48 protein-coding genes (1 of these 48 cut by a window edge) are annotated in these 57,097 nt (G+C 61.0%); 20 read left to right on the top strand and 28 right to left on the bottom strand.

Going from position 1 to position 57,097, the window contains the following annotated elements; translation table 11 throughout:
• The first annotated feature begins 234 nt into the window (after positions 1 to 234).
• The 4 genes from FY528_RS18610 to FY528_RS18625 all read left to right on the top strand — a co-directional run bounded on the left by FY528_RS18610 (position 235) and on the right by FY528_RS18625 (position 5,347).
• Entirely contained in the window at positions 235 to 1,389 is a 1,155-nt protein-coding gene (locus FY528_RS18610) for a DUF3103 family protein (RefSeq protein ID WP_149072536.1), read from the top strand.
• A 145-nt stretch (positions 1,390 to 1,534) separates the two neighbouring features.
• Positions 1,535 to 3,898 carry a TonB-dependent receptor gene (locus FY528_RS18615; protein ID WP_187632193.1) on the top strand — a complete coding sequence of 788 codons (2,364 nt, stop codon included), beginning with the start codon at positions 1,535 to 1,537 and terminating at the stop codon, positions 3,896 to 3,898.
• The gene (locus FY528_RS18620; RefSeq protein ID WP_149072538.1) at positions 3,882 to 4,727 is read left to right on the top strand and encodes a DUF4249 domain-containing protein; all 846 of its coding nucleotides are present in this window, start codon (positions 3,882 to 3,884) and stop codon (positions 4,725 to 4,727) included. Before FY528_RS18615 ends, FY528_RS18620 begins: the two co-directional genes overlap by 17 nt.
• Positions 4,728 to 4,768: 41 nt before the next feature.
• On the top strand, positions 4,769 to 5,347 hold the full coding sequence (locus FY528_RS18625; protein ID WP_149072539.1) for a porin family protein: 579 nt from the start codon (positions 4,769 to 4,771) through the stop codon (positions 5,345 to 5,347).
• Positions 5,348 to 5,593: 246 nt separating this feature from the next.
• On the opposite strand, the gene FY528_RS18630 is transcribed toward FY528_RS18625, so the two are convergent.
• The 6 genes from FY528_RS18630 to FY528_RS18655 form a co-directional block, all read right to left on the bottom strand.
• Positions 5,594 to 6,961 (bottom strand): T9SS type A sorting domain-containing protein, encoded by a 1,368-nt coding sequence (locus FY528_RS18630; RefSeq protein WP_149072540.1) that lies wholly within the window; start codon positions 6,959 to 6,961, stop codon positions 5,594 to 5,596.
• A 331-nt stretch (positions 6,962 to 7,292) separates the two neighbouring features.
• Positions 7,293 to 7,805, bottom strand: a complete 513-nt coding sequence (locus FY528_RS18635) for a hypothetical protein (protein ID WP_149072541.1) — start codon at positions 7,803 to 7,805, stop codon at positions 7,293 to 7,295.
• A 73-nt stretch (positions 7,806 to 7,878) separates the two neighbouring features.
• A complete protein-coding gene (locus FY528_RS18640) occupies positions 7,879 to 8,547 on the bottom strand; it encodes an NAD-dependent epimerase/dehydratase family protein (RefSeq protein WP_149072542.1) in 669 nt (222 codons plus the stop codon).
• 68 nt (positions 8,548 to 8,615) lie between these two features.
• Positions 8,616 to 9,158: a hypothetical protein gene (locus tag FY528_RS18645; RefSeq protein ID WP_149072543.1), complete on the bottom strand. Its 543-nt coding sequence runs from the start codon at positions 9,156 to 9,158 to the stop codon at positions 8,616 to 8,618.
• Entirely contained in the window at positions 9,158 to 9,988 is an 831-nt protein-coding gene (locus FY528_RS18650) for a CvfB family protein (protein WP_149072544.1), read from the bottom strand. Before FY528_RS18650 ends, FY528_RS18645 begins: the two co-directional genes overlap by 1 nt.
• 126 nt (positions 9,989 to 10,114) lie before the next feature.
• Positions 10,115 to 12,016 (bottom strand): BamA/TamA family outer membrane protein, encoded by a 1,902-nt coding sequence (locus tag FY528_RS18655; protein ID WP_168682407.1) that lies wholly within the window; start codon positions 12,014 to 12,016, stop codon positions 10,115 to 10,117.
• Between the two features lie 244 nt (positions 12,017 to 12,260).
• Here FY528_RS18655 and FY528_RS18660 point away from each other — a divergent pair, with 244 nt between their 5' ends.
• The 6 genes from FY528_RS18660 to FY528_RS18680 all read left to right on the top strand — a co-directional run bounded on the left by FY528_RS18660 (position 12,261) and on the right by FY528_RS18680 (position 20,482).
• On the top strand, positions 12,261 to 13,526 hold the full coding sequence (locus FY528_RS18660; protein ID WP_149072546.1) for a putative DNA modification/repair radical SAM protein: 1,266 nt from the start codon (positions 12,261 to 12,263) through the stop codon (positions 13,524 to 13,526).
• Positions 13,527 to 13,588: 62 nt separating this feature from the next.
• Positions 13,589 to 13,756 carry a hypothetical protein gene (locus tag FY528_RS21340; RefSeq protein WP_168682409.1) on the top strand — a complete coding sequence of 56 codons (168 nt, stop codon included), beginning with the start codon at positions 13,589 to 13,591 and terminating at the stop codon, positions 13,754 to 13,756.
• 52 nt (positions 13,757 to 13,808) lie between these two features.
• The gene (locus tag FY528_RS18665) at positions 13,809 to 14,687 is read left to right on the top strand and encodes an alpha/beta fold hydrolase (protein ID WP_149072547.1); all 879 of its coding nucleotides are present in this window, start codon (positions 13,809 to 13,811) and stop codon (positions 14,685 to 14,687) included.
• A gap of 10 nt (positions 14,688 to 14,697) precedes the next feature.
• Positions 14,698 to 15,651 carry a TIGR03915 family putative DNA repair protein gene (locus tag FY528_RS18670; RefSeq protein WP_149072548.1) on the top strand — a complete coding sequence of 318 codons (954 nt, stop codon included), beginning with the start codon at positions 14,698 to 14,700 and terminating at the stop codon, positions 15,649 to 15,651.
• Between the two features lie 41 nt (positions 15,652 to 15,692).
• Positions 15,693 to 16,547, top strand: a complete 855-nt coding sequence (gene rfbD, locus FY528_RS18675; RefSeq protein ID WP_149072549.1) for a dTDP-4-dehydrorhamnose reductase — start codon at positions 15,693 to 15,695, stop codon at positions 16,545 to 16,547.
• 473 nt (positions 16,548 to 17,020) lie between these two features.
• Complete coding sequence (locus FY528_RS18680; RefSeq protein ID WP_149072550.1) at positions 17,021 to 20,482, top strand: Ig-like domain-containing protein; 3,462 nt, start codon at positions 17,021 to 17,023, stop codon at positions 20,480 to 20,482.
• 100 nt (positions 20,483 to 20,582) lie between these two features.
• Here the strand turns inward: FY528_RS18680 and FY528_RS18685 are convergent, their stop codons facing one another.
• Together FY528_RS18685 and FY528_RS18690 are read right to left on the bottom strand one after the other, a co-directional pair.
• The gene (locus tag FY528_RS18685; RefSeq protein WP_149072551.1) at positions 20,583 to 21,797 is read right to left on the bottom strand and encodes an MFS transporter; all 1,215 of its coding nucleotides are present in this window, start codon (positions 21,795 to 21,797) and stop codon (positions 20,583 to 20,585) included.
• Between the two features lie 103 nt (positions 21,798 to 21,900).
• Positions 21,901 to 22,830, bottom strand: coding sequence for an AraC family transcriptional regulator (locus tag FY528_RS18690; RefSeq protein ID WP_149072552.1), 930 nt, complete (start codon positions 22,828 to 22,830; stop codon positions 21,901 to 21,903).
• 203 nt (positions 22,831 to 23,033) lie between these two features.
• Between FY528_RS18690 and FY528_RS18695 the strand changes: the two genes are divergently transcribed.
• Positions 23,034 to 24,560 carry an aldehyde dehydrogenase family protein gene (locus tag FY528_RS18695; protein WP_149072553.1) on the top strand — a complete coding sequence of 509 codons (1,527 nt, stop codon included), beginning with the start codon at positions 23,034 to 23,036 and terminating at the stop codon, positions 24,558 to 24,560.
• Between the two features lie 160 nt (positions 24,561 to 24,720).
• Entirely contained in the window at positions 24,721 to 25,119 is a 399-nt protein-coding gene (locus tag FY528_RS18700) for a DUF779 domain-containing protein (protein WP_149072554.1), read from the top strand.
• A gap of 82 nt (positions 25,120 to 25,201) precedes the next feature.
• On the opposite strand, the gene FY528_RS18705 is transcribed toward FY528_RS18700, so the two are convergent.
• Positions 25,202 to 25,669: a YybH family protein gene (locus FY528_RS18705; RefSeq protein ID WP_149072555.1), complete on the bottom strand. Its 468-nt coding sequence runs from the start codon at positions 25,667 to 25,669 to the stop codon at positions 25,202 to 25,204.
• A 96-nt stretch (positions 25,670 to 25,765) separates the two neighbouring features.
• Positions 25,766 to 26,314: a YMGG-like glycine zipper-containing protein gene (locus FY528_RS18710; RefSeq protein ID WP_149072556.1), complete on the bottom strand. Its 549-nt coding sequence runs from the start codon at positions 26,312 to 26,314 to the stop codon at positions 25,766 to 25,768.
• A gap of 209 nt (positions 26,315 to 26,523) precedes the next feature.
• Here FY528_RS18710 and FY528_RS18715 point away from each other — a divergent pair, with 209 nt between their 5' ends.
• Entirely contained in the window at positions 26,524 to 26,808 is a 285-nt protein-coding gene (locus FY528_RS18715; protein WP_149072557.1) for a hypothetical protein, read from the top strand.
• Between the two features lie 2 nt (positions 26,809 to 26,810).
• Here FY528_RS18715 and pbpC read toward each other — a convergent pair whose 3' ends face one another.
• Both pbpC and FY528_RS18725 read right to left on the bottom strand, forming a co-directional pair.
• Positions 26,811 to 29,111, bottom strand: a complete 2,301-nt coding sequence (gene pbpC / locus FY528_RS18720; RefSeq protein ID WP_149072558.1) for a penicillin-binding protein 1C — start codon at positions 29,109 to 29,111, stop codon at positions 26,811 to 26,813.
• A 24-nt stretch (positions 29,112 to 29,135) separates the two neighbouring features.
• On the bottom strand, positions 29,136 to 29,600 hold the full coding sequence (locus tag FY528_RS18725) for a hypothetical protein (RefSeq protein WP_149072559.1): 465 nt from the start codon (positions 29,598 to 29,600) through the stop codon (positions 29,136 to 29,138).
• Positions 29,601 to 29,803: 203 nt separating this feature from the next.
• Here FY528_RS18725 and FY528_RS18730 point away from each other — a divergent pair, with 203 nt between their 5' ends.
• Positions 29,804 to 30,400, top strand: coding sequence for a Uma2 family endonuclease (locus FY528_RS18730; RefSeq protein ID WP_149072560.1), 597 nt, complete (start codon positions 29,804 to 29,806; stop codon positions 30,398 to 30,400).
• 222 nt (positions 30,401 to 30,622) lie between these two features.
• On the opposite strand, the gene FY528_RS18735 is transcribed toward FY528_RS18730, so the two are convergent.
• Together FY528_RS18735 and FY528_RS18740 are read right to left on the bottom strand one after the other, a co-directional pair.
• Entirely contained in the window at positions 30,623 to 31,081 is a 459-nt protein-coding gene (locus FY528_RS18735) for an outer membrane protein assembly factor BamE (protein ID WP_149072561.1), read from the bottom strand.
• A 12-nt stretch (positions 31,082 to 31,093) separates the two neighbouring features.
• Positions 31,094 to 36,637: an alpha-2-macroglobulin family protein gene (locus tag FY528_RS18740; RefSeq protein ID WP_222931838.1), complete on the bottom strand. Its 5,544-nt coding sequence runs from the start codon at positions 36,635 to 36,637 to the stop codon at positions 31,094 to 31,096.
• A gap of 108 nt (positions 36,638 to 36,745) precedes the next feature.
• Between FY528_RS18740 and FY528_RS18745 the strand changes: the two genes are divergently transcribed.
• The gene (locus FY528_RS18745; RefSeq protein WP_149072563.1) at positions 36,746 to 37,357 is read left to right on the top strand and encodes a hypothetical protein; all 612 of its coding nucleotides are present in this window, start codon (positions 36,746 to 36,748) and stop codon (positions 37,355 to 37,357) included.
• Between the two features lie 275 nt (positions 37,358 to 37,632).
• On the opposite strand, the gene FY528_RS18750 is transcribed toward FY528_RS18745, so the two are convergent.
• Together FY528_RS18750 and FY528_RS18755 are read right to left on the bottom strand one after the other, a co-directional pair.
• Positions 37,633 to 38,382 (bottom strand): YqjF family protein, encoded by a 750-nt coding sequence (locus FY528_RS18750; protein ID WP_222931839.1) that lies wholly within the window; start codon positions 38,380 to 38,382, stop codon positions 37,633 to 37,635.
• Between the two features lie 675 nt (positions 38,383 to 39,057).
• Positions 39,058 to 39,267, bottom strand: coding sequence for a hypothetical protein (locus FY528_RS18755; RefSeq protein WP_149072564.1), 210 nt, complete (start codon positions 39,265 to 39,267; stop codon positions 39,058 to 39,060).
• A 340-nt stretch (positions 39,268 to 39,607) separates the two neighbouring features.
• Between FY528_RS18755 and FY528_RS18760 the strand changes: the two genes are divergently transcribed.
• The 3 genes from FY528_RS18760 (at position 39,608) to FY528_RS18770 (ending at position 42,384) form a co-directional block, all read left to right on the top strand.
• The gene (locus FY528_RS18760; RefSeq protein ID WP_149072565.1) at positions 39,608 to 40,513 is read left to right on the top strand and encodes a LysR substrate-binding domain-containing protein; all 906 of its coding nucleotides are present in this window, start codon (positions 39,608 to 39,610) and stop codon (positions 40,511 to 40,513) included.
• A gap of 69 nt (positions 40,514 to 40,582) precedes the next feature.
• Positions 40,583 to 41,779 (top strand): threonine synthase, encoded by a 1,197-nt coding sequence (locus FY528_RS18765; protein WP_149072566.1) that lies wholly within the window; start codon positions 40,583 to 40,585, stop codon positions 41,777 to 41,779.
• Between the two features lie 56 nt (positions 41,780 to 41,835).
• Positions 41,836 to 42,384 carry an RBBP9/YdeN family alpha/beta hydrolase gene (locus tag FY528_RS18770; protein ID WP_149072567.1) on the top strand — a complete coding sequence of 183 codons (549 nt, stop codon included), beginning with the start codon at positions 41,836 to 41,838 and terminating at the stop codon, positions 42,382 to 42,384.
• A gap of 22 nt (positions 42,385 to 42,406) precedes the next feature.
• Here the strand turns inward: FY528_RS18770 and FY528_RS18775 are convergent, their stop codons facing one another.
• The 3 genes from FY528_RS18775 to proB form a co-directional block, all read right to left on the bottom strand.
• Complete coding sequence (locus FY528_RS18775; protein WP_149072568.1) at positions 42,407 to 43,456, bottom strand: alkane 1-monooxygenase; 1,050 nt, start codon at positions 43,454 to 43,456, stop codon at positions 42,407 to 42,409.
• A 129-nt stretch (positions 43,457 to 43,585) separates the two neighbouring features.
• Positions 43,586 to 44,830, bottom strand: coding sequence for a glutamate-5-semialdehyde dehydrogenase (locus tag FY528_RS18780; protein WP_149072569.1), 1,245 nt, complete (start codon positions 44,828 to 44,830; stop codon positions 43,586 to 43,588).
• Between the two features lie 265 nt (positions 44,831 to 45,095).
• A complete protein-coding gene (gene proB, locus FY528_RS18785) occupies positions 45,096 to 46,187 on the bottom strand; it encodes a glutamate 5-kinase (protein WP_149072570.1) in 1,092 nt (363 codons plus the stop codon).
• Between the two features lie 137 nt (positions 46,188 to 46,324).
• On the opposite strand from proB, the gene FY528_RS18790 reads away from it, so the two are divergent.
• Positions 46,325 to 47,323, top strand: a complete 999-nt coding sequence (locus FY528_RS18790) for a M28 family peptidase (protein ID WP_262384058.1) — start codon at positions 46,325 to 46,327, stop codon at positions 47,321 to 47,323.
• 3 nt (positions 47,324 to 47,326) lie between these two features.
• On the opposite strand, the gene FY528_RS18795 is transcribed toward FY528_RS18790, so the two are convergent.
• Complete coding sequence (locus FY528_RS18795; RefSeq protein ID WP_149072571.1) at positions 47,327 to 48,532, bottom strand: tetratricopeptide repeat protein; 1,206 nt, start codon at positions 48,530 to 48,532, stop codon at positions 47,327 to 47,329.
• A gap of 42 nt (positions 48,533 to 48,574) precedes the next feature.
• Positions 48,575 to 49,948 (bottom strand): ATP-binding protein, encoded by a 1,374-nt coding sequence (locus FY528_RS18800; protein WP_149072572.1) that lies wholly within the window; start codon positions 49,946 to 49,948, stop codon positions 48,575 to 48,577.
• A 252-nt stretch (positions 49,949 to 50,200) separates the two neighbouring features.
• Here FY528_RS18800 and FY528_RS18805 point away from each other — a divergent pair, with 252 nt between their 5' ends.
• Positions 50,201 to 51,583 (top strand): ammonium transporter, encoded by a 1,383-nt coding sequence (locus tag FY528_RS18805; RefSeq protein ID WP_149072573.1) that lies wholly within the window; start codon positions 50,201 to 50,203, stop codon positions 51,581 to 51,583.
• Positions 51,584 to 51,751: 168 nt separating this feature from the next.
• Here FY528_RS18805 and FY528_RS18810 read toward each other — a convergent pair whose 3' ends face one another.
• The 7 genes from FY528_RS18810 to FY528_RS18840 form a co-directional block, all read right to left on the bottom strand.
• Entirely contained in the window at positions 51,752 to 52,549 is a 798-nt protein-coding gene (locus tag FY528_RS18810) for a ZIP family metal transporter (RefSeq protein WP_149072574.1), read from the bottom strand.
• 51 nt (positions 52,550 to 52,600) lie between these two features.
• Entirely contained in the window at positions 52,601 to 52,864 is a 264-nt protein-coding gene (locus FY528_RS18815) for a DUF167 domain-containing protein (protein WP_187632194.1), read from the bottom strand.
• An 8-nt stretch (positions 52,865 to 52,872) separates the two neighbouring features.
• Positions 52,873 to 53,073 carry a hypothetical protein gene (locus tag FY528_RS18820; protein ID WP_149072576.1) on the bottom strand — a complete coding sequence of 67 codons (201 nt, stop codon included), beginning with the start codon at positions 53,071 to 53,073 and terminating at the stop codon, positions 52,873 to 52,875.
• Positions 53,074 to 53,203: 130 nt separating this feature from the next.
• Positions 53,204 to 53,953, bottom strand: coding sequence for an endonuclease III domain-containing protein (locus tag FY528_RS18825; protein WP_262384059.1), 750 nt, complete (start codon positions 53,951 to 53,953; stop codon positions 53,204 to 53,206).
• Between the two features lie 84 nt (positions 53,954 to 54,037).
• Positions 54,038 to 54,940: a hypothetical protein gene (locus FY528_RS18830; RefSeq protein ID WP_149072578.1), complete on the bottom strand. Its 903-nt coding sequence runs from the start codon at positions 54,938 to 54,940 to the stop codon at positions 54,038 to 54,040.
• 196 nt (positions 54,941 to 55,136) lie between these two features.
• Entirely contained in the window at positions 55,137 to 55,553 is a 417-nt protein-coding gene (locus FY528_RS18835) for a response regulator (protein WP_149072579.1), read from the bottom strand.
• 18 nt (positions 55,554 to 55,571) lie between these two features.
• Positions 55,572 to 57,097, bottom strand: partial view of a sensor histidine kinase gene (locus FY528_RS18840; RefSeq protein WP_149072580.1) — the 3' portion only. 1 nt of this gene lie beyond the right edge of the window; 1,526 of the gene's 1,527 nt are visible here — the last part of the coding sequence; the start codon is cut by the window's right edge — 2 of its three bases fall inside, at positions 57,096 to 57,097; the stop codon is at positions 55,572 to 55,574.

Below are 57,097 nucleotides of genomic sequence, written 5' to 3' on the forward strand. Positions count from 1 at the left end.
GGTACTTGGCTTTGCCCTTGCTATGCCCGTTCTTGCGCAGCGCCGTGCTGCCGCACTTACCGCAACAGATGGTGGTTTGAATCATGCCTCAACATAGCAAAAACCACCCTTTAGACCACTGCCAGTTATTTTACACTATATTTTATTTACTGAGCTGCAAGGCTAGCTTTGTGTAATCAGGTACACTAGTCGCGACAGAATATTCCTGCTATCTCACAAATAAATAATCGTCTCATGTTTAACAATACCGTAAGACTTGCAGTACTTTCCGTTGTGGCGGCTACAATATTTTCCAGCTGTGATAAAGAAGAAGTAACTCAAGACAAAGCAGCCAATGAGCAGGCTGAGCTGGAGCAGGCCGTCGCATACGAGCAGATTGCCTTAGCGCTGGCTAAAACATTAGGGGATAATGCCAACGCAAGAGTATTTCTAAAAGCGGAAGCTAACAAAAAGTTCGATGGGGATTACGATGTACTATACAATACCCTGCTTGCAAAAAACTTTGGTATAAAAGAAAAAGCTAACGAGCAGCTACAGGATAAGCCTACGATAGAGTTTTCATCGGTCGAAAATCTTCTGCAGGCCGTACCTAACCTGAATATTGCCATACCAGTGAATATTCAAAAATGGGACGCTGCTCAAGAAAATCCCTTAGTTACCTTTATTCCGGCAGGCTTTAACGAGCGGACAACTAAAAAGCTAAAGGCTTTTGACAGTCAGGGAAATATTCATTGGCTAGATGCTCAGAACGCACCTGCTTTTCCAGTTATTGTGGTAAATGCTAGCGAACGAGCTGAGGTTGATAGGGTTACGAAGAAAACGAAGGTTCATCCTTATCTGATACCGGCTTGTGAGGATCCTAACGACTGCCCCACACCGCCCACACCGCCTACTACGCCTACTACGCCCACTGCGTGCCGGGTGGATAAAAAGATAGAATACCTTGGGGGAATTTGGTTCAAGAAATTAGGTTACTATGAGGCATGGGCTCTTGGAAAGCCAGAAATTACACTCACTATTAAGTCTCCGTTCAAAAGTGATGTTACCCTTAATTCGGGGAATTATGTTGAGCAACGGGATAAAATGGATAATACCTGGTGGGTATTGAATAATGATTTATTTTACTGGGATAACGCAGTTATAAGTAACACTGTAGTTTTCTTCTGGAATGAAGAGGATGGTGGTTTTCAGATGCCCGTAGAATTTAATGTAGGTTATACAGACCCTAATACAAAAACTACAGTAGGTGGGAAAGTCTCTTATACCATTAAGAATGATGATGACAAAATAGGGGCAGGGATTATTCAGCAGGAGTATTGCCCATCAACTGGGTATTATTCCTTAGGATCTGGCGACGCAGAGTTCAGGTTTAAAGCGCGCGGTCGTTAGATAAAGAACATGGAGGCAGCCGGAAGTTCTTTGCTTTCGGCTGCCTGTTTTTATCATGAAACGAAAAATCATTTTCTTACTTGCGGTAGTTTGCAGTGGTAAGCCACCGTTGGCAGCAGTCCGTGCCATACCCACAGCCCGCTGTTTGCCAACCCAGCTGGCCGGTGCGCTGGCCCCAGCCACGGTAGTCCTGAGCGGGTACGTGACGGATGCCACTACCGGCGAGGCCCTGATTGGGGCCGTAGTAGCGGTGGCCGGCCAACCTACGCTCAGTGCGGGCACCAACAGCTACGGCTTTTATTCTCTGCGCGTGCCCGAGGGGCGCATCACGCTGCAGGTGTATTACCTGGGTTACCAGCCGCTCATGCAGGAAGTGGAAGCCAGCACCCTTAGGGGGGCGGTGCGCCTGCAGCTACAGCCCCAGGCGCAGGAGCTGGGCGAGGTGCAGGTAGTAGCGGGCAGGGCCACCGAACTGGACCAGGTAAACCGGCTGACGCTGCGCGGGGCCGAGCTCAAGCAGCTGCCCCGGCTGATGGGGGAGGCCGACGCGGTGAAGGCTGTGCAGCTGCTGCCGGGCGTGCAGACCGGGCGCGAAGGCTCCTCCGACTTGCAGGTGCGGGGCGGCTCTCCCGACCAGAACCTGATTCTGCTGGATGGGGTGCCGGTCTACAATGTGGCGCACCTGCTGGGGTTATTTTCCGTGTTCAACCCCGATGCGGTGCGCACGGTAGATCTGGTAAAGGGCGGCTTCCCGGCCCCGTACGGGGGGCGGCTGTCGTCGGTGGTGGATGTGCAGCTCAAAGAAGGCAACAACCAGCGCTTCGGGGGGGAAGGGGCCGTGGGGCTGATTTCGTCCAAGCTGCTGCTGGAAGGGCCGGTGCGCAGTGAGAAAACGGCTTTCCTGGTGGCTGCCCGCCGCACCTACCTCGATGTGTTTACGGGCCTGGCGGGTCTGCTCTCGGGCCAGGACGTGAGCCGCTACAGCTTCCACGACGTGAACCTGAAGCTCAACCACACCTTCTCCGAGCGGGACCGGGTGTACGTGAGTCTGTACGGGGGACGCGACAAATTCTCGGACCGCCAGCGGTACTCCAATGGCCAGTACGAGGACGAGCAGCGCTTTCGTCTCCAGTGGGGCAACTTCACGGGCGCTGTGCGCTGGAATCACCTGTTTAGTCGGCGCCTGTTCAGCAACCTTACCCTGCTGCACAGCGGCTACCGCTTTGGGCAGAGCACCACCAGTCGCACGGTGGCAGGGGGCCTTCCTTCCCAGCGCCAGACGGATTATCAGTCCCGTATTCGAGACTGGGGCGCCAAGCTGGAGTTTGATTATCTGCTCAGCGAGCGGCAAGCGGTGCGCTTTGGGGCTGCCGCCTATCAACACCACTTTCGACCCGAGTCGGTGCGGCTGCAGGCTGATACCGTGCAGCTGGCGTACAACGCCTTTCCTACAACCACGGCCCGGGAATTCTACGGGTACGCCGACGACCGGATCCGCTTCTCGGCCCGGTGGCAGGCCAGCGTGGGCGTGCATATTTCCGGCTTTCTGGTGAACGACACTTTCTACTCTTCTCTGCAGCCACGCCTGGCAGTCAACTACCTGCCCGCGTCCACGATAAGCCTGCGCGCCTCGTTTGCTACTATGGCCCAGTACCTGCATCTGCTCAGCAACACCACCACTGGTACGCCCACCGACATCTGGGTGCCCGCCACCGATAAGCTGCGGCCCCAGCGCTCCTGGCAGGCTACGCTGGGCGTGGCCAAAACCATGGGGCCGCACTGGGAAGCCACCGCCGATGTGTACTACAAGGAGTTGCGGGACGTGGTGGAGTTTCGGGATGGAGCCGACTTTATCTCGGATTTCCTGCGCTCGGGGCCACAAACGGATTTTGGGGGCTTCGTGTCTCCGCCCTACGAGCAGCGCGTGGCGCGGGGGCGGGGCCGGGCCTACGGTACGGAGTGGCTGCTGCGCAAGCGGCAGGGCCGTACTACCGGCTGGGCAGGCTACACCCTGGCCTGGGCTTGGCGTCAGCTGCCGGGCATTAACTTTGGCCGGGAGTATCCCTACACGTATGACAGCCGGCACAGCGTGGTGCTGGTGGCCAATCATCAGCTCACGCCCCAGCTCAGCCTGGGCGGCAGCTTTCAGTTTCGCACGGGCTATGTAACCACGCTGCCCCTCACGCGCTACCAAGCGTACGTGGAGCCCGGGGAGCGGCCGTACAGCGAAACGCCAGTGGCCGATAATGTGGACCACCTGGGCGAGCGAAACAACTATCGGCTGCCGGCCTATCACCGGCTCGACGTAAGCCTGACGCACACCAAAAAGAAAGCCTGGGGGGAGCGGAGCTGGAACATCTCGGTGTATAATGCCTACAGCCACCGCAACCCCTACTTTCTATACCTGAGCCAGCCGTTTACCAGCTCCGGCACCCGCCTAAACCGCCGCCTGTACCAGATTTCGTTGTTTCCCATACTTCCTTCTCTCAGCTATGGCTTCAAATTTTAAGTGGCTGGGGCTGTCGGCGCTGCTGTTGGGCCTACTGGGCTGCGAGTCGGTAGTAGAGCTGGATATGCCCGCGCAGGCGCCCGTGGTGGTACTCAACAGTGTGCTTAACCCCGACAGCACCATTAAAGTAGCCCTGGGGCGCAGCCAGAGCGCCCTGAGCAATGATACATTTCCGCGGATAAACAACGCCGTAGTGCGCCTCTATGAGAATGGGCGCTACTGTTGCAACCTGCAGCCTGTCGGCGCTGGTCTCTATCGCGCCCCCGAGGCGCCCCAGGCCGGCGCCACTTATCAGCTGGAAGCAAGCGCCCCGGGCCTGCCCTCCGTAACGGCCACTACGGTCGTGCCCGGGGCCCCGCATCTGCTGCAGGTGCGCACCCAGCCCGGTGCCCCGGCTCCCGGGGGCACGTTGCCCACGACCAGCCTATTCTTTAGCTTAGCCGATTCCGTCGGTTCCCCCGATTTCTACTATGTGCAGGCCTACGCCTTGGAATATGTGGCCGGCCGGCGCTACCGTACGCCCGTGGCTTTTTCCTTTCAGCATGGTCTGATCCCCGAGTTTTCGTTGGGCATCCGGTACTTTTTCTCCGACCAGCTGTTCTCGGATCAGGCCGTGCCCCTGGAGTTTAGCCTCGAAATAGCACCCGGCCAGTTGGCTCGCTTCGACGTGGTGCGCGTGAGCCAAGAGTATTTCGAGTACTGCCGCCAACTGGAGCGTCAGCAGCGCAACGATAATCTTTTCGCTGCGCCCGTTAGCGTGCCCGGCAACGTGGCGGGCGGACTGGGCATTCTGGGTGGGGCCGCTACTACTACCTTGCAGGTACGCTGAGCGCGGTCATCTTTATTTCCCCTTTTTTTCGATTCTACACTATGAAACGACTGCTGCTGCTAAATCTGTTTTGCGGGCTGCTGAACCCTGTCTTTGCTCAATCGGGACCCGGTCTGAAGGTGGGCGCTACCTACACCCGCTACGCCGGTCCCAACACCAACAACCTGGATTATCAGGTGGGCGTGCAGGGCGGCCTCACCTACAACCTGCGCCTGAGTCAGGAGGGATTCTTCTCTTTGCAGCCAGAACTGCTTTACACCCAGAAGGGGGCCCGGGTAACGGAGGACGGCCGCCGCTACAGCTCACGCCTGCACTACCTGGATGTGCCTATCCTGGCCCGTATCAACACCGCTGGCTTTGTAGTGGAGGCGGGCCCACAGATTGGGTTTCTCTTAAAGCAAACGGGTAACTACAGCGGTCAGGCCCCTACCTACGCTTATCGGAAGTTGGACCTGGGCTACGTTGCTGGCTTGGGTTACCAGGCGCAACAAGGGTATGTGGCGGGGGTGCGCTACAACGGGGGACTCGCCGATATCTTTGACATGCTAGCCGGTGGTACTGTGAATCCCCACAACAATGGATTTCAGGCGTACTTGGGCTACGTTTTCGGCCAAAAATGAGCGGTTACCCCGGGGTCGACCGGGTTAAATACACCTTCACATTAACAATGTACACGGCGAACCGGCCCCGTTGGCCTCGCACGTGCAAAACGGGTAGGTTTCTTCGGCGGCGCTACCGACGTGACGTATCGGATACCGATAGAGTAGCCTTGTTGACCCCGGTAACCTGTTACCGGCGGCCGGTAAAACAACAGCGGCCCCGGTAACAGGTTACCGGGGCCGCTGTTGTTTTACTGGAAAGCTAGGTTAGCGCTTGGCCAGCTTGTGCACCACGGCGCCTTCGCTGGTGTGCAGCCGCACCGAGTAGAGGCCAGCGGGCAGGCCGCGCAAATCCACTGTTTCGCGAATGGTGCCCTGGGAAGGGCGCAGCGCCAGGGTGCGAACCACCTGGCCTATGTTGTTCAGCAGCTCGGCGCGCAGGGGCGTGGTTTCCCGCAGCCCGCTTACTACCAGGGTGGTAGCCTCGGCCGCCGGGTTGGGGTACAGGGTGCCCTGGTTTTCGCGAATCGAGGGACGGCTGGCCGTTATCACAAATGCCTGGAAGCTGCTGTGGTTGGTGCGGGAGCTGTTGAGGAAGGTATTGGTCGTCAGGTCCAGGTCTTGCTCTACCGAGCGCAGAATCCGATTATTGGCTCCGAAGTAGTGCACCGTGCGGGTTTCAGTGTCCTTTTCCCAGGCTGCATCCTGCCAAATTTCCATGCGGTGCCCTACGTCGTTGCCCAGGTCATCGTACAGAAAGGATTCGCGGGTGTCGTTTACCCAGGCGTTGTTTTCCCGCACCTGCAGGGTTTCGGTCATCGAGCCGTTGGCGGCGTAGGTATAGGTGTAGCGGGCCAGGTCCTGCCAGGCGTTGTTTTTCCACTCCTGCTCCTCGTAGGAAGTCGGCAGTTGCTTTGCCCAATCGGCCCAGACAAAGTTTCTTTCCCGGGTGGTGTTGACCCACTTGCTGCCGTCCCAGTCCTGGTACAGCGCCTCCGTATAGCGGTTGTTACTGATGGTATACACTTCCCGGCTGGCTTTGGCATAGGTGCCGTCGGGCTGCAGGTCTTCCTCCACTACTTCCTGCGGGAGGCCGGCGGCGTTGCGGGTAATGGTGTTCCGGATGCCAATGAGGGGTTTCCAGGCATTTTCTACCCAGGTTTCCAGGAAGAAAGTCTTCAGGTCCCCGTGCGCGTCAAACTCGTAGCGCAGCTGGGAGGCATTGCTCCAGGCGGTACCCGTCCAGGTTTCCGCTTTCAGGGTAGCCGGGCGCCCCAGGTTGTCATAGGTGTAGGTTTGACGCATATCCAGCTCCTTGGTAACCGAGTCGGCGTACACTATCTGCTCGGGGCGGGCCTTGGCATCGTAGGTGAAGGTCGTTTTCTTGGCGTCCGACCATTTCTTGGTTTCTTCATCCCACTGGTACATCACCGATTGGCCGGGGCGATATACGGTGGTTTGCGCCTGAACTGCCTGTCGGGTGTGCCAGGGGGTGCGGCTGGGCAGCTGCACGGTGCTGTGCAAGGAGGCAGGCAGGGCGCGCAGCAGGTAGGCCTGGGCCACCTGCTGGGCAAAAGCTAGGCTGGAGCTGAGCATGCTGACAGCTACCAGTAAAAGGAGTCGAATGTGTTTCATAGCGTGAACTGGGCAGATAGAATGGCTGGACAAAGGTGCCGTCGCAAGCTTGGCTTTTGAGGAGCACCGGGAACAACACAAAGGTCTGCCTGGGGCACAGGGGCCACAATCGCATAATAATGTGGTGAGCCCGCCAAAAAGGTGCTTGCAGCCTGCGGCTGCATAGGGGCTTTATCACATATTATGGCTTTACGTGGGGTACGGAGGCCGGCAAATAAAAAGCCGGCTACCAACTGTGCGTTGGTAGCCGGCCCTGGCGGCGAGGTAGGCTCCCCGCTAGAAAATCACGCGCAGGCTGAGGGCCGCGTCATTATACACGCCCACGTTACCATCAAATACTTCGAAGAACGGCTTGTAGTCGACGCCCAGCACGAAGGGCAGATCGGGCATCTTTATACTCCAGGCCCAAGATCAGATCGGCGCCCAGTGCCACGTAGCGGGTATCATCTTCGTAGTACTGCGTGTAGTAGTAGGTGCGCCCCTTTTTCTGATAGTACCGCACTTCGCGGTAGTAGTAGCTGCCCCGGTAGGCGCCTGCGTGGGCCCCGGCCCCATAGTAGTAGGCCAGGCCTTTGATGTCCTTGATGGAATTTTGCTTTTCCAGCAAGACCGTGAGCCGGGCGCCCCGGGCCTTGTACTCGGTTGTTAGCAGGCCCTCCACGGCCACGCCGTTTTTGCCGCTGAGGAAATGCTTGACGGTGAGCCCGGAGGAGTAGCCGCCGGCGCGCAGCCCGATGCCGGTACCGTAACTGGTGCTGGCACTGCTCGTACTTTTTTTCTGGGCCCAGGCGCTGGTGCCGGCCATCAGCACCACCAACAAGGTAACCAACCAACTCTTTTTCATGCGTACTGCGAAAAGGAAACAAACAAGTGAACCGTAAAGGTAGCACCAGAAGCTTCAACCCCGGAGCAGCGGCCTACCCGTCGGAGCGGATGCCGGCCGCAATTTCATCGGATAAGTACACGCGGGTACCGCCCCCATCCTGGCCGGCCGCCCCCAGCATAGCCCGGGCCACGGCCTCCGCCGATACTGCCCGGTACTTGCGTAGGGGCCCCAGCAGCAGGGGTTTTACCAACTGCAACATCACCGCGCCCACTTGCTCGCCCAGTCGTTTTTCCGCCCGGTTACCCAACAGCAGAGAAGGCCGGAAGATGTGGATGGCCCGGAACGGGGTCTGTCGCACGGCGTCTTCCATTTCGCCCTTCACCCGGTTGTAGTAGAAGCGCGAATCCGCGTCGGCCCCCATGGCCGAAACGACCATCAGCTGGGCCGCGAAGTTGCCCGCCGTGAGAGCCGCCAGCTTCACCACGTAGAGGTAGTCGACGGCGTAAAAGGCTTCTTTGGAGCCCGCCTGCCGGATAGTCGTGCCCAGGCAGCAGTACACGTCGTCGGCAATGAGCTTGAGGCGCTGCTCTTCCAGGTGGTCGAAGTCTACCACGCGCTGCTCCAGCTTGGGATGCACCTGCGGCAGGGCCCGGCGTCCCACCGCAATTACTTTGGAATACCGGTCGCTGGCCAGCAGCAGCGGCAGCAGGTGCTGGCCTACCAGGCCGCTGGCGCCGGCAATAAGGGCAGTTTTGTTCATGGAAGCTGGGATATTCACTGGCATGTTCACGGGGCGAACCGGTTCCGACTTTAGACGGCAACAGTCGGCTATGGGTTGTCTGGCAGTGGATAGACCGGGCAGTCTGTACTCAGATAGGAGTTAGCTGGGTCAGCTTTCGAAAACAGCACCACATAGGTGTGGTTCAGATAGGCCGTCTCGTATGACTCCTGGCGACTTTGGTTGGCAAACGCCGCAAGTGCCGGAAGCTGCATATAGCCGTAGTATAAGTGCCCCTGAAACGTAAAATAGTACCGCGCGCCGTAAGTTGTCATCGAGCGAAAACGGTACACGCTAAGAATACGGCCCGTGGCTACGGCCCCATTGCGCAAAACGTCCTGGGTGGCAGCGTGTTTTTTCAGCGCGTGGTAACCTATATACAGCCATACGCTCACCAGCAGTATTATGCCGGTAATAGAGCCGTTGGCGGAAGAAGAGAGGCGTGAATAATGACGCCAGCTCAGCCAGGCTATAACCAATAGTAGCAAGCCCTCCCCAATTACGGCAAAAGCCCATTCGGCTTCTGTGTACAGCTGCTGGGCCATGGTGTCGCAGGAGCCCAGCAGCTGCGGCAATTCCCAGGTACCATCCATTATTTATCTACTAGCCGCGTGTGGTCGTCGGCGAGCTGCACCAAGCCACGCTTATAGAGCGTGCCCAGGGCCTTCTTGAAGAGCTTTTTGCTGATGCCCAGGCGGCGGTAGATGTCATCGGGCTCACTTTTATCGGAAAGCGGCAGGGTGCCGCCGGCTTTCTGGATGGCCGCCAGCAGCTGCTCCGCCACGTCCAGAGCTTCGTCGAACCCCACTTTCTGCAGGCTCAGGTCCAGCTTGCCATCGGGACGCACGCGGCGCACGTAGCCAGTGTGCACGTCGCCCAGACGCAGGGGCTTAAACACTTCGTTGTGGTAGAGCAGGCCTTGGTGCGTGCCATCCACAATGACTTTGTAGCCCAGGTCGGTTTCTTCGGCCACAAACAAATCGGCCGCGTCGCCTTCCTTGCCGGGGTAGGGCTGGTCGCTCAGAAACCACTCCCACTTGGCCGAGGCCACAATCCGGTCGGTGGTTTCGTCGAGGTACACGAACACGGTGGCCCGCTCCCCCGGGCGCAGGTTGCGCCGCTGGTTGCGGTAGGGCAGCAGCAGATCTTTCTCCAGGCCCCAGTCGAGGTAAGCCCCGGTGGGGGTCACGTCGCGCACGCTCAGGGCCGCAAACTGGCCCACGCGGGCGTAAGGCTCCAGGTTAGTGGCAATCAGGCGGTCCTCGGAGTCGCGGTATACGAACACGCGCACCACGTCGCCCACGCGCGTGCCAGCCGGAATGTATTTGCGGGGCAGGAGCAGGTCACCGTCGTCGGACGTCAGGTACATTCCGAAGTCTACTTCGCGGGCTACTTCCAGGTCGTTGAAATCACCGAGTTGCATGGGGCTGAGTGGGGCTGGGTACCGGCCGGCTGGTTTGCTGCGGCCATGGCCCAAAGGTAAGGGAATTGGTGGGGTAGGGGTTAAGCGGCCGCCCTCGGCGTGGGGTGGGCGCCGCTTTTCATAGCCCTACTGGTACTGCGTAATGCCGGGCTGCCCGAAGGTGAAGTCGCTGAAATCGTAGTAGGGCCGGGCATTCTCGAAGATGCGCAGGCCGTTGCGCGTGTATTGCCCGCGCGGGTAGAAGCCCAGCAGCAGCTGGAAGGTGCGCAGCACGGTGTACTCGTTGCGGAAGCGCAGGCCCACGCCGATGCCCGTGTACGGCTTGTCGTAGAAAGGCAGGTCGCGGCCTGCTTTGGTGTTAAGCCAGGCCGCATCCAGAAAGCCCACCGCCGCCACCCGAAAACCCAGAAAAGAGAAAGGCGTGTACACCGTGGTTTCGTAGTTGATGACGAAGCGGCTGGTGCCGCGCAGCAGGCCGTCGGAGGTGAAGCCGCGCAGGCCCCGGTCCCCTTCAATGGACAGGGGCCGCTCGTCGGGGCGGCGGTTGAGGCCGATGAGGGCGCGGTTCCAGAAAAAGTGCCGCCACTGAAAGTTGCCGGTGTGGTAGAGGCGGGTGAAATACAGGATTTCGCTGCTGGCCAGGCCCTGCTGCCAGTCGTTGCGGCGGCCCTGCACGAAGGAGCTGAACTCCCCACCCACGTACAGATAGCCCCGGCGCGGGTGGTAGCCGGCCCCCGCCAGGTGCACGCCCACGTAGCGGCGGTTGCCGGTGCCGTTGAATTCGTAGCCCGTGGTCAGGCTGGCCTGGGAACCCGTGGGAATGTCCTCGGTGCGGCCAAAGCCGAATAAGTAGGTATCCTTATAATACCGGCGTACGCTGTAGCCCACGGTGCCCAGCACCAGCTGGTTGTTCACCTGAGTTGGTAAGTACGACTTAGCGTAGGTAGTGCGCAGGTAGCGGCCCGAAACAATCAGGCGACCGGGGTTTTCGTAGCCCAGGTCGTAGCTTTTTAGGGGCAGGGAGCGGCCCAGCCAGGCATCCTGCACATTGTACTGCACCGGCTTAAACACGTAAGGGTCTTCCGGGCTGCCCACCCCGCTCACGGCCTCCAGCCGGTCGAAGAAGTCGTAGCCCAGGGCCCCGGCGTACTTGGTGGTGATGGAGTAAAAGTCGCGGGAAAACCGGATGCTGCCCTGGCGGTTGCGGGTTTCGTTGAGGTAGCGCGCCTGCCCGTTCACGAAGTGCCGAAACGGCACCAGGTAGCTACCCTCGTAGCGCCAGGACTGGGCCCCGGGGTTTTCATCCACGCTGCGCCCGTACTCGTAGCGGTTGCGAAACTGGTGGCCCTGCCCCAGGAAGTTCACGTCGCGCAGGCCAATGACGCCGGCCTTCACGTCGCGCAGCTGCACCGAGCCGCTGAGGCTGAACACGTCCTTGGTCACGACTTCAATATCGACACTGTCGCGGGAGCTGGTTTGCTCGTTCACGAACACGCGGGCATCCAGCAGCTCCGCCGTCTGGCGCAGCAAACGCTCCGACTCGGACAGGGCCTGGGGCTCCAGCTCGTCGCCGCGCCGGAACAGCAGCACCTGGCGCACCCGGGCCCGGGAAGTTTTCATGTGCAGGGCATTGCCGCCTTTTTCTAGGATGTTGCGCGGCATCCGGCCCGGGTCGTTGATGCGGTAGCCAAAGGCATCGAGGGTGCGGATGTTGATGCGCCGCACGATTTTGTAGTTGTGCCGGTCGTACTGCCGGTTCAGCAGCTCGGCGTCGAGCCCGGCCTTTTCTTCCCGGCGCTCCGTGAAGTTGAAGATGGCCGCCGCCGCTTTGCCGGCAATGGTCTTGCGCTTGGTATAGGCCTTCAGCTGGGTTAAGAACTGCTCCTGGTCGAAGCGGCGGCGCAGGGAGTCGGCCTTGGTTTCGCCGATGGTGTCGGGGGCGGCGCTGGGTACGGGCTGCTGGGCGGCGGCCGGCAGCGCCAGGCCCAGCACCAGCAAGAATACCCCAATCAACGTCCCGTAGCTCATAGTCATTCCGCAGCCTTCCGGGCAAGATACAGCCTGTGGCGCTTTGATGCATAGTTCCTGGCGGACCACTGCCCGGGACAAGTCGGGTCGGCAACTAGCCTGATTGGCAGCCACCGGCAGTTTGGCGGGCAAAGTATCCGGTAAAGTTGCGGTCTGTTGCGGAACGATTCTAATGAAATTAGTCTTATAAACTATTGTGTGGTGAAGCGCAAGCTGCTATTTTTAAGCCCAGAAACCAGTCCGAATGAACGAGCGAATTCAGGAAAAGCTAAGTATTTTGGCAGATGCCGCGAAGTACGATGTTTCGTGCTCCAGCAGCGGCGGCAAGCGTAAAAACGTGGACAAGGGCTTAGGCAACGCCGAAGGCATGGGCATCTGCCACAGCTACACCGAAGACGGGCGCTGCGTGTCCCTGCTCAAGATCCTGCTCACCAACCACTGCATTTTCGACTGCGCCTATTGCGTGTCGCGCCGCTCCAACGACCAGAAGCGCGCCGCCTTCACGGTGGAGGAAGTGGTGGATCTGACCATGAACTTCTACCGCCGCAACTACATCGAAGGCCTGTTTTTGAGCAGCGGCATCTTCTCCTCGCCCGACTATACCATGGAGCGGCTGGTGCGCATCATCAAAAAGCTGCGCACGGAGCACAAGTTCAACGGCTACATCCACGTGAAAGCCATTCCCGGCGCTTCGGAGGAGCTGATTCAGGAAGCCGGCCTGTACGCCGACCGGCTGAGCGTGAACATTGAGCTGCCTTCGGAAATGGCGTTGACGACGCTGGCGCCCGAGAAGAACTACCAGGAAATTCTGACGCCGATGGCCCAGATCCGGGACGGCATCATTCAGAATAAGGAAGAAAAGTCTCTGTTCAAGAAAGTACCCCAGTTTGCCACGGCTGGCCAAAGCACCCAGCTTATCGTGGGCGCATCGGCCGAAAACGACCTGCAAATCATCAACCTCTCGGACTCGCTCTACAAGGGTTACGGTCTTAAGCGCGTGTACTACTCCGGCTACATTCCCGTGACGGATGATGCCCGCCTGCCCCAGGTCACGCAGCCTCCGCTTATTCGGGAGCACCGCCTGTACCAAACCGATTGGCTGATGCGCTTCTACGGCTTCCAGGCCGACGAAATCCTGGACCCTGCGCATCCCTACCTGGATCTGGAGGTAGACCCCAAGCTGGCCTGGGCCCTGCGCAACCGCCACGTGTTTCCGGTGGATGTGAATACGGCCGACTACGAAATGATTCTGCGCATTCCTGGCGTCGGGGCGCGCTCGGCCAAGCGCATTGTGGCCGCGCGCCGCTTTGCGCCCCTCACCCTGGACCACCTGCACAAGTTTGGGGTGGTGCTGAAGCGGGCCAAGTTCTTTCTCACGTGCCGGGGCCAGGCCCTGGAGCGGCGGGAGCTGGACGAGCAGGCCATCCGGCGGCAGATACTGTTTGGGGCCGGCTCCGTCCGCTCGGCCCTGGTCACCCAGCAACTCGACTTGTTCGCGCAGGCTTCTTAAGGCTATTGCATCCTACCAACAGCCATTCAACCAGAAACAGCCACTTACAACGCCCGCTTCCCATGACCATTACCCACCGCGCCGCCGACGCGTCGGCCGCTCCCAAATCAGAAAAAGTTGCTCGTCTGGCCTGCTGCTGCAAGCTCTCCGACCTGCTCCCGCTGGTACGGCAAATGCACCAGCAGGCCGCCCGCGCCAACGCGGCCCGGCAGGAGCAGCAGGCAGCCTAGGTTTGCTGAGGGCGGGGCGTAACCTTTGCGTCCCCGCCTTGGTAGGCTGACTATGGCCTTTCCCCTGGAGCACCACGACATCCGTACCAATGGCGTCACCCTGCACGTAGCGCAGTGTGGCCCTGCAAACGGGCCACTGGTGGTGCTGCTGCACGGGTTTCCGGAGTTCTGGTACAGTTGGCGCCACCAGATTATGGAGCTGGCCGCCGCGGGCTACCGCGTGTGGGTGCCCGATCAGCGCGGCTACAACCGCAGTGAGAAGCCGGCGGGCATCAGTGCCTACCAGTTGAAGCAGTTGGGTGCTGATGTCCTGGGGCTGCTGGATGCGGCCGGCGTTGCGCAGGCCGCCGTGGTGGGCCACGACTGGGGCGGTATTGTAGCGTGGTGGCTGGCCGTCTGGCACCCCGAGCGTATTTCCCGGGCCGCTATTCTCAATGTTCCGCACCCGGCCGTGCTGGGGCAGGCTGCGCGGAAGGTGCCGCGGCAGCTGCTAAAAAGCTGGTATGTGTTCTTCTTTCAATTGCCCTGGCTGCCCGAGTGGCTTTTCCGGCGCCGGCAGTTCCGCTTCGGGCGAGGCGTCCTGCGGGGCACCAGCCGCGCGGGTACTTTTTCTAGCGAAGATCTGGTACGCTACGTAGCTGCCTGGAATCAGCCCGGGGCCCTTACTAGCATGATTAACTGGTACCGGGCGGGGCTGTGCCAGCCAAGCCGCACGGGCCGGGTAAGCATTCCGCTACTCTTGCTCTGGGGCAAGCAGGATGCCTTCCTGGAGCCGAGGCTGGCGGCATTCAGTCTGCAGCAGTGCGCCCAGGGCCAGCTCGTGTATTTTGAGCAGGCTACGCACTGGCTGCACCAGGAAGAGCCAGCCGCCGTAAACCGCCACCTGCTGGATTTTCTGCGCCTTGGCTTGCCTGTTTCCTTTCCCATATAAACTTCGCTGCGTGTCTCAGTCTTTGCCTTTGCGCCGCCCAGCCGCCAGCGTGGGCCCTGCCGCTACCCGCCGCCCCGGGGTGCCGGAGCTACGGCAGGCCCCGCTTGATTACACCTACGACGGGTCGTTTGAAGGGCTGCTGACGGTGCTCTTCACCATTTATGAGCGCAAAGCTGCCCCCAACAGCATTCAGGCCCACGGTGCCATGCAGGGCGGTTTGTTTGCCCAGCCCGTGGCCGTAGCTACCGATGAGACCCTGTCGGCGCGGGTGTGGAAGAACCTGCTGCGCTACCTGGATAAAGATGCCCGTACGCGGCTGTTTCACGTGTTCCTGAGCGAGGCCCCCGACCGGGAGCTGCTCATCTTTCGCTACGCCGACCTGGCCATGCGCACCGGGCGCGACATCTCCGAAAACTACGCCGACGACAACGTGCGCCGCGTGCAGCGCCTGGCCCAGCAGATGTACCGCGAAAAGCACCGCATGGAAGCCTTCGTGCGGTTCGAGAAAACCCAGGACGGCCTGTTCCACGCCACCATCGAGCCCGATTTTGACGTGCTGCCGCTGATTGCCGCGCACTTTACCAAGCGCTACGCCGACCAGCGCTGGCTGATCTACGACCGGCGCCGCCGCTACGGCCTGTACTATGACCTGCACCAGACCGATGTAGTGGAGTTCGACTCGGCCACGCCCCGGCACAGCAGCGCCGTGTCGGCCACGGTACTGGACGAGCGGGAACCCCTTTTCCAGGTGCTGTGGCAGGCCTACTTCGACCACGTAAACATACCCGAGCGCAAAAACCTGAAGCTGCACCGGCGGCACATGCCCTTGCGCTACTGGCGCTACCTCAGCGAAAAGCAACCCCGGGAGCAGCGCTTTGCGGCTATCCGCAACAAGCGCCCGGTGCAGTCACCGACCACCGCGTCTTTGCCATCAACTACGCCCGACGGAAACGAAAAGGACTAGCTTGCGGTATCTTTCTACCCTAGCTACTTATCGAAGTTTTTATGGGCGTAACGCTTGTTTTTGGAGCCGCGGGCCAGTTGGGACAATGCCTGCAGCAGCTGGGTCGGGAGCGGCAGCTGACGAACCTGATCTTTCTGCCCAGGACCCAGGCCAACATCCTGGATGAGGCCGCGCTGCAAAGCGTCTTTACGCAGTATCGGCCCACGTACCTCATCAACTGCGCCGCGTACACGGCCGTAGATAAAGCCGAGGAAGAAGCCGACACGGCCCGGCGCGTGAACCGGGACGGCGTGGAAAATCTGGCCCGCCTGTGCGGGGAGTTTGGCACCACGCTGCTGCACGTTTCCACCGATTTCGTGTTTGCCGGCACGGGCAACCAACCCCTCATTGAAACCGACGAAGCTGCGCCCATCAGCGTGTACGGCCGCACCAAGCTGGAAGGCGAGCAGGTGATTCCGGCCCACACTGGCCAGTACTTCATCCTGCGCACCAGCTGGCTGTATTCCCGGTACGCCGGCAACTTCGTGAAAACCATGCTGCGCCTGGGGCAGGAGCGAAGCGAAGTACGCGTCATCTGGGACCAGCTGGGTACTCCTACCTACGCCCTCGACCTGGCAGACTGCCTGCTGCATATCATCGACAGCGGAAGCACGGCCTATGGACTTTATCACTATAGCAACGAGGGCGTGGCTTCCTGGTACGATTTGGCGGTGGCCGTTTTCGAGCTGAGCGGTCTGCCCACCCGGGTGGTGCCTATTCGCACGGCCGAGTATCCTACCAGCGCTACGCGGCCTACGTTTTCAGTGCTCGACAAAACCAACGTGAAAGCGGCTCTGGGGCTGGCCATTCCGCACTGGCGGGAAAGCCTGAAAGCCTGCCTGCGCCAGTTGGCGTAAGAACTGCCACCTGATCATCCGGGGCCCCGCCCAGCCGCTTTGTTGTTGCTGGGCGGGGCTTTTTTGTGTGCGCGCCAAACAGGGAAACGAGACAGCAGGGCGCTGGATAAATAGGTTTTATGGCCGCCGCTGCCCATTTTACCAGGTATGACTCCAGGAAAAATTGCGTTAGGACGTCCGTTTTATACGCTTGCAACACACGTGTGCCTACAACGAAAACCGGCCTGCTGGCCCGGCGGCGGCGGCTTCGCCGGGCGGGATTTGCGTTTGGCGGAGGTAGCCCATGCGCCATACGCACAAGCCCCGCCGCTCAGAAACCGGCGGGTAGCCCTGCCGCCGCCCAGCTACTGCGCCGGCACAGTGGCTGGTACACGCTGAGAAACTCGAAAAAATGACCTGCGCCGAAAATAAATAAGCCGGGTATCACCGGACGCCAAACAGCCTTCTACTCATCTGCTAAACCCCCACCACGCATGAATCAAACGACTACTACCACCCACTTCTGGCGCCGCTTAGCGGGCCCGCTGCTAACCGGCGCGGTGCTGCTCGCCAGTGCTCTCAGTGCCAATGCCCAGACGCTGGTCTGGGAAGAAAACTTCGACGGCAACGCCATCAATCCAGAAAGCTGGACCTTTGACTTTGGGGACGGCTGCGAGCGGGGGTTATGCGGCTGGGGCAACCAGGAACTGCAGTACTACACCAGCCGCTCCGAAAACGCCCGCGTAGAAAACGGCAGCCTCATCATAGAGGCCCTTAAGGAGAAATTTCAGACCCGCGACTTCACCTCTGCCCGCCTTAAAACGCTGGGGCGCGTGCAGTTCAAATACGGCACCCTAGAAGCCCGCATCAAGACGCCCAACCTGAAAAATGGCTTGTGGCCTGCTTTCTGGCTGCTGGGCGCTACGGGCACCTGGCCTGCCAGCGGCGAAATTGACGTAATGGAAATGGGGTCGAAGGAAGCGTATCCCAGCAACGTGAATAACTGGGCCGGCGGCGCCCTGCACTGGAGCCGCGACGGTAAGCACGAGTACGCGGTGCAAACCTACAAAGGCACCACTAGCCTCGCCGACGAGTACCATGTCTACAAGCTGGTTTGGACGGCCCAGGCCATCAAAATGTACATTGACGGGACGGAGTATTTCTCCAAAGACATTACGCTGGCGGCCAATGCCGACATGGAGGAGTTTCATAAGGCCCAGTTCATTCTGCTGAACATGGCCGTGGGCGGCGTATATACGGGCATCGGCGACGGAGGCGGCATCACGGCCGCACTGCCGGCCAAGATGCAGGTGGATTACGTGCGCCTCTACCAGAACCCCGGCGACGAGCTGTACCTGGGTAAAGACCACGCCTACACCGGCAGCTTCGGCATCTACACCGAGCAGGCCACTATTACCAACAAGCTGACCCTGGGCACCAACGCCGAGCTGTACTACTGGAACAACCTCACCAACATCGAGCCGGCCCCGGCCGCCTACGAAGGCACCGAGGTGCTGGCCGTGCATGCCAATGCCGGCGACTGGTTTGGTATGGGCTTCGACCACGCCCCGCTGAACATGCTCAACTTCGCCGAAAACGGCGCACTTAAGTTTCAGTTCAAGAGCAGCTATAAAGGCCAGTTCAAGGTTGGGGTAAAAAGCGGGCACGGGGAAAGCTGGATCAACTTCCCGGCCAATAGTGCGGCCCAGTACGGGCTGGTGCGCGACGGTGCCTGGCACGAGGTAAGTATTCCGCTCAGCGCCTTCGACCAGCCCAACATGGGCATGCACATCGACCTGGGCTCCATGACCAGCCTGCTGATGTTTGCCGGCGACCCGGCCACCGGCGCGGCCGACTTCTTTTTTGATGATGCCCGGCTAACCGGGGGCGTAGCGGCCAATCCTTCGCCCACGGTGGCTATTACCGCGCCGGCGGCCGAGGCTGTGCTCACGACGCCCGCCAGCATAACCATTACCTCCACAGCCACCGACGAGAATGGCTCGGTGGCAAAAGTGGAGTTCTACCAGGGCACCACCAAGCTGGGCGAAGACACCAGCGCGCCTTATAGCTATACCTTGGCCAGCGCCCCGGCCGGCGTATACACCCTCACGGCTAAAGCCACCGACAACGAAGGCGCCGCGACAACCTCGGCACCGGTGACGGTATACGTGGCCGCGCCCAACAACGCCGCGCCTACCGTGAGCCTGACGACCGACAAAGCCAGCTACCTCACGCCCGCCAGCATCACCCTCACGGCTACCGCTACTGATACTGATGGCTCCATCTATAAGGTAGACTTCTACCAGGGCACCACGCTGCTGGCTACCGACATGACCAGCCCGTACACCTACACCTGGACGGGTGCCGCGGCCGGCACCTACGCCCTCACGGCCAAAGCCACCGACAACGGCGGCGCGGTGAAGACGTCTGCTGCCGTGAGCATCACCGTGGCCGACCCGGTGAAGCCGACGGTGACGCTGACCGGCCCCGTGGCAACCGATAAGTTTACCGGGCCGGCTACCATCACGCTCACGGCCACGGCCGCCGATGCCAACGGTACCATCAGCAAAGTAGAGTTCTATAACGGCGACACTAAACTGGGCGAAGACACCTCGGCACCCTATGCCTATGAGTGGAAAACCGTGGCGGCCGGCACCTACAGCCTCACGGCCCGGGCCACCGACAACGACGGGTACACCACCACGTCGGCGGCCGTGCAAGTGGAGGTGAAGGCCCTGGCCTGTACCGGCACCGCCGCCAGCGGCGACTACAGCTACGAAGTATACAGCCAGGATGGCAGCGTAACTTACGTTTTCCACCCGCTGGGCGCGGTAGCCGGGGGCAACCTGGCGCTGGTCTTCATTCAGGAAGGCGGCGTGGGTGGCTACCCGGGCTACACCATGACGAAAAAGGCCAACGGGGACTTCACTTTCAGCAAGCCCATTGCCAATGACGTAGCTACCAGCTTCTATTTCACCTACCAGGTGGGTGCGGGCGGCCCCGAGCGCAACAGCGCCGACAAGCCCCATGCCTACACGGCCGGCCAGATCTGCAACCCGGATAATAGCTCCCCCACTGTGGCCCTCACTAGCCCGCAGGCCAACGCCACGTTCACGGCCGGAGCCACCATCACGCTCACGGCCACGGCCACTGATACCGATGGTACCATCACCAAAGTGGAGTTCTACCAGAGCGGCACCAAGCTGGGCGAAGACACCACCGCGCCCTATACCTACGACTGGAAAGACGCCGCCGTGGGCCAGTATGACCTCACGGTGAAAGCCACCGACAACGGTGGCAACAGCTCGACCACCAGTGCCGTGCGCATCAACGTGAGCTTGCCCGCGGAGGCCGGCTACTGCGCTACCACCGCCGACTACAGCTTCAAAGCCGAGACCAGCGGCGACGAGGTGACCTTCACCTTCCACCCCCTGGGTGCGGTAGCCGGGGGCACTTTGGCGTTGGTGTTCATTCAGGAAGGCGGCGCGGGTGCTTACCCGGGCTACAACATGACCAAAACAGCCAACGGGGACTTCACCTTCAAGCGCACCATTGCCAGCGGTACGGCCCTGAGCGTGTACTTCACCTACCAGGTAGGGGCCGGCGGCCCCGAGCGCAATTCGGCTGCTACCCCGCACAGCTACGTGGTAGGAGCCAGCTGCGCTACTACTACGGCCAGCAAGCAGCCCACCAGCCTCACGAGCGTAACGGTGCATCCCAACCCCAGCGCCGGGCGCACGGTTATTGCGTTTACTTCGCTAAAAGCCAGTGGCTACACCGCAGAGCTCTACGACCTGAAAGGCTCCCGCCTTCGCCGCATTGGCACGGGTCGTGCGGCGGGCAACCAGCCGGTAGCCCTGAAGCTGAACGCTGCGGAGCTGGCTAACGGCGTGTACCTCATCCGGGTAGTAACCGACACGGAAGCCGTAACCAAACGCCTGGTAATAAGCCGGTAGCGGATCGGTGACATTATAAGCTGAAAAAGCCCTGAGCAAGAATGCTCAGGGCTTTTTTTATGTAGCAGAAGGAGCTCGGAGGAAGCCAGCAGCGGCCCGGCTACCGGCCGTACCAGCGGTTTATCAGGTAAGCCGCCGCCACAAAGGCCAGGCCCAGCCCGCACACGCCCCACCAGTGGAAATGCGCCCAGGCCTGCCCGCCCAGGAAAGAGCCCAGCGAGGCCCCGATAAAGCAGGCCGTCATATACACCGTGTTGAGGCGGCTGCGAGCCTCGGGCAGCAAAGAGAAAATGCGGGCCTGGTTGGAAATGTGCGCCATCTGCTGGCCTACATCCAGTACCAGCACACCCAGCACCAGCACGCCCAGGTACTGCCCGCCAAAAGCCAGCACCACGTAGGCGCCCATAAACAAGAGCACGCCCAGGTTCAGGGCGTAGTCGGGCCCTTTGCGGTCGGCCGATTTGCCGGCAAAGGAAGCGGCAAAGGCGCCGCTGGCCCCAATGAGGCCAAACAAGCCGGCTACTTCGCTGCCGTAGCGGTAGGCAGGGCTTTCCAGGAAAAACACGAGCGTCGTCCAGAAGGCGCTGAAGCCGGCAAACAAGCACAACCCCACCAGGGCCGAGCGGCGCAGCACCGGCAAATCACCAATAAGGGTGCCCAGGGAACGAAGCAGGCTGCCGTAGCTGCCCGGGAAATGTGGCTGATTGCGCGGGAGCATACGGGCCAGCACCGCCGTGAGGACTACCATCACGGCGGCGCCTACCCAAAACATGCTGCGCCAGCCGAAGTGGGCGCCCACGTAGCCGCTGATGGTGCGGGAAAGCAGCACGCCAATCAGCAGGCCGCTCATGATGCGGCCCACCACGCGGCCCCGCTCTTCCTCACTGGCCAGCGAAGCCGCCATGGGTATCAGCAGCTGCGGCACCGCCGAAAACAGCCCGATCAGCAAGCTGGTGCCCACCAGCATAAGGAACGTGGGCGCGAAGGCGGCACCCGCCATGCACACCGCCGCGCACAGCAGCAGCCCCAGAATCAGGCTTTTTCGCTCGCGCTTATCCCCGAGCGGCACCACAAACAGCAGCCCCAGCGTGTAGCCCACCTGCGTGGTGGTAGCTACCAGGCTGGCCCGGCTTTCGGTAAGGCGGAAGTCACGGGCAATTTCGGCCAGCAGGGGCTGGTTGTAGTAGATGTTAGCCACCACCAGCCCGCAGGTCACGGCCATCAGCCAAACCAAGCTGGGCGCGAGTGGGGGACTTGTAGGAGGCGGAAGCTTTTCGGCGGGGGCAGAAGCCGCCGCAGGAACAGAAGAAAGCATAAGCAGATACTGTCGGCCGCCGCAGCATAGCGGCGGGCCAAACAGCCCCTACTAACCGATTCCGGCGCCGAAGGTTGCAGTCGGCGGTAGTAGCCGGAGCCGCTTAGCCCACCACGCACTGCTTTTTGTACAGGCCCGGCGTGATGCCCTCGTACTGCTTAAAGAGCTTCTGGAAGTAGGCCGTGTTGTTGAAGCCCGCCCGGAAGCATACGTCGGCCACGGTGGCGACGGGGTTGCGCAGCAGGCGCTTGGCCTCAGCCAGCCGCTCCTGAATGATGTACTCCACCGGCGTGAGGCCCAGCTCCCGCTTGAATACCCGGAAGAACGTGGCTTTGCTCATGCAGGCCAGCTCCGAGAGTTTCTCCACAGTAATCTGCTCGGTGAGGTGCTGCTTGATGTACTGCACCACGGCCGCAAACCGGTGAGAGGTGGCGTGCCGCTGGTAGTTCTGAAACAGCAGCTGCCGGGCCTGGGTCTGCATTAGGCGCACCAGCATTTCCTGGATGGTGAAGTTGGCCAGCACATCCTTTACCCGGCCGGTATCGTGGGAAAGCTGCACCAGGCGCTCCAGGGTGCCGGTGAGCTCGGGCGTGTTCCGGAAGTGAGCGTGGTCGGTGGTATCGAGGTGCCAGGGCAGGTGGGCCTCGGCGCGGGGTTGCTCCTCGTTCAGCAAATCCACCGTCTGCCGGATGGTATCCGTGGGAATAGCCACGGCCAGGCACTGGGTAGGGTGTTCCTCATCGGCCTCCGGGAAGTCAATCACCATGGTCTCGTTTTCACCTACCACTACCGACTCCCCGGGCAGGTACTCGAAGGCGGGGCGGCCGGGCAGGTGCATTACCTTTTTGCCGCGCAGCATGGTCGTCAGCACCACGTGGCCCATGCTCAGCGGGACCTGATGAGCCTGGCGGTGGGTTTCGAACACGTTCAGCTCAAAGGCCTCCAGCGAATACACCGTGCGGTTTTCAACCAACGACGTGAGCTGCTGGGGCGCGCGCAGCGCGATGGGAGCGGGCAGATGAGGGTTTGGCATGAGGCTTTAGCTAAACAAACCAGGATGACAACGGGAAGTCGAACTACAAGATAGTGAGTCCTCACTAAGTAGGCTATAGCTGAACTGTGGCCTCGGCGAGAAGTTGCGACGATAGGCGGCTTTTGTGAGACGATACTACACCTGTTTCGGCCCCCGAAGGCCCTAGCTTGGACTATCCCAAAACTCCTCTAATTCCACGCAGTATGGAAACCCTCGAAAAACCCACCACGCTCGTTGCTCGTCCCCAGTTTAAGCCGCACTACGATAACTTCATCGGCGGCAAATGGGTGGCCCCGGTCAAGGGCCAGTACTTCGACAATATTTCGCCCATCGATGGCAAGGTCTTCACCAAGGTAGCCCGCAGCACCAAGGAAGACATTGAGCTGGCCCTCGACGCGGCCCACGCGGCCTTCGAGACCTACGGCAAAACCTCCGCTACGGAGCGCAGCAACCTGCTCAATAAGATTGCCAACATCATCGAGGAAAACCTGCCCCACCTGGCCGCCGTGGAGTGCGTGGAAAATGGTAAGCCCATCCGCGAAACTACCCTGGCCGATTTGCCCTTGGTCGTGGACCACTTCCGCTACTTCGCCAGCGTAATTCGGGCCGAGGAAGGCAACGTAACCGAGCTGAACTCGACAACGGTATCGATGAACATCAACGAGCCGCTGGGCGTGATTGGGCAGATCATTCCCTGGAACTTCCCGCTGCTGATGGCGACCTGGAAGTTGGCCCCGGCCCTGGCTGCTGGCTGCACCGTGGTAATGAAGCCCGCCGAGCAAACGCCCTCCAGCATTATGGTGCTGATGGAGCTGCTCCAGGACGTGCTGCCCGCCGGCGTGGTAAACGTAGTAAACGGCTTCGGGCTGGAAGCCGGCAAGCCACTGGCCTCGTCCCCGCGCATCCAGAAGGCTTCCTTCACCGGCGAAACCACTACCGGCCGCCTCATCATGCAGTACGCCGCCGAAAACCTGATTCCCGTGACCATGGAGCTGGGTGGCAAGTCGCCGAACATCTTCTTCAAGAGCGTGCTGGACGCCGACGACGACTTCCTCGACAAAGCCGTTGAAGGCGCCGTGATGTTTGCCCTGAACCAGGGCGAAATCTGCACCTGCCCCTCGCGCATGCTGGTGCACGAAGACATCTACGACGAGTTCATGGAGCGCGTCATTGCCCGCGTGAAGGCCATTAAGCTGGGCAACCCCCTGGATATGGAAACCATGATGGGCGCCCAGGCCAGCAACGACCAGTTCGAGAAAATCCTGAGCTACCTGGAAATCGGCAAGGCCGAAGGGGCCGAGGTACTCACCGGCGGCGAGGCCTATTCCCAGGAAGATGGCGCCCTGGCCGAGGGCTATTACATTCAGCCCACCATCTTCCGGGGCCACAATAAGATGCGCATCTTCCAGGAAGAAATTTTTGGCCCGGTGGTGTCCGTGACGACGTTTAAAACCACTGAAGAAGCCATTGAGCTGGCCAACGACACGCTCTACGGCCTGGGTGCCGGCGTCTGGACGCGCGACGCCCACGAGCTGTACCAGGTGCCCCGCGCCATTCAGGCCGGCCGCGTGTGGGTGAACTGCTACCACGACTACCCCGCCGGCGCCCCCTTCGGTGGCTACAAGTCCTCGGGCTTCGGCCGCGAAAACCACAAGATGATGCTGGCCCACTACCGCCAGAACAAGAACATGCTCATCAGCTACAGCCAGCAGAAGCTGGGGTTCTTTTAGGGCTAACTCTTAATCTTTGGTCATCCTGAGCAGAGCGAAGGACCTTAGCACGTCAGGACAGCTTGCTCCAGCATGATCCAAGCGTGAGAAGGTCCTTCGTCGCCGCTTGATGCGCGGCATGCCCAGAATGACAGGTTTTTTCTTCTTTATATCTCGCTGCATGCCTACTCCCCGCGTCCTCGTAACCCCTGCTGCCGAAGCTACCATTGATGTGCTGCGCGACGAGCACGGCCCACTCATGTTCCACCAGAGTGGGGGCTGCTGCGACGGGTCTTCGCCCATGTGCTTTGCCAAAAGCGAGTTTCGGGTGGGCACCAACGACGTGTGGCTGGGCCAGATTCATGGCTGCGACTTTTTCATGAGTGCCGCTCAGTTTGAATACTGGAAGCACACCCAGCTCACGGTAGATGTGGTAAAGGGCCGCGGCGCCAGCTTTTCCTTGGAAATTCCGCTGGGCGTACGCTTCCTGATTCGCTCCCGCCTGTTTACCGAGGAAGAAGAGCAAAACATGGCTCCCGTGTACGATGGAGAAGAATACCTGGAGCACGTGGTGGAGTAAGAAAAGGCAACCTGCCTAAACACAAAATGCCCCGTTGGCTAAGCCAGCGGGGCATTCTTGGTATATAGCGAAGCGCAACGAGCTATTTCACGCGCACCGGCAGGCCTTCGAGCTGGGCGTAGCTCAGCTTCCAGGCGTTTTTGGCGTTCTTCTTCCAGAGCAGGATGAAGTTGCCTTCGCCAATGCCGCGGGGCTGGGTGCGGTCCTCGGGCACTACTTCCACCTCAAAGGTACCGGCCTCGTAGGCCGTGGCGGCGTCGTTGCCGGAGCTTACGGGGCTTAGCTTGAGGTCGTTGATGGTGCCCACGGTTTCGCGGATCCACTTATCCGACACTTCCGACTTGCCGCTGAAGTGCGACTCGCCTTGCAGGTACTGCACATCATCAGCCAGCAGCGTATCCAGTTGGGTGGTGTTGCGGCTGTTCCAGGCGCCAATAAACTGCTGGTTGAGGGCGTGTACATCGACGGCCGCGGCGGTGTCTTCTTTCTTGGTTTGGGTGCAGGCGCTCAGCAAAGCAAAACCGAGGCCTGCCAGGAGGGAGTAACGCATGAGAACAGGGTGTTGGTGAGGGAGAAAGGGAGAGAAAAGAACCAGAAAACCCAGGCCCGCAGGCCTGGGTTTGGAAACAGAAAGACTCGGGAGCAATTACCAGCTCTTGCGACGAACCTGCGAATCGGGATAAGCCGAGTCACGGTCACCGTAGGAGTCGTTGGGCAGGTAGGCAAGGCCGCTGGCGCTGGTACCATACGGTACGGGGTTGCCGTTGGCATCATACAGCATAGCAGCACCTACGCCGGCACCGGCAGCCAGGGCCATGGGAGCAGCGGCCGAAGTTTTGGTAGCTACCGTGGTGGTTTTAGCTTGGTTGGCGCGGGCTACGCTGGCCCGGTAAGCAGCGCGGTCGGCGGCGGCCCGGTTGGCAGCGGCTACGCGGGCGGCTTCGGCCTTGCGCTTGTTGTCGACGCGCTTCCCAATTACGTAGCCTACGCCGGCACCGGCGGCGCCACCTACTGCACCCCCTACAACCCGGTTGCGCTTATGAATAATAGCGCCGGCTGCGGCCCCACCCAGGCCACCAATGATGGCGCCTTTGGCTTGTGGGCTTACTTTCTTTTTATCCTGGGCGTGGGCAAACTCACCGAAAACCGAGGTGAAGAGTATGACGAGGGCGAAAATCCAGCTGATCTTTTTCATGATGAAAGACTATTAAGGGTCAGAGGTGTACTTGTTGATTCTGGGAGGGATTTTACAAGCACCATGCCAGTACGGCCCAAGGAAGGGTTGGGTTCCGGGTTTTGCCATTTATATATAATTGTCTTGATATAATGAAAATGGCCACTTACTGCGCTGGAATAGCCACTATTTACGTACAGCGTGGGATGAAGGAGCACTGCCTGCTACGCGTGGAAAAAAGTTTTAGCCTGCCGGGTTTAGGCGTGTTGCTACTGGCCGAAACCATGGTATCGAGGCTAAGTGAGCTGGCCTTGCACAGCGCTCTGGCCGTGCAGCTCCGCTACCCCGATGGGCGCGCGGAGGCTGCCACCGCTACGGTGGAAGAAGTATCCAGGGAAGCCTCCACAACAACAGAAAGCTCAACCACACGGGCGCTACTGCTTACCCACGCCGAAGCTGCGCCCGTGCCGGCCGGTACCGAAGTATGGTGGGCGGGCGAGGAGGCCGCTTGGTAAGCTTACATTTCCGTCACTGTCACCAGCACATCGGTATTGCGGCCGTGGTCGTCGGCGCAGGAGATTTTGAGCGGGCCGGGCTGGGGCCGGAAGAACACCCGTTCGGTAGCCGCGGCGGTCCGCAAAAACTGGTCGTTCACGTACCAGTGCACCTGGCGCACTTCGTTGTCCGTGGTGCAGGAAAGCAGCAGTTGCTGCTGCTCGTGGCGGTTGAGTACGTACTCGGTATTGGCGGCCGGGGAGGTGATGGTAGGCGCCCGCTCGGTGCCGCGCACCAGCTGGCACTGCGGGTTGTGGGGCGGCAGTCGTCGGTACGGAATGCCCTGGCCTTCCTTATACGCCGCCACTTCCGGCAGCAGATTCGGGTACAGCTCCCGCCGGTAGCCCGCCGCCGGGGCGCAGGTACGACAGTACGTAAAGCTCCCATCGGCCGACACGAGGACTTCCCGCACATGCTGGCACCGTAGCCCGTTTGATATACCTGGCAGGAAATAGTCGATAACCTGATTGGGGCAGTTCTCCCCTGGCACCAGCCCGCTTTCGGCGCATACCAGCCGGAAGTCCAGCGTAGCGGGCGGCACAAACCAGTCGTTGGGCGAGTTGTAGGCCAGCGTGTTGAAGAGGTCGAACAGCAACGGCGTGGCCACATCGGCGCCCGTGAGGGCCGGGCTGCCCTGGCCGCTGAAGTTGCCCACCCACACGCCAATGGTGTACTGCCGGTTATAGCCAATGCTCCAGGCGTCGCGGCGGCCGTAGCTGGTGCCGGTTTTCCAGGCAATCTTGGGCAGGCGCATGGAGCTGGCCGCGCCCAGCGGCAGATCGGGGCGAGTAAGCTGGGCCAGAATGTCGGTGGTGAGGAAAGCGGAAGCTTCCGAAAATAGCGCCGTCTTCTGCTTGCTGACTGGGGCAGACACAAGGCTTAGTGGCGCATACTTTCCTGCAGCGGCCAGCGTCACGTAAAGGTTCGTCAATTCTTCCAAGTTGGCCCCGCAGCCACCCAGGATGCTGCTAAGGCCCAGCCGGGCGCGGTTGCGCGTGACGCTCTGAAAGCCGGCCTGGCGGAGCTTATCGGTGAAAGTAGGCACGCCCAGCTGGTTGAGCACGCGCACGGCCGGGATGTTGAGCGAAAAAGCCAGGGCCCGCTCCAGCGTCACTTCGCCGCTGCAGTGCTTGTCAAAGTTCTCGGGGCGGTAGCCCTGGAAGTTGGTGGGCACATCGGGCAGCAAGAGCTTGGGCGTGACGAGGCCGCGGTCCATAGCCAGGGCGTACAGAAAGGGCTTGAGCGTACTGCCGGGGGAGCGGACGGCCTCCACGCCGTCGTTCTGCCCCTGGCTCGCAAAATCCCGGAAATCGGCCGAGCCCACGTAGGCTTCCACCTGCCGGGTGCGGTTGTTCACTACCAGCACGGCCGCCTGCGTGATGCCCAGCTCGTGGAGGCGGCGCACGTAGTTGCGCGTCAGGTCTTCGGCCTTGCTTTGCTTGCTGCGCTGCAGGCTGCTGCGGATGATGGCCTGCCGCGGAAACTGCCGCACCAGCCGGCGCGAAAGGTGGGGAGCCAGCACAGGCGCGGCGTGGCGCTGCACGTCCAGGGGCTCCAGCAGGGCATCTGCCACGTCGTCTTTCGGAAAAAGCCCGGCCGATCCGAAGCGCCGCAGCCACCGGTTGCGCTCCTGAAGCACGGCCGCGTTGTTCTTGCCCAGCACCAGCCCGCGCGGCCGGTTCGGAATGATGGCCAGCGTCACGGTCTGGGCCAGGGAAAGGTAGTCGGGGGGGTGCTGGAAGTACAGCAGGGCCGCCGACTTTACGCCCTCCACGTTGCCGCCGTAGGGCACCAGGTTGAGATAAAGCTGCAGAATCTCGTCTTTGCTGTAGTGGGCCTCCAGCTGGGTGGCGCGCAGCATTTCCAGCAGCTTGTTTGGGAAGGTACGTTCCTTGGGTTCGAGCAGCCGCGCCACCTGCATGGTAATGGTGCTGGCCCCGGTGGTGCGCCCCTTGCCAAACAGGTTGCGCCCGGCAGCCTGCACCAGCGCCACCGGGTTCACCCCAAAGTGCCACCGAAACCACCGGTCTTCCTTCTCGATAATGGCCTTGCGCAGTACGGGCGTAATCTCGCGCAGCTCGGTTTTCATCCGCCACTTCTGGGTAGGGTTGAGGTAGGCGTGCAGCACCGCGCCATCGGCCGCCAGCACCAGGGGCGAGTACTGCGGCGCGGGCGGCAGCGGAAACGCCCAGTCCAGCCCCAACAAGAGCAGCAGCAACAAGCCGAAGCTCGTCAGCAAGCGGTAAACGGGGCGACGTTTCATGCTTTGCAAGGATGCCAAGAGGCGTTATTGTACACGCACCGCTTTTCTATTACGAAACCAAATAGTCAGAACCTCCGGGCGGTCCAGGGTAGTTAGGGAAGGCGGGTAGCCGACGGGGTAGAGCAGCTTGTTGGGCATGGAGCTACCAGCAAGGCTTGATTCTCCCAGCAGCTGCCGCACCTGGACGGGCGACAGGCCAATCAGGCGCCGGGATTGAATCAGGTTTTGCCGCATTGTGTACCGCTCCATCGGGTGCCCGTCCCAGTAGTCGGGGTTGAATTTCTGGTGGGTATAATGCAGAAAAAGCCAGAGAGAACCACCTGCCGCCACTAGCAACAAAGGGGCAAGCGTCAGCCCAATGACCAGCCCCGACGCCAACCGCCGCGGATGGCGGCGGCGCAGAAACGCTAGCAGCAACAGAAACCCCGGGGTACCAATGGCCAGCAGGAGCACGAAAAGGACACCAATCAGTTGCCGGTCATCCTGCATGAGCTAGTAGCGGGTTTAAAGGGTTTAGCTGGAGTTAATTTGCCCACGGTTGGCCTGAAAATAGCGGAAGGTAGCGGCCTCAACTATCACCCCACGCCAGGGCTATTGTGTTGTTTCGACATGGCAAGATAGGTACTGCCCGCAAGGCTTCAGCAGCGGGTTAGCCGTATATTCGTTCTGTTCTCTATTCCATTGCCGCCGTCATGCCCGTCATCACCGATATTTCCCAGCTCGACCTCACCAAAACCTACACCTATGCCGATTACCTCACGTGGCGGCTGGATGAGTTTGTGGAGTTGATTCGTGGCAAAGTGCGCCGTATGAGCCCCACCCCGCGCGTACGGCACCAATCTATTTCCTTCAACCTGGGAGGAGCAATCAGAACAGCCTTGCGCAGTAAGACCTGCCGGGGCTTCGCCGCGCCGTTTGATGTTCGCCTACTCAAAACCTCCGCCAACGGCGACGCCCAGACGACCACCGTGGTGCAGCCCGACCTCTGCGTAGTTTGCGACCTGGCCAAGCTGGACGAGTACGGCTGCGTGGGTGCGCCCGACTGGATTATCGAAATCCTGAGCCCCGGCAACACCGCCCACGACAGCAAAACCAAGTTCGACCTCTACGAGGAAAACGGTGTGCAGGAGTACTGGATGGTGGACCCCGGCCAGAAAAACGTCATCGTCTACACACTCCAAAACGACCGATACGAGCTGCAAGGTGAGTTCTATCAGCCCGGCCTAATTCCGGTAGCTACCCTGCCCGGCGTGGAAATGGAGTGGGCGGAGGTGTTTGAGGGAATATAGCGTATGGCTGCATAGTCATTACTGGGTTTAAGACTACGGCTGATTTGCTTACCTGGCAAGGAGAGGAATCAGCCGTAGTTTTTCGTGCTGCGTCAAACAGGGTAGCATGATGCTTGGCCGGTCCTCTATCTTTTTCGGAAAGAAGGCCAGGGTGTAAGGCAAACCAGTTTCACATATCGTTAAGCATCTTGCTTGAGGCAGCAGTAATAACTCGAATCAATCTCAAATAACGGAATGGTGCACGACCTTTCCTTGCTCGAATTGAATGGTTAGGACATCAAGATTAATAACCAAAAAACCAGGTGGTGCCCCTAGCTCATAAAACCATTCATCATTCTCGAAAGCAACCACTGGTTTGCCCAGCAATGACGCTACATGGCTTTTGGTAGCGCCGTCGAGTTGGCCGCTATCAAGTAGATTTTCCAGCAATTCATAGCGCTTCGCCGGCTGCGCGGCCCACGCCTGCGGAGTAAATGGCCGGTCTGGGTAGGAGTATGCCACGGCCCCCCAGATACCTATACCCACTGTGAGCAACACCGGCAGCAATAGCACTGTGGTGCCCACGGAAAGCCAAGGCCGGTACCAGCTTGGCCGGAGAAGCCTGGGCCACAGAAAGCGCGAGAGCAGATAAACCGCTCCTACCAACAGAATGGGTAGCCAAGTGAGCAAAAACGTCGACATCGGAGTAACAGTTTACCGCACGCGCACCACGCCGCTGCCGTTGTAGCTGTGGTACTCGGCGTTGTACATGGCATTGGCACTGACGGGGCCGAGCTTGAACGTGCCTTTGCTTACGGCGCGGCAGAGGTAGTAGAACGCCTTGGGCGCGGGCGTGGCGGTGGTGAACAGGTTGATCCGGTCGTCGCGCACGTCGAGGTAGTCGGGTTGGGCGGCGTCGGTGGCCCAGGCCAGGTCGCGCACGGCTCCGATGCGCGGGTTCTCGATTTCCAGGCCGGCGGGCAGCAGGTCGGTGATGGCCACGTTCTTCACTTCCCCGGCTGTTTCGGCCGACTGGATGGTGATTTTGACGACAACCAAATCGTTCTGCTTAAACGACGTACTGCCGACGGGTGACCCGCTGCGGCTAAGGAACTGGCGGCGCACCTGCAGGTAGGCATCTTCCTCGCGCACCTGGCCGGTGGGCGAAATGCCCTCGGTTTCCCAGAAGTAGTATAGGCTGCCTTTGCCGCTGGTGCGCAAGGCCAGCTGGCGGTTGGCCACGTTGCTTACCGTGAGGTCTTTGCCCGAGAAGTTGCCAATAGCCTTGCCATCAGCCAGTAGGCTAGCCACCACAGTGCTGCCGGCGTTTTTCTTCGCCAACTTGCCCAGGGCCAGCAGGGAGAAGGCGCGTTCCTGGGTGTTGAGCCAGCCGGCCTGCTTTACCTGGCGGCTGAGCTGGCGGGCCAGCGTGGTCACCTGCGGGTTGGCCGGGTCGGCGGCAAGCAGGGCGTTCAGCACCAGGGCTTCGTCGCGAATGGGGGAGGAGAAGGCCCCATCGAGCTGGCGGCCGGCAATGCTGGGCGAGGCCCCGAAGCGGGTGGGCACCGTGCTCTGGTAGCCGCGTTGGTTGCCACTCAGGGCGAAGGCCGCCGCCAGCAGGTAGCGCGAGTCCTCAGCCAATTGCGGACGGTTGGCTTTGTAGTAGTTCAGGCCCACGGCGTCGGGCCGGCCGGCCAGGGCTAGCACGTAGAGCGAGTAGGCAATTTCCTTTTTGGCCAGCGTGACGGGCTGAATCACGCCGCCGGTCTGGATGATGTTATAGGTGTCGGTTTCGCGCTTGCGCACCCGGGCCTGCAGGTAGCGCAGCACTCGGTCCAGCACGTTCTTGTTCACGTCGAAGCCGGCTTGCTGGGCTTCCAGCAGGAAGTGCGCGGCGTAGGTGGTGGCCCACCAGTTGTCGTACTCGCCGCCGGGCCAGTAGCTGAGGGAGCCGTTGTACATCTGCTGGGCTTCCACCTTGCGGATGGCTTCCTGCACGTGGTAGTTGGGGTTGAACAGGCCCGCCTTGCCCGCCTTGCCGGTTTTCTGACCCAGCGTGGCGGCCAAATCCCCGTAGTACAGCTGCGGGAAAGCGGCCGACACAGTTTGCTCCAGGCAGCCGTAGGGGTATTGCAACAGGTACCGCAGGTCATTGGAAAACTCCGTCATCGGCGAGCGGCTCACCACCAGCTGGCTCCGCAGGGAGGAAGGCAGGAAGTCGGTTTTCAGATTCAGCTGCTGGGCTGCCCCGCCCGCCACCACGCCACTGCCGGTACGCTTCTGCAGTGGCGAAGCCGGGCGGATGGGTAGCTCGATGGTTTCGGTGAAGGTTTCTTTGCCGGCTTCAAAATAGACTTTGACAGGTGCGCTGCCAATTTGAGACGTAGCGAATACTCGGAATATGACGCGCTTCTCAGCGCCGGGCTGAAGCTGTGCTGCTTTGGCGTCGCTGGAAGGCACTGTCTTGTCACTGATGCCATCATGCACAATTTGCAAGCGAGAATTGAGGGCTTCTTCTTTGTTGCCAAGCAAAATCCCAACTGTCCCATTCATCACCTGCTTCGTCGTATTCGTCAGCGTCACCGGCACGTCAATCGTGTCGCCGGGGCTGAGGAAGCGGGGCAGGGCAGTTGAAATAACCACTGGGTCGGCCACTTTCATGGTGTGCTCGGCCGAGCCGAAGGCGTCGTCTTTGTAAGCCACGGCCATGATGCGGATGGCCCCGCTGAACTGGGGCACCAGCAGCTTGTAGCGCACCTTGCCGCTGGCATCGGCGGTGAGCACGCCGCTCCACTTGGCGAGCAGGCGCACACGGCGGTTGGGCACGGGCGTGGTACGGCGCGAGAGGTCGTAGCCGTCGCCGCCGGTGGAGCTGGAGCCCAGCTCGGGCAGCAGGAAGGGGTACACGTCGTAGGCCTGCACTTCCAGGGCGCGCTTCTGGTAGAAGTAGCCGTAGGGGTCGGGCGTCTGGTAGTCCTTCATCTGCAGAATGCCTTCATCTACCATAGCCAGCGTCACCTGGGCGCCGGGGGCGGTGGTTACCTCAATCAGCTGGGTGGTGCGGGAGCGGCTTTGCGTGGGGGCTTTGATGGCTACCTGCAGGCGGGCGCCGGGCTTTTCTACCGTGAGCGGCACGAAGCCCCGGGCCACCGTCAGCGGCAGGCGGTTGTCCTTGATTTCGCGGATGGCGGTGGCCGTCACGTAGATGTTGGGCACGTGGTTGCCGCGAATTGCCACGTCCACCTTCGCCGATTTCTCGTCGGTGTTCACGTAGAAGTGCTCAAGCACCCGGTCGCGCTCCACCGTGACGAGCACGCGGCCGGGGAAAGGCGTTTTCAGCAGCAGGTGAGCCACATCGCCGGGCTCGTACTTGGGCTTGTCGGCCTCAATGGTCACCTCCCCCTCATTGTTTACCTCGAAGGAGTTGCTCTGGGTGTCGCCGTAGCCGTAGGCGTACACGCGCCGGGCCACGTACGTAACCGCACCCGGCCGGGAAACCCGGATTTCATACTCGCCGGAGTACGTGGGCGAGAAGCCCAGGCCGGCGTCAGAACCCCCGCTGGCTACCGTCACGCTGCGGTTGAGCACCAGCTGCTCGCGCTTCTGCGAGTTGTAGATGTAGCGGCCACCCTGGCGCTCAATCACCGTTTCCCAGAGCAGGCGCACGATGGAGACCCGGGCCTGCGCCGCGGTAGGCTTGCCGGCCGGGGTAAGGGCCGCCAGCTGCACGGCCAGGGGCTTGCCGGTGCTCACCAGATCATCGGCGCTCCGGATACCGAACAGCACCGGCTGGGTCTGCACCTCAAACGTGGCGAGGCGGTTCACGGGGCGGCCGGTTTCGTCGAACACGGTGGTGAAGGCCGCGCCTTCCAGGGTGCCCAGGTCGGTGTAGTCGGGCACTTCGTAGGTGGCGGTGCCGCGGCCGTTGGCGTCGGTGGTGCCCTCGCGGGTGGTTTTCTCGAAGCGGTTGGAAATGGGCGTCGATTCCAAGTCGCCGTAGGCCCCGCGCTGCTTGTCGCCGCTGTTGATGGCGAAGGTGTACTGCTCGTAGCCTTTCGGACTGAAGCTCTTTTCCTTGAGGGAGAATTCCACCTCAAACTTGCGGTCGGCGGCGGGCGGGCCAAACAGGTTCTGGGCCGTAATCAGCGCCGAAACCGTCTGCCCGGGCTTCACCACGGCGCGGTCGGTTTTCACCGTCACCTTCATGCGGTCCGGAATAAACTCTTCCACCGAGAGCTTGCGCGAAGCCAGCAGCACGTCGTTGCCGGTCAGCACTTCCAGGGTGTAGAGGCCCGTCATCACGGCCGGAGGCAGCAGGAAGCGCGCCTCAAAGGAGCCGGCCCCGGATAGTTTCTTCTGTAGGCTGGCGTACTCCTTGCCCGTGGGCAGCAACAGCCGGATTTTCACCGGCAAGCCCTTGGGCGGGGCCTGCCAGTCCTCGGTGCGAATGACAGTATTGGTTTGGATGGTGTCGCCGGGGCGGTACAAATCCCGGTCGCCGTAGAGGAAGGCCTGGTAGCGGGCGGCGTTGCTTTGCAGCCCGCCCACCTCGAAGCGGGAGGTTTCCACGCGGCTGCGGTTCAAATCGAGGAAGGTGAAGTCGGAGCCCTGCTGGGCCATTACCATGCCCAGCTTGAAGCGGCCGTTGGCGGCGGTGCTGTCGAACTTGGCCACTCCGTCACGGTTGGTGATGCCGGTGCCCATCACCTGGTTGTTGGTGCTGATAAAGCGCATTTCCACTCCGCTCAAGGCCTTGGCATTGCGGATGGAGTTGGCAAATACCAGCGTGCTGCCGGCCTTGCCCTGCTTTACAATCAGCCCAATGTCGGACACGGCCACCAGCTTGCTTACCTGCAGCCACTGCCGCTCGGTGTCCTGTACTTTGATGATGTAGAGGCCTTTCAGCCCGCCCGCAAACTCCAGGTCTTTCAGGTTCAGATTCAGTAGCCGCAGCCCCTGGGCTTTGGGGAGGCCCGACACGGTGTAGGTGCGCTCAGTGAGGACGTTGCCCAGATTCTCCACGTCGTAGTACTGGAAGGAGCGGTCCACGTACTCGCCGTCCTCACCTTCCTCCTCGTAGCCTTCGGAGTCTTCGCCATCGTAGTCGGGGTAGCCGTACTGGGTGCCCCCGCGCAAAAGCTGCTGGATGTTGTTGGCGTACACCTTGGCAATGGTCACCTTCACCTGCCCTACCTCGTTGATGCGCACGCCCAGGTTGCGGGAGCCCAGGGCATCGAGATACATGGCCTTCTCGGCGCTGGCGAAGGAAATAGTGGGCCGCTCATCGGAGAAGCTTACCGTCTGGGTGAAGTTCTCGTTCAGGATGCCGCCCAGCCCGCCGCGCAGGCCCTGGCGCAAGCTCACCTGGTAACTTTTGCCTACCTCGAAGCCGCCCTTGAGCCGGAAGCCGTTTTCCAACTCCTCCACCTCGTAGGCCACCTGCGGCGACACCGACAGGGCGCTCTGCAAATCCACCGTGGTGACGGGCTGGTTGGTGAGGATGGTCACCAGCGGGTCGGCCGACTGCATTGTGCCCGTGATGGAGCGCACTTCCAGGGCCTGGGGGTCGGGTACTTCTACCTGCTTTTCGTAGTCGGCCTTGGAGGGCTGGTCGCTGCCCACGGCGTGCAGGCCCTGGGCCAGAGCCACCGTGAGCGGGGAGCCGGGGCGCACCTGCTGGTTGAGGCTCACGCTCACCGTCTGGCCCGGTTCGGTGCTGGCCACCTCGAAAGCCACGGGCTGCCCGTCCTGGGTTACGCGCAGCAAAGGCTTCACGTCGGTGGGCTTCACGGGGTAGTTGAAGGGCAGCTCCACGCGCATCTCGGCGGTGCCGGCAGCCCGCTCCGAGCGGCCCCAAAAGGCCTGGGGCTCCTGCAGCTCCAGGTAGGGCGTGTGAAATTTCTGGCGGTTCTCGGGCAGCTCTACGTTGCGCTTTCCCTCCGGCAGGGCATCCATTTGCAGGGTGGCCTTGAAAGAAGTGCTGGGCCGGAACGGCGTGCTAGGCGAGAAAATCAGCTCCCGGTCGGAGTTCCACTTGAACTTGCCGCGCACGGCGGGCTCGAACTTCACCACCTGCACCGTGTCCCAGCGGTCCTGCAGCTCGGGCGTTACTACGGCATCCGTGAACTGAAATACGAGGTTCTGGTACGGGTCAATTTCCTCGCCGTTCGGGTCTTGTTCGGTATCGGAGCCCAGCTTGGAGCAGGCGCATAGCAAAGCCAGCAGCACCAGCAGCGGCAGGCGAGTAAGGGTTTTCAATAGCATGGATAGGGAAGAGCTTGAATGGAGGCCGGAAGGTATAGAAAAAGGGGACTCGCGCTAGGTTTGTGTAGGTTTAAGTGGGAATAATTACTACTTGACGAGTCCATGAAAATATTGAGCAAGCCCCGTCTAAAACTGATAATTGCGCTTATAATGCTGATCCTTCTTGGATGTGAATCCAAACCAAACGAAAGGTTTACAATTGAGCGCAGTTACAACTATACCATAAGAGCGTCAATAGGAGGCAGCTTTTTCAGTGACAACGGTTCTACTCATTTTGAGTTAAAGCCTAAGTTCTTGAGAAGAAGAAAGTTTCGTCACTTGCCGGCAAAACCAGGAGCAATAATGTATGCCTACTGCCTAACCAGCAAACATAGATTCAATAGGCAGCTAAAGAGAGATGAGGTAGTTTCGGGAGATACCACTGAGGTTGCAGTTACCAAGGCACAGGCGGATAGCCTATTTACTTTAGCCAAAGCGGTGTTCGAGACGGTATCCCTTTCAAATATTGACACAGTCTATGCTGAACCTCCTATTAACAGCTTCCAAACCGATGATACTAGTGGTATAATGCAGTTTGAAGGCAAGTATGGTAATATTGAAATCGAAATAGGTCCTTTGCATTCTTCCAAAAATAGGCAGGCCTTACCGTTCCTCGCGCTATGGGACGGATTTAGAAGATTATTTCTGGTGAAAAGCGAGCAAAAGATGAAGTGATATCTACCCACAGCAGGCGCGAGTTTAACGTAGCGCAGCTTGTGCCTCGCCATGAGGTGGCACTTATAGCTCCATTGCCATAATGCGGCAAAATTGGTAAGACGCGGCTTGAAAGTTGGCGTGGGTGGGCGAGCTGAAAGCTCGCTTCATAGTATGTCACGAGTTACGCTCCGCTAAACTCGCGCCAGTGAGGGGCCAGTTATGCCAGTTTTGGGGTTAGTAGTGATTCTATGCAACACAAACACCACGTTTGAGGAACGGCGGAAAAAGAAGCATCAGATGCGCCGCAGCTCTTCCACCCACACGTCCAGTGGGTCGGCGGCGTGCAGCAGGGGTGACCCCAGCGGCGTAGGCAGCCCGTGGCTTTCCACCAGCGTGGATTCCCAGTGGGTGAGGGTAGCCTCGCGCAATGCCCAGGGCTGATGCCAGAGCCGGCCCCGCCATAAGTCAGCCCCGTGCCGACCGGCCCGTACCGTGTGGCCCGCCGTGTAGAGGTGATACCGCTCCGTGAGGAAATAGGCTAAAGAGCCGGGGCGGGCCAGTGGCAACCGGGCTCCCGGCCGCCAGGAAGCCGTAAACGTAGCCGCTGGTTCGCCGCGGTGCGTACGCGTGGCCGTGGCGTGTAGAACTCCATCGGGCGTACGGGTAAGCTGCATACGGGCGTGCAGGTAGGGCAAGTGAAACAACGTTCGGGCGGCCCACACGCCCAGCGGCTGCGTGGCATCCAATGACAAAAACCAGACGCCCGGCACCCCGTCGAGCGTGGCGTAGGTGCGCACGTTTAACTCGTGCAACGCGCTCAGACCCGGCACGGCCGGCAAGCCCAGTGGTCGGATGTGACTCATGGTAAACGGCACCACGCCCAGCCACGCCTGTCCCTCAAACAAGTCCAGTTCCAGGCGCGGCGGCAGGTAAGGCCGCAACAGTTCCGGTGCTACCGGCCAGTGAGCAAACAGCAGGTTGCTCCAGCGCTGGCGCATCAAGGACCAGCGGGGCGGACGGAGAGCGGGCAGAAAGTCGGACAAGGGAGGAGAGGAGGAAAGAACTACGGACAGGCTGGGCTTACAACCGCGCGCCTGGCAAAAGCTCCCGCGCAGTACCTGGAATGGGTTGTCGAACTATCGAGGAGGTTACCCTGCCTACTTGCTCACTAGGCGGTGTGGACCATAAGCAAAAAACGTCAAGCAGAGTGTTCGGCTCGTCATGCAGAGCGCAGCGAAGCATCCCGCGGGTGTAGTAATCAGATGATGTAGTAATCAGGCTCCCCCCTACAACGGCCGCCAACGAGCGGCTTCGTCTCGGCTTGCTGCGCAGAATGCTCGGCAGGACGTGTTTGCTTACGGTCCACACGGCCTGGACCATGCAGCAGTTACGGGACCTGCGCTGCCGCGACGCCGCAACGCGGCTACACCTTTCGGGCTAATTATTCTGACGGATAAATTAAAAACCCGGGTTTGGGATTGGTGCGGGGCTAGCGGGGGTTCGGTGTAGCAGGAGTGCCGTCTTCGCGCCTAGAAGCCCAAGGCAGTATTCGGCCACGCCATTCTAATCGTAGCGGTAGAACTTGCTTTTGGTGTTGTGGTGAGCATGGCTCTATCAACGAGCAAGCCCGCCATTCCTCTTCTCATGTCGCTTGCAGGCGGAGAAAAAGGAACGGCGGGCACATCACCTGGCTCACCAACCAGTAAAAAGGCTATTGCCTAGAAGCTGAACATGCGCTTGCGACGGCGCAGGGTCTGCTTGCGCTTGCTCACGCGGCTCTTCTCGATGGTCTTCTTGCCAAACAGCGGCAGCTTCGCCGTGAGGGAAGAGGTAGCGGAAGGAGCTTTTTCGGGCGCGGCAGCCTGAGTAGCGTGGAGCGGAGCGGAAGCCAGCAGGGCAACAACGAGGAGGGATGCGAAAGTTTTCATAGCGTATGGAGAAGAAGTGTGAAGCGAAGAAGTGCGCTGGAGTAGTGCGCTGATTACGTCACAATATTACCGCGCATTGTTGGTTAAGTACAATCACATGATGATGTGGCAGGCCCGTCACCCACTACATGGGAAGCCGGTAAAACCGCGTTTGCAGCGCGGGATTCGTGTTTTTAGCAGTGCATTGCAGCCTTCCTTATCACCCATATTGGGTGGCTTAGGGGGTAGAGTGGGTTAGCTGGCGTAAGCACGCTGGCCACGGAATCAGGTTAGCTGCCTGGAATAGAAGCCTGGCGTCGCATTATCAGCCGCTGCTTCGGGCAAGTTGTACCTTGCAGCCATGCTTTCCCACGCCCACGAAATCTTTCTGGAAGTAGCCCGGCAACTGAGCTTTACCAAGGCCGGGCAAACGCTGTTTATGAGCCAGTCGGCGGTGAGCAAGCAAGTGAAAGCCCTGGAGGAACACTACAAAACGGGCCTGTTTGAGCGGCTCGGCAACAGCGTGGCCCTGACGGCCGCCGGGGCGCTGCTGTACCAAAAACTGCTGGCCGCCAAACAGCTGCAGCACGAGCTGCACCAGCAGTTTGCCGCGGTAAGCCCAGGCTTTGCCCCGCAGGTGCGCATGGTTATCGGAGCCAGTACCACCATTTCCCTGTACGTGATACCGCCGGTTCTCTCGGCTTACCTGCAACGCTACCCCGGCACCCAGCTCACGCTCAAAAACCGCAACAGCGAAAACATCCTCAAAGCCCTGCTGGAGCACGAAATCGACCTAGGCATCATCGAGGGGATTCACAAGGTCAGCAACGTGACCTACACGCCCTTGCTCACGGATGAAGTAGTGGCGGTCTGCTCGGCGCGCCACCCCGGGCTGCCGGAAGAGCTGGTAGCCCAGGACTTGTACCACACCCCGCTGGCTTTGCGGGAGCAGGGCTCGGGCACTCTGGCCGTGCTGGAGCAGGCCCTGGCCGAGCAGAACATCAAGCTGACGGACCTGCCGGTGAAAGTGCGGCTGGGCGGCACTGAGGCCCTGAAAAACTTTGTGCGCGTGGATACCTGCCTGGCCTTTCTGCCCCGGCAGGCCGTGATGAAAGAGCTGGCTTCGGGCGAGCTGCGGGAGGTACTTATCCAGGACCTGCGTATGGTGCGCCACTTCGATTTTGTGCAGCGCAAGGGCACCGAAAACAACCTGCCCTACAAAACCTTCGTGCAATTCACCAAGCGGTATTATTCCAAACAGGCATAGCCTATTCCATAAGGCCATTTGCGTTCGGCATACCGAACCGGAAGCTTTGCGTTTCCATTCCCTATGCACATGCAAAGCACCCTCGAAACCATCAGCCGCCTTCATGCCCTGGAGTGTTCGGTATGCCGGGCTACCTATTCCGCCACTGTCCTGCAGCGTACCTCTGCCTGCTGCGCTGCCCCCTTGCTGGCCACCTACGAGCTACACGAACCCCTTAGCCCCGCAGCGGGCATCGACTTACACGAGGGCAGCATGTGGCGCTACCGCCGCTTGCTGCCCTTGCTCGATGAGGCCAACCAGGTAAGCCTGGGCGAAGGGTTTACGCCTCTGCTGCCCCTCACCAGCCTGGCGAGCCGCTACAACCTGGCGGAATTACTGATCAAGGATGAAGGGCAGAACCCTACCGGCTCGTTTAAAGCCCGCGGCCTGAGCATGGCCATTTCCAAAGCCAAAGAGCTGGGCGTAGCAGGCTGTATTATTCCCACGGCCGGCAACGCCGGGGTGGCCATGGCCGCCTATTGCGCCAAGGGCGGCATGCGCGCCGTGGTCGTCATGCCGCGCCACACGCCCCAGGCCTTCAAGGAGGAGTGCTACTGGTATGGGGCCGAAGTACATCTGGTGGATGGCCTGATCAACGACTGCGCCGCCCGCGTGCGGGAACTCAATAGTGCGAACGAGCTGCTCGATGTTTCCACGCTGAAGGAGCCCTACCGGCTGGAAGGCAAAAAGACGATGGGATACGAGCTGGCCGAACAGCTGCGCTGGACGCTGCCCGACGTGCTCTTGTACCCGGCGGGCGGCGGCACCGGCCTGATTGGTATCTGGAAAGCCTTCCGTGAGATGCAAGCCCTGGGCTGGCTGCCCGCTGAGGTGCCGCTGCCGCGCATGGTAGCCGTGCAGGCAACGGCCTGCGCCCCGCTGTGGGCCACGTACACCGGCCAGCAGGCCAACAGCCAGCAGTACGTGGGGCGGCCGACCATTGCCAACGGCCTGGCCGTGCCGCGCCCCCTGGGCGAAGCCCTGATGCTGCAAGTGCTGCGCGAGTCCCGGGGAACAGTAGTGCCCATTGACGACCAGGGGATGCTGACCGGCATGCGCGAGCTGGCTCGCCACGAAGGCTTATTCGTGGCCCCCGAAGGAGGAGCCGTGTGGATGGCTGCCCGCAAGCTGGTGGATGCCGGCTGGATAGGCCGCCACGAGCGGATGCTACTGCTGAACACGGGCTCGGGGCAGAAGTACCTCGAAAATGTGATGGGTCAGGCCTGAGCATACCGGGCAACTGACGTCGGCCGCTTACCTTGCCGCCGCTAATCGTACCCGCTATGTCTGCTCTATCTACTGTACTGCTCCTGCCGGGCCTGGGCAACTCTGGCCCCCAACACTGGCAAACCCATTGGGAGCAGCACTACGGCTACCTGCGCGTAAACCAGCACAACTGGGACCAGCCTGCCTGCCACGACTGGGTGCACACGCTCGACCAAGCCATTGCGGCGGCCGGGCCGGAGGTAGTGGTAGTGGCCCACAGCTTAGGCTGCGCGACGGTAGCTCACTGGGCCGCCACTACGCACCGGACCATCCGGGGTGCCCTGCTGGTTGCCCCCGCCGACGTGGACCGCCCCGACTTCCCACCCGAAGTCACTGGTTTCGCGCCTATGCCACGCACACTGCTGCCGTTTCCGAGCATTGTGGTAGCCAGCATCAACGACGAGTACGTAACGCTGCCGCGGGCCCAAGCATTTGCCGAGGCCTGGGGCAGCCGTTTGGTAAACGTAGGCGCGTTGGGGCATATTAACTCAGCCTCCGATCTGGGCTTATGGCCGCAGGGGCATGCGCTACTGCGGGAGCTGGCCGGGTCCGCGCTACGGAGCTAAATGCCAGCCCGGTTCCGCACCCTTAGCTGCCTACCGGCGCCGGCACCCGCGGATTCATGACCCGAAACCAGAGCGGCGGCAGGGCCGCCAGCAGCATCATGCCGGGGTAGCCGGTGGGCATCTGAGGCGAGGCGGGCTGGTGGCGCAACGTGTGGTAAGGCCGCGAAGCCAGGTAATGATGGTCGGAGTGGCGGGTAAGCTCATAGAGCAGAATGCGGCCCAGGGCATGCTCCGAGTTCCAGGAATGATGGGGCTGCACCCGCTCGTAGGCGCCGCTGGCGGTGCGGCGGCGCTGCAAGCCATAATGCTCCACGTAGTTCACCAGCTGAAATAGCACGGCGGCCACGGCCGCTACGCTCAGCCACGCGAGCAGGCCGGCCCAGCCCAGCACCACGACAATGACCAGGCCCAGCCCCAGCTGCACCACCTGAAACTGGAGTAGCTGGTTGCTTGGCGTCCAGGGCGAGGGGGCGCCGGCTCGATGCAGCCGCGTCGCCTCCAGGTGCCAGGCCGAGCGGAACTCGCCCACCAGAGCCCGGGGCAGGAAAAGCCAGAAGGACTCGTGCAGGCGGGCAGTAGCTGGGTCCTGGGGCGTGGCCACGTGGCGGTGATGCCCCCGGTTGTGCTCGATAAAAAAGTGCAAGTACAACACGCTGGCCAGCAGTACCTGCGCCAGCCGCTGCTCCAGAGCCCGGGGGCGGTGCCCCAACTCGTGGGCCACGTTGATGCCCAGGGCCCCGCCGGCAATACCCACGCTCAAGGTTAGCCCAACTACTTCGGTGCCGGTAAGCTGAGTCTGGGTGAAAACCACCAGGTACCAGCCCAGTAAGCCCAGGTATAGCGGCACATTCAGGTAAAGCAGGCCGTCGAAGAAGGGGTGGCGGAGCGGGCCCGCCGTGGCTGGTGCCGGCTCTGGCTGCGGGTGGGGCGGCCAGGTCCATTCCAGCAGGGGAACCAAGCCAAATACGAACAGGGGGGTAAGCCACACCCACGGCCCCCGGGCCTGCAGCCCCACCGCTACGCAGACAGGTACCAGGTAAGCCAGCAAATAACGAAGGTCGGCGGGGCGCATAGGCAGCAGGAAATGGCTGCAGAAGATAAGGTAAAAATTCGGGCAGGACAATGCGCCCTTGGTGAGCAGCCCGCCGCCCCGGCTCACTTGCTACCACTGGGCTTGCTGCCAGCTTCTGCGCCAGGCCGCTTACGTAGTGCGCACCTGCCCCTGGCCGCGCACCAGCCACTTGTAGCTGGTGAGTTCCTCCAGACCCATGGGGCCGCGGGCGTGCAGCTTCTGGGTGCTGATGCCAATTTCGGCGCCCAGGCCAAACTGAGCCCCATCGGTAAAAGCCGTGGAGGCGTTGGCGTACACAGCGGCGGCGTCTACCTCGGTCAGGAACTGCTCGATGTGGGCCGCATCCTCCGAGATAATGGCCTCGCTGTGCCGGGAGCTGTGCGCGGCAATGTGCGCCAGGGCTTCCTCCAGGCTGTCTACCGTTTTTATGGCCAGCTTCAGGGACAGAAACTCGGTACCGAAGTGCGCGGGCCGGGCCTGCTCCAGCAACGCCGCTGGGTACAGCCCGCGCAGGGCCGGAAACGCCCGCTCATCGGCATACACCACTACGCCTGCCTGGGCCAGGGGTACCGTAAGCGCGGGCAGGTCTATCAGGCGCGCCTCGTGCACCAGTAGGCAGTCGAGGGCATTGCACACGCTCACGCGGCGGGTTTTGGCGTTGGCAATGATGGCGCGGCCTTTCGCTAAGTCAGCAGTTTCATCGAAGTAGGTGTGCACAATGCCGGCCCCGGTTTCAATGACTGGTATGCGGGCGTGCTGGCGTACGTAGTCAATAAGTGACTGGCTGCCGCGCGGAATCAGCACATCTACGTAGCCCACCGCCTGAAGCAAGGCTTCGGTGGCCTGGCGGTCAGGCGGCAGCAGTGAAACCGAGGCGGGATGAAGTCCGTGCCGCGTCAGCACCTTCTGAATAACGGTGCTGATGGCCTGGTTGGAGTGCGCAGCATCGGAGCCGCCCTTGAGCAGGCAGGCATTGCCGGTTTTCAGGCAGAGGGCGGCCACGTCGAAGGTGACGTTGGGGCGGGCTTCGTAGATAACGCCCACTACGCCCAGCGGCACCCGCACCTTGGAAATCTGCAGCCCATTGGCCAGTTCCTGGGCACTCAGCACCTGGCCCAGCGGAGAGGGCAGCGCCGCTACGTTGCGCATATCCTGGGCTATGCCTTCCAGCCGCGCCGCCGTCAGCTGTAGCCGGTCGTACTTGGGGTCGTCGGGCGACATCCGGGCTAGGTCCTTGGCATTCTCGGCCAGCAGGAAAGGCGTTTCCGCTACGGCGGCCGCGGCCAGATCCAGCAGTACGGCCTCGATGGCCGCCGGGGAAAGCGGCCCCAGGGTGCGGCTGGCCTGCTGGGTAGCTTGGAAGATGTCAAGCATAGGTTGAATGTGCTAATGTGAGAAATGTGCTGCGCTTCGCTAATGTGAGCAATGTGGGAAATGTGTCATGGCGAGCAGGGCGAAGCCATCCGGCCTGGGCAACGTGCCCAGCTTCGGGGTGTGACAAGCCCCTATCCTGCGCCGCCCGCGTTGGGGCTTGCTGATAGAAAGATGCGTCTGGTTTTGTCCAGGACGGATGGCTTCGCCCTGCTCGCCATGACGCGTATTATCAGCCCATTATTCACATTTCTTCCACATGAGCACATTACCCCAGCTCTGCCGTCAGGAACAGGTAGTCGTAGTGCACCAGGGGCTTCTGCTGCTGCTGGCCCAGGCGCTCCAGGGCTTTGTCGGAGCCATACTCGGCCAGGCCCAGGCCCAGGGGCTTGCCGGCCTCATCCAGGATGCGGATAATGTCGCCTTTCTGGAACGTGCCCATAATGGCCAGCACACCTACCGGCAGCAGGCTGGTAGCCTGGTGCGGGGTGAGCAGGGCCGTTTTGGCACCGGCATTAATGAGGACCGCGCCTTTGGCCGCCAGGTCAGAATGCGCAATCCACTTTTTCTTGCTGGAAGCGGTTTTATTGGGCAGGAAGTGGGTGTTGACGACCTCCCGGCGCAGCAGGCGGGGCAGTACGTTTTCGGTTTTGCCGTTGGCAATGTGCACGGAAATGCCCAGCTGCGCTACTTTATGGGCCATATGGCACTTGGTAATCATGCCACCCCGCCCGAACTGGGAACGTTGGGTGGAAACAAACGACGAGAAGCTGGTGGTAGTGGGCGCAATTTCCGGGATAAGCTCGGAAGCCGGGTCCTGAGGGTTGCCGTTGAAGATGCCATCCACGTTGCTCAGAATCAGCAGGGCATCGGCATCGAGCATAGTAGCCACCAGCCCGGCCAGCTCATCGTTGTCGGTGAACATCAGCTCCGTGACGGAAATGACGTCATTCTCATTCACGATGGGGATGATGTTGTTCTGCAGCAGGGCCCGAAAGCAGTTCTGCATGTTCAGGTAATGCTGCCGGTCACGAAAGTCTTCCTTGGTTACCAGCACCTGGGCGCAGAGCAAATCCTGCCGGGCCAGCAGCTCGGCGTAGGTAGCCAGCAGCTTCACCTGGCCCACGGCGGCCAGCACCTGCCGGCTGGTTACGGCGTCGGCTTTCTCCGAAACCTGTACCAGGCTGCGCCCCGACGCCACCGCCCCCGACGAGACAACAATAATTTCCTTGCCCTGCTTTTTCAGGTCGGCAATCTGGGCTACCAAGTGGCTGATGCGCGTCAGGTCGGGGAAGCCGTCGGCCTGCGTTAGCACGTTGGAGCCGATTTTTACGATGATGCGGTGGTAAGCAAGCGCCATACGCTGTCGATGAGGTCTGGGGCGTAAGGTAGGGCCGCCGTGGCAGTGATACCCAATCAATACTAGGTTGAGCTACAAAGTCTACCACTTATTGGCGGAAGATTCGTTGTAGTACCGCCCGCTTCTGTTTGCTGCTTATGCCTCTTCTTCCGCGCTTTTTTCAGTGGCTGTTGCTTACACCCGTGGTGTTGGTGGCTTGCGAGTCGGGTGGGGCGCAGCAACGTACTACGTCTACCAATTCTCCATCTGCCATGCAAACTGCTCCCACGCGCGCCGATACGAGCCGCCTCTATTCGGATGTTGAGTTTCTGACGTCTTTGCAACCCGCCCGCAACTATCGCAACCTGACTTCGCTCAACCAAGCCGCCGATTACATAAAGGCCGAATTCGAAAAGCTGAATGGGCGCGTGGAAGAGCAACTTTTCAAGGCGGATGGCCGGCAATATCGCAACATCATCTTCTCCCTGGGTCCGCCGGATGCTCCGCGCATTATTGTGGGCGCCCACTACGATGTGTGCGGCGACACGCCCGGGGCCGACGACAACGCCAGCGCCGTAGCGGGCCTGCTCGAAACGGCCCGCCTGCTGCATCAGTCGGGCGGCCAGCTGCGCCACCGCCTCGACTTCGTGGCCTACGCCAACGAGGAGCCGCCCTATTTTGCTACCCGCCACATGGGCAGCGCCGTGCACGCCAAGTCCCTGCACGATGCCCAGGTTGCGGTGCGAGCCATGCTGTGCTACGAAATGATTGGGTACTTCCGCGACGAGCCTGGCTCCCAGCAGTTTCCCAATGCCCAGTTAGCGGCGCTGTACCCCAATACCGGCAACTTCATTATTGTAGTGGGCCGCACCGGACAGGAGGCCTTCACGCAACGGGTGCAGAAGCTCATGCAGCCCGCCGCCGACCTGGATGTGCAGCGCATCAACCTGCCTATGGAAATGGGCCTGGCTGGTTTATCGGACCACCGTAGCTATTGGGAATATGGCTACGATGCCCTGATGATAAACGACACGGCCTTCTTACGGAACCCCAACTACCACCTAGCCTCAGACACTATTGAAACCCTGGATTTCCGTCGTATGGCCGAAGTAGTGAACGGGACGTACGCCGCGATTCTAGGGCTGCAGCAGGAGTAACCTTTAGCTGGAACGCAGGCCCAGCACCCACACGTACACCAGCGTGCCGCCCAGAAACGCCAGGAACAGCACGCCGCTTCTGGGAAGCATCAGCGCTTCCGCAGCTACAGCCAGCGCCCCCACGGCCGCCAGCCCCCAGCCAAACCAGCGCGACTGTTGGCGCCGCTTGGAATGCCACTGGCGCTGGGTGCCCACCAGTGGGAACAGCAGGCCCAGCCCCACAATACCAGCAGTGGTGAGCGGGAGCAGCCGGCCGAAATGGCCAATTGCCAACATTCCCAGGCCGCCCAGCAGCAAACCCATAAACTGGTTGGAGTCGCGGGTGGCCTGCTCGCTCAGAGCAAAGCGGCCGTAGCGGTTCAGGCGCAACAGGGAGTTGAACAGGGGCTCGGCAAACCAGCTCATGTACACTATCACCAGGTACAGCGGCAGCAGCACCGGCACAAAGCGCGACAACACAAACATGCCGATAAATAAGCCCTGACGCATGCTTGGGCTCAGCGTCTGCGTCCAAACGGTGAAGCGGTAAAACCAGTTGTACACCCAGAATCGAGCTTTCAGCGACGCCACCAGCCCTTCACGGGCATAGTCGGAAGTGGGGGTAAGGCGCAGCGCTTCCTGGAAGTGGCCGGAGGCTTCTTTGGCGCGGCCGCGCTCCAGGGCCACCCAGCCCAGGTCGGCGTGGGTACCGGCGTCGGAGGGGCTTTGGCGCAAGGCTTCGTCGAGGTCGGCGGCGGCTTCGTCGCGGCGGCCCAGGCGCGCCAGGCACCGGGCCCGTAAGCCCAAGCAGTCCACGTGAACGGGGTCGGCGGCCAGCCCGGCTTCGGCTGCCCGCAGCGCGGCGTGCAGCTGCCCCTGCTGAAACCGAATCAACCCCAGCACATGGTGGTAGTCGGCATCCTCGGGGTCCAGGGCCAGGGCTTCTTCAATGGCTTGCAGGGCCAAGGGCAGCTCGTGCTGGCGCTGCAGGGCAGCACTCAGCACGTAGAAGGCAAAGCTGCTTTCGGGCGAGAGGTGAATAGCGTGCTGGGCCGCTTCCTGGGCCTGGGGAAGCTGGCCTTGCTCCATCAGCGCCAGGGCCAGCAGACATTGCAGGTAGCCGTTTTCCGGGTCTTGGTGGAGCAGCCGCCGTGCTTCCCGCTCCGCATCCTGCGGGCGTTTGTGCTGGAGCAGGAGCTGAACTCGGTTGAAGGCTTGGTAGGATTCCATAGATGATGCCGCTGAAAAACCGCTGGAAAGGGCGAAATCCGATTATTTCTTAATTCCCAGGTACGTCAGGATGTCGTCGTAGGTGCCGCCTTCGTTGGAGTACAGGGCGTAGTTTTTGGCGGTGGCAAACCACTCCTTGGTGCTGGGGCGTACCTGCTTGGCGGCGGCCAGCAGGTTGCTTTGCTGCACGGGCAGCGCCTTCCCGGCCTTCATCGACTCGCGCAGGCAGCTCTCCACCGCCAGGTCGACTACAGCCTGTAGGTCGGCACCCGAGAAGCCGGCCGTTTGGGCGGCCAGGGCCGCCAGGTTCAGGCCGGGCGCCACGGGCTTGCCGCGCAGCAGCACGTCCAGAATGGCCACGCGGGCGGGCTCGTCGGGGGGCGTCACCAGCACAATGCGGTCGAAGCGGCCGGGGCGCCGGAAAGCGGGGTCGAGGTGCCAGGGGGCGTTAGTGGCGGCCAGAATCAGCACGCCGTCGTTGGAGCTGCGGGCCCCGTCCAGCTCTTCCAGAAACTGGTTGATGAGGGTGCGGCCCGCGCTCTGGCGCAGGTCGTGGCGGTTGGCGGCCAGGGCATCTACCTCGTCAAAAAACAGTACGCACGGAGCCTGCACGCGGGCCAGCTCAAACAAGTCGTGGAGCTTTTGCTCGCTCTGGCCCATCCACATATCCAGAATGTCGTTGATGCCGACGTGGATAAACGAGGCTTTTACTTCCCCGGCCGTGGCACGGGCCAAGTAGGTTTTGCCGCAGCCCGGGGGGCCGTACAGCAGCAGCCCGCCCCCAGCAGCCTTGCCGTAGGCTTTGTACAGGTCGGGGAACTGCAGGGGGTGCACCATTTTCAGGTTGATTTCCTCCTTTACTGCGTCCATGCCCCCCACGTCCGAAAAGTTGATTTGCGGCTTTTCCAGCCCCGCAAACAAGGCCCGCTCGTCCAGCCCCGCCGCCGATACGCTGGCTTGGTACTCGGCGGGGGCGCCTCCACCGGCGGGCTGAGCGGCCGGTCGCAAGCCCAGCAGGCCTTCCAGCTCCGCATCGCGCAAAGAGGTGTCCAAGTGAAGGGCAGTTTGGTAGGCCGTGCGCGCTTCCTGGGGCGGGCCGCCTGCCTGGGCCAGCAGGCGCGCGTGCAGCAGATGAGCGGCAGCCTGATCGGGGTGGGCGCGGAGCAGCTCTTCCAGTACTACCAAAGCCGCCGAGGTTTTCTGCAGAGCCGCGTAGGTTTTGGCTAGCCCCAGCTGCAGCTCGGCGTCGTCCGGGGCCTGGCGCAGACCCATGCGATAGTGTTCCTCGGCCTCCGCCAGCCGGCCGGCGTCCCGCAGCAGGGCCGCCACGTGCCGGCGCAGGGGCACGTTGTCGGGCGAAAAAGATAAGGCGTCGAGCAGGGGTTGTAAATCGGAGGAATTCAGCGGCGCGGCCATAGCAATGCAGAAAGTAGATCGATAAGCAAGCTACGCACTACGGCCACACGGCACCAGCTTCGCGGGTAGAATGTGTTTTTGGGGAAGAAGCCGTATTATTTGATAGGCCTGAAAAATACGAGGGGTGCATGAGAATTTATTTGGTTTTCGGTAGAAAGTGTAGATAAACAAAAGGGGTATTTTGGAAATGTGGCCATCATTTTTAGATTGGGCCATCAAAAAACTAACCAGGGGTAAAACTGCTGCATCTCTATGAGCCCGACTACTTCTTCGCGCCTTCCCGTTTCCCGGCTGCTGCTGCTGGGGCTGTTTCTGGCCGCGCTGGCTGCCGCTTTTATCGAATTGCCCCACCCCGCCGCGGTGGCTGGCTCCCTTAATAGCGCCGATATTGCCTGGATGCTCACGGCTACCGCCTTTGTGCTGATTATGACGCCGGGGCTGTCGTTTTTCTACGGGGGCATGGTGCGGCCCAAAAACGTTATCAGCACCATGCTGCAAAGCTTCGTGGCCCTGGGCATCATCACCATTGTGTTCTACTTCGTGGGCTTCTCGCTGGCCTACGGCGACTCCTGGCATGGTATCATCGGCAATCCGCTCACCTTTGCCATGCTGCGCAACGTGGGTACCGCGCCCAATCCGGCGTTTGCGGCTACCATTCCGTTTATCCTCTACTTCGCCTTCCAGCTGAAGTTTGCCATCATCACCCCGGCCCTGATTACGGGTTCGTTTGCCGAGCGGGTACGCTTTAAGGGTTACCTGGCGTTTATGGTGCTGTTTTGCCTGTTCATCTACTGCCCGCTGGCGCACTGGACCTGGCACCCCGAGGGCTTCCTGCGCAAGTGGGGCGTGCTCGACTTTGCCGGGGGCACCGTAGTGCACATCTCGGCGGGCATAGCTTCGCTGGCGGGCGCGCTGGTGCTGGGCCGCCGCACTACGCACCTGCGCAATACGTCTTTCTCTACGCCCAACGTGCCGTATGTGCTGCTGGGCACGGGCCTGCTGTGGTTTGGCTGGTTTGGCTTCAACGCCGGCTCGGCGCTGGGTGCCAATGAGCTGGCCGCCCAATCCTTTGTAAACACCAACCTGGCTTCGGCCGCGGCCCTCATTGCCTGGCTGCTGGTAGAGGTGGCCCGGGGCGGTAAGCCCACCGCAGTAGGTGCCTGCACCGGGGCAGTAGTGGGGCTGGTAGCCATTACGCCTGCTGCCGGGTACGTGAGCTACGGCCAAAGCGTGCTGTTTGGGGTAGTAGGGGCCCTGGTGAGCCACGCCGCCGTGCACTGGCAGAACAAGCGCACTACCATCGACGACACCCTCGACGTGTTTCCCTGCCACGGCCTGGGCGGCATTGTGGGCATGCTCCTCACGGGAGTTTTCGCCGACAAGGTGGGGCTTATCCATGGCACCTTCACTACTTTCGGCTACCACGTGCTGGGTCTGCTGATTGTGGTAACGTATTCCTTCGTGGGCTCCTGGCTGCTGCTCAAGCTCACCGGCCGCTTCTTTGCTTTGCGCGTGAAAAACCACGAAGAAGAGCTGGGCCTCGACCTAAGCCAGCACGAGGAGTCAACCTACCACGTGGATGAGGAATTTGAGAAAACATACCGGCGCGCCGTGCTGGAACCACTACCCGTCTGACCGAAACAGGCTGCTCTTCCTCCGGAAAGGGTAGCCCTAGAGGGGGGAATCTGACGGCATAACGCCGGAGCTACTGCTAGCTCCGGCGTTTTTCGTGGCAGGCACTTTCATGTTTTGATTTAGCGCAACCCTCCCCACCCAGCATCATATACTTTAACCTCTAACCTCTCATTCCCCCATCTTGCTCAGGTAAAAGGAAACCAGGAAGCCCAGCACGGTGATGAGGCCGGTGAAATTGTGGGCCACCTCGAAAGCCTCGGGAATCATGGTGTCGGCAATCATGGCCAGTACGGCGCCGGCGGCTACGGCGGTGGTAGCGGCCACGATGTAGGGCGGGAAATGACTGAACACGGAATAGCCTACAAGGGACGCTACGCCCGAAACCAGGGCAATGCCCCCCCACAGCAAAAGCACGTACCGCGCCGGGCGCCCCGCTTTTTTCATGCCGGCGGCGCTGCTTAGCCCCTCAGGCAAGTTGGAAAGAAAAATGGCGACTACGGCTACCGTACTCACCGCGCCCCCGGCCAGCAAGCTAAGCCCGATGACAATGCTTTCCGGAATGCCGTCGAGGAGGGCGCCCACGGCCAGGGCCATGCCGTTATCGTCGCCGGGGGTGTTGCCTTCCGTCGCGCCGGCCTGCACATCCTGCCGCTCGGCCGCCTGCTGATGGCCCGAGCGTTTGCGGTGCTTCGCTCCGTAGCGCGCCAGCAGCCAGTTGGCGAAGGTGTAGCCCGCGGCGCCGCCCAAAAAGCCTACCGCCGCCGAGTAAAACCCGCCTTTGGTATAAGCATCTTCCATCAGCTCCAGGGAAAGCGTGGAAATCAGCACGCCGCTGCCAAAAGCCATGATGGCGGCCACTACCCGCTGCGGCACCTGGAAAAAGTAGCCGATGCCCGCGCCCAACAGCAGCGCCGAGCCCGAAACTAGGCCCCAGAAACCGGCCAGCATCCACGTAGGAAACGTCATAAGCAGTAGAAGTAGCAAGGGGAAGGGTAGGAGGCCAGTACGCGCAAGCCACTAGACTTGATGCTTGGCCAAGGTGGTGCGTAGCGCTTCGTCCGTGAGGGCAGTTACTTGCACTTTCTTATAGGGAGCTGTGTGGCCCGCCATCAGCACTACGCTCGATTTGGGAACGGCGAATAACTTCGCCAGAAAGGCCAGCAGGCAGTCATTGGCTTTGCCATCCTGGGCGGGGGCCTGCAGGCGCACTGTCACGGTGCCATCGGCGGCCACCAGCAGCTCCGTGCGCCGTGCCCCGGGCTTGGCTTTTAGATGCAGCACGGCCACGGCTAGGCAGGGTCGTTGTAGGCGTCATACACATTCCAGGCCCAAATCAGGAAAGGCACCACTATCGTCCAGGCCAGAAAAATGCCCAGGGCGCCTCCCACAGCCCAGATGAGAAAGGCCTTCAGAATCTGGCCTTTGATAAGCTGGCCGAGGCCAGGCACGAAGATGGACAGCAAGGCCGGTAAGCCGTAGGTTGGTTTCATAGGGTGATGAGGTGAGTAGTAGGCGGTGTGTAGTTGAAAAATATGGCAACTGTACAGGCGTGTCAGCAAAAAAACACACAACCACTTGCGCGTTGAGCAATGGTAGTTTTTTCTTCTCACTTCTCACTTCTCACTTCTCACTTCTCACCCGTAGCTGGCCCACGGGACAAAGGTCGAGCACCACGCAGCGGCCGCAGGCCGGCGTATGGAAATAGCAGCACTTCTGCCCATGAAACATGAGCGCCTCGTGGTGGTCGTACACCTGCTGGGCATCCCAGTCGGGCGGGAGCAGGGTCGCCAGGAGCTTGTGGGCGAGCTTCTCGTCTACTTTCGGCCCGATAAGCCCCAACCGCTGCGCCACCCGGTGATGGTGACTATCGACGGGCATGGCCGGGATGCGGAGCGAGCTGAAAAGCAGGGTGGCTGCGCTGGTTTTGGGGCCTACGCCGGGCAGCTTTTCCAGCCAGGCCCGCGCCTCGTCTACCGGCAGCTCGGCCAGAAAAGCCAGGTCGCAAGGGCCCCCGCAGCGCTGACTTACCTCGCGCAGCACATGCTGAATGCGCGGGGCTTTCTGCTCGGGCCAGGTGCAGGCGCTGATGGCCAGCTGCACCTCGGCGGTGGGGGCGTCGCGCACGGCATCCCAGGTAGGAAAATGGGCGCGCAGCTGCTGGTAGGCTCGGTGGGAATCCTGGTTGCGGGTACGGTGCGAAAGCAGGGCGCTGATCAGCTCACTGAGCGGGTCTTTGGTGCTGAAAAAGCGGAACGGGGCCCCGTACTCGGCGCACAGCCGCGCGTGCACCAGTAGGGCCTTGGCCTGATGCTCGGCAAACTCAGGGTCGAAAGAAAGGGAAGAAGGCGGCACGGAGTTGCTTACGCGCAAGCGCCCGGTGCAGGTTGCTTGCCCGAAAACAAAACAGCGCAGCCTGGGGCAGGCTGCGCTGAGAAAAAGAAGCTGCAAACAGGGCTACTGCTGCGCGTTGTAGAGGGAAATGGCTTGTTTGATGTTGCGCTGCTGCTTGCCCTGGAGCACCAGCGGCACAATCAGCAGGGCGGGGGCGGCATATACCAGGGGCGAAATAGCCGAGCCCGTGTTGGTACCAGTCAGCGACGACAGCAGGCCGGCGGCCATCAACCCTCCTGCGCCAATATAGCTGAGCGTGATGGCCGTGCGGGAGCGGCGGGCCTGGTCCAGCAGACTGCGGGCCCCGGGGTTGTCGGCGGTGGCAATGCTCAGGTTGCGCAGGTTCAGGTCCTGGACCGGGCCATTGTCTTTGCTGAAGTACTCCGTTTTCACGGTGCGGTAGCCACCGCCGTAGGGGTAGCCCATGCCCCCGTAGCCGAAGCGCCCGTAGCCAAAGGGGCTGCCGCCCATGTTGTTGTACTGGGTGGTGGTGATGGAATACAAGCTGATGCGGCCCGTCCGGTCGCGGCGTAGGGTGCTTTCGCGGGAGGAGCCGGGCAGGTTGGTGCGCACGTAGAAGCCCGTTTCGTCTTCGTAGTAGCGCACATCGGTTAGCTCGAGGCGGCGCTGCCCGTCCAGCAGCAGGTAGTTGCGGCCCAGCAGGGGCTGGCGGGTTTCCACGTCATACGCCTGCACTTCCTGGCCCGATTTCAAACCCACTCGAAACCGGGTGGCCTGAGCGGGGGGGAGGTTGCTGGGTTGAGGGCGGGCAGAGGGTACCTGCTCGGCCACGGGGGCCGGGGCCGGCGTGGGCTCGGCCGCGCGGGCCGGGGCTGCGGCGGGCTGGCGCACCGAGTCGGGCAGGGCGGGCGGAGCGTTAAGCTGACGGGGACCGTCCTGAGCCAGGCCCCGGGTGGCGGCGCCCGTCGTGAGCAGCGCCAGGGTAAGCAGTAGGGGGAAGCGCATAGGAAGAAAAGCAAGGAATAATCCCGCCCCACGCGGAGCCGGGAATGCAAGACTAAAACTAGAAAGGAGAGAATAAAATTCGCGTGAAGGTTGCGCGGCAGTAGTTTCTCCTCTTGCGGGCTGCATTGGCTAAACGAAAAAGCGGAAGAAACCGTCTGTCTCTCCCGCTTTGCGTGATTAGAAAAGCCGTGCCTGCCTATTTCAGCAGCGTTTCCAGCAGGCTCATGCTGTCTACCAGGTCGCGGCTGGTTTCAAAGTCCAGGGGCTTGATGATGTAGCCCGTCACGCCCAGGTTCTGGGCACTGAGGCGGTCAACATCCATGGATGAGGTAGTGATAACGAACAGCGGAATGCTGGCCAGGTGCGGGTACAGGTTGCGCTCAGCCAGAAACTCGTGCCCATTCATCTTGGGCATGTTCAAATCCAGCAGAATTACTTCCGGCAGCGGGTCCATGGCTTCTACGCCATTGCGGCCCAAGAGCAGGTCCAGGGCTTCCAGACCGTTGAAGGCCGTTTGCAGACGGTGCGGAACACTGAATTTTTCGAAGGATTTCTGCACGGTCATCGTGTCAAAGAAATCATCTTCCACAAGTAAAACGGAACGGTCGGGCATACAGGGGCAGCAAGAAGATCAGGTACCGGCAGGGGCGGGCTCCGGGGAAGTGGGCAGCGCCTGCTTCGGCCACGTAAAGATAAAGGCTGCGCCCTGCCCCGCCGCCGATTCTACCCGAATACTGCCTTTCTGCTCGTCAATTATTTTTTTAACGATGCTCAGACCGATGCCCGTGCTTTCGGCCGTGTGCCGGTCGCGCAGGGTCTGAAACATGAGGAAGATTTTCTGGTGGTACTCCGGGGCTATGCCGGGGCCGTCGTCGGCCACGGTAAACTCGTAGTGCTTTTTCAGCTCCCGGCAACTCACGGTGAGCGTGCCCCCGCCCTTGTGGTGGTACTTCACGGCGTTGCCGATCAGGTTGGTAAACACCTGCTGCAGGCTCAGCCGGTCGGTTACGAGGCGGGGCAGCGCATCGGGCAGGCGCACCTGAAAATCGGGGGGCACCACCATGTCCGTCACCTCATCTACCAGCTCGGCCACGTCTACCGGCTCCAGCTTCTGCTCGGTGCGGCCAATGCGGGCGTAAGCCAGCAGCCCGTTGATGAGGTCCTCAAGCCGCACCAGGCGGCCTTTCATCATGTCCAGGTACTGGCGCATCTTCTCCGACAGCTCCCCCGACAGTTCATCCTCAATCCACTTCACCACCGTCATCACCCCGCGCAGGGGCGCTTTCAGGTCGTGGGAGGCTACGTAGGCAAACTGGTCGAGCTCCTGGTTGCGGTTTTCCAGGGCCCCGAAGGTTTCGGATAACTGGCGCGTCATGCGGTTGAGGGAGCCGGCGAGGCGGCCCAGGTTGTCGCGCTCCTCATCCTTGATTTTCACGGAATAGTCGCCCAGCACCACCTGCTCCGCCAGGTGCTCAATGATGCTGATGCGCCGGGCTACTTCGTCGTTTACCTGTTGCAGCTCCTGTTGCAGGGCGGCGTTGGCGGCCAGCTCCTGCCGGATGCGGCTTAGCAGCCAGCCCACAATCAGGAACGCGAGAATAGCCGATATAACCAGGGCAATAGGTGTGGTCTGGGCGTAAAACTCCTGATTTCGGTCGCGCTCCGCCAGCAGATTGTCTTCCGAGTACTTGATGCGGCCAATCAGAGCGCGAATGTATTCCAGGCGCTCCTGGTTGCGGCGGATCATGTCGCGGGCGGTAGGGGCGGAGGCGCTGCGGTCGGTCCACATGCGCAGGTCGCGGGTGTCGGCGTCGAGGGCCCGGCGCAGCGTATCCAGGCGCTGCTGCTGCCGGGGATTGTCGCGGGTGAGGTCGCGCAGAATGGTGTACTGCCGGTTGAGGTCCTGCTCGGCCACCTCAAACTGCGGCAGGTAGGTGGTGTCGTTGAGCAGCAGGTAGTTCCGCACACTGCCCTGGGCGTCGCGCACGTTGGTGCGCAGATCGGAGGTAGCCTGCAGCACCTGGTAGGTGTGCTGCACCTGCTGGGTGTAGTAGGCCAGGCGCTGGTTGCTGTAGTAAGCCACAAACGTGGTGAGCAGCAGCACGCCCAGCGCAATGCCGAAGCCCAGCAGGATTTTGGTATTCAGATTCAGGCGCA

The organism is Hymenobacter lutimineralis (assembly GCF_008271285.1).
Lineage (GTDB): Bacteria > Bacteroidota > Bacteroidia > Cytophagales > Hymenobacteraceae > Hymenobacter > Hymenobacter lutimineralis.

Excerpts from the sequence above, each read along its gene's own strand:
- FY528_RS18735 (WP_149072561.1), bottom strand. The coding sequence starts at position 31,081 with ATGTCGACGTTTTTGCTCACTTGGCTACCCATTCTGTTGGTAGGAGCG.
- FY528_RS18780 (WP_149072569.1), bottom strand. The coding sequence starts at position 44,830 with ATGCTTGACATCTTCCAAGCTACCCAGCAGGCCAGCCGCACCCTGGGG.
- FY528_RS18775 (WP_149072568.1), bottom strand. The coding sequence starts at position 43,456 with ATGCGCCCCGCCGACCTTCGTTATTTGCTGGCTTACCTGGTACCTGTC.
- FY528_RS18765 (WP_149072566.1), top strand. The coding sequence starts at position 40,583 with ATGCAAAGCACCCTCGAAACCATCAGCCGCCTTCATGCCCTGGAGTGT.
- FY528_RS18795 (WP_149072571.1), bottom strand. The coding sequence starts at position 48,532 with ATGGAATCCTACCAAGCCTTCAACCGAGTTCAGCTCCTGCTCCAGCAC.
- FY528_RS18725 (WP_149072559.1), bottom strand. The coding sequence starts at position 29,600 with ATGCAGGATGACCGGCAACTGATTGGTGTCCTTTTCGTGCTCCTGCTG.
- FY528_RS18630 (WP_149072540.1), bottom strand. The coding sequence starts at position 6,961 with ATGAAACACATTCGACTCCTTTTACTGGTAGCTGTCAGCATGCTCAGC.
- FY528_RS18800 (WP_149072572.1), bottom strand. The coding sequence starts at position 49,948 with ATGGCCGCGCCGCTGAATTCCTCCGATTTACAACCCCTGCTCGACGCC.
- FY528_RS18640 (WP_149072542.1), bottom strand. The coding sequence starts at position 8,547 with ATGAACAAAACTGCCCTTATTGCCGGCGCCAGCGGCCTGGTAGGCCAG.
- proB (WP_149072570.1), bottom strand. The coding sequence starts at position 46,187 with ATGGCGCTTGCTTACCACCGCATCATCGTAAAAATCGGCTCCAACGTG.
- FY528_RS18695 (WP_149072553.1), top strand. The coding sequence starts at position 23,034 with ATGGAAACCCTCGAAAAACCCACCACGCTCGTTGCTCGTCCCCAGTTT.
- FY528_RS18760 (WP_149072565.1), top strand. The coding sequence starts at position 39,608 with ATGCTTTCCCACGCCCACGAAATCTTTCTGGAAGTAGCCCGGCAACTG.
- FY528_RS18805 (WP_149072573.1), top strand. The coding sequence starts at position 50,201 with ATGAGCCCGACTACTTCTTCGCGCCTTCCCGTTTCCCGGCTGCTGCTG.
- FY528_RS18770 (WP_149072567.1), top strand. The coding sequence starts at position 41,836 with ATGTCTGCTCTATCTACTGTACTGCTCCTGCCGGGCCTGGGCAACTCT.
- FY528_RS18830 (WP_149072578.1), bottom strand. The coding sequence starts at position 54,940 with ATGCGCTTCCCCCTACTGCTTACCCTGGCGCTGCTCACGACGGGCGCC.
- FY528_RS21340 (WP_168682409.1), top strand. The coding sequence starts at position 13,589 with ATGACCATTACCCACCGCGCCGCCGACGCGTCGGCCGCTCCCAAATCA.
- FY528_RS18710 (WP_149072556.1), bottom strand. The coding sequence starts at position 26,314 with ATGAAAAAGATCAGCTGGATTTTCGCCCTCGTCATACTCTTCACCTCG.
- FY528_RS18755 (WP_149072564.1), bottom strand. The coding sequence starts at position 39,267 with ATGAAAACTTTCGCATCCCTCCTCGTTGTTGCCCTGCTGGCTTCCGCT.
- FY528_RS18690 (WP_149072552.1), bottom strand. The coding sequence starts at position 22,830 with ATGCCAAACCCTCATCTGCCCGCTCCCATCGCGCTGCGCGCGCCCCAG.
- FY528_RS18685 (WP_149072551.1), bottom strand. The coding sequence starts at position 21,797 with ATGCTTTCTTCTGTTCCTGCGGCGGCTTCTGCCCCCGCCGAAAAGCTT.
- FY528_RS18625 (WP_149072539.1), top strand. The coding sequence starts at position 4,769 with ATGAAACGACTGCTGCTGCTAAATCTGTTTTGCGGGCTGCTGAACCCT.
- FY528_RS18620 (WP_149072538.1), top strand. The coding sequence starts at position 3,882 with ATGGCTTCAAATTTTAAGTGGCTGGGGCTGTCGGCGCTGCTGTTGGGC.
- FY528_RS18730 (WP_149072560.1), top strand. The coding sequence starts at position 29,804 with ATGCCCGTCATCACCGATATTTCCCAGCTCGACCTCACCAAAACCTAC.
- FY528_RS18810 (WP_149072574.1), bottom strand. The coding sequence starts at position 52,549 with ATGACGTTTCCTACGTGGATGCTGGCCGGTTTCTGGGGCCTAGTTTCG.
- rfbD (WP_149072549.1), top strand. The coding sequence starts at position 15,693 with ATGGGCGTAACGCTTGTTTTTGGAGCCGCGGGCCAGTTGGGACAATGC.
- FY528_RS18635 (WP_149072541.1), bottom strand. The coding sequence starts at position 7,805 with ATGAAAAAGAGTTGGTTGGTTACCTTGTTGGTGGTGCTGATGGCCGGC.
- FY528_RS18645 (WP_149072543.1), bottom strand. The coding sequence starts at position 9,158 with ATGGATGGTACCTGGGAATTGCCGCAGCTGCTGGGCTCCTGCGACACC.
- FY528_RS18660 (WP_149072546.1), top strand. The coding sequence starts at position 12,261 with ATGAACGAGCGAATTCAGGAAAAGCTAAGTATTTTGGCAGATGCCGCG.
- FY528_RS18680 (WP_149072550.1), top strand. The coding sequence starts at position 17,021 with ATGAATCAAACGACTACTACCACCCACTTCTGGCGCCGCTTAGCGGGC.
- FY528_RS18700 (WP_149072554.1), top strand. The coding sequence starts at position 24,721 with ATGCCTACTCCCCGCGTCCTCGTAACCCCTGCTGCCGAAGCTACCATT.
- FY528_RS18705 (WP_149072555.1), bottom strand. The coding sequence starts at position 25,669 with ATGCGTTACTCCCTCCTGGCAGGCCTCGGTTTTGCTTTGCTGAGCGCC.
- FY528_RS18835 (WP_149072579.1), bottom strand. The coding sequence starts at position 55,553 with ATGCCCGACCGTTCCGTTTTACTTGTGGAAGATGATTTCTTTGACACG.
- pbpC (WP_149072558.1), bottom strand. The coding sequence starts at position 29,111 with ATGAAACGTCGCCCCGTTTACCGCTTGCTGACGAGCTTCGGCTTGTTG.
- FY528_RS18610 (WP_149072536.1), top strand. The coding sequence starts at position 235 with ATGTTTAACAATACCGTAAGACTTGCAGTACTTTCCGTTGTGGCGGCT.
- FY528_RS18655 (WP_168682407.1), bottom strand. The coding sequence starts at position 12,016 with ATGAGCTACGGGACGTTGATTGGGGTATTCTTGCTGGTGCTGGGCCTG.
- FY528_RS18650 (WP_149072544.1), bottom strand. The coding sequence starts at position 9,988 with ATGCAACTCGGTGATTTCAACGACCTGGAAGTAGCCCGCGAAGTAGAC.
- FY528_RS18790 (WP_262384058.1), top strand. The coding sequence starts at position 46,325 with ATGCCTCTTCTTCCGCGCTTTTTTCAGTGGCTGTTGCTTACACCCGTG.
- FY528_RS18745 (WP_149072563.1), top strand. The coding sequence starts at position 36,746 with ATGAAAATATTGAGCAAGCCCCGTCTAAAACTGATAATTGCGCTTATA.
- FY528_RS18820 (WP_149072576.1), bottom strand. The coding sequence starts at position 53,073 with ATGAAACCAACCTACGGCTTACCGGCCTTGCTGTCCATCTTCGTGCCT.
- FY528_RS18665 (WP_149072547.1), top strand. The coding sequence starts at position 13,809 with ATGGCCTTTCCCCTGGAGCACCACGACATCCGTACCAATGGCGTCACC.